Annotated in this window: 49 protein-coding genes and 5 pseudogenes (1 of these 54 running past the window's edge); 25 read left to right on the forward strand and 29 right to left on the reverse strand. The window is 70.9% G+C overall.

Annotated features, from left to right (window positions below; genetic code table 11):
- From HNR02_RS02780 to HNR02_RS02800, 7 genes and pseudogenes are all read right to left on the reverse strand, one after another.
- Nucleotides 1–457, reverse strand: the start of a protein-coding gene (locus HNR02_RS02780) for an ATP-binding SpoIIE family protein phosphatase (protein ID WP_179771659.1). It extends 1154 nt beyond the left edge of the window; only the first 457 of its 1611 coding nucleotides appear in the window; it begins with the start codon at nt 455–457; its stop codon lies off the left edge, out of view.
- Between the two features lie 42 nt (nt 458–499).
- Complete coding sequence (locus HNR02_RS02785; protein ID WP_179771660.1) at nt 500–1267, reverse strand: alpha/beta hydrolase; 768 nt, start codon at nt 1265–1267, stop codon at nt 500–502.
- A 152-nt stretch (nt 1268–1419) separates the two neighbouring features.
- A pseudogene (locus tag HNR02_RS36940) lies at nt 1420–3501 on the reverse strand (DNA gyrase subunit A); the annotation flags it as partial.
- Between the two features lie 390 nt (nt 3502–3891).
- Nucleotides 3892–4773: pseudogene (locus tag HNR02_RS36945) on the reverse strand (LAGLIDADG family homing endonuclease); the annotation flags it as partial.
- Between the two features lie 12 nt (nt 4774–4785).
- Nucleotides 4786–5196, reverse strand: a pseudogene (locus tag HNR02_RS36950) (DNA gyrase subunit A); the annotation flags it as partial.
- 25 nt (nt 5197–5221) lie between these two features.
- Nucleotides 5222–7279 carry a DNA gyrase/topoisomerase IV subunit B gene (locus HNR02_RS02795; protein ID WP_512698882.1) on the reverse strand — a complete coding sequence of 686 codons (2058 nt, stop codon included), beginning with the start codon at nt 7277–7279 and terminating at the stop codon, nt 5222–5224.
- Nucleotides 7280–7377: 98 nt separating this feature from the next.
- Nucleotides 7378–8031 (reverse strand): TetR/AcrR family transcriptional regulator, encoded by a 654-nt coding sequence (locus HNR02_RS02800; RefSeq protein ID WP_179771663.1) that lies wholly within the window; start codon nt 8029–8031, stop codon nt 7378–7380.
- Nucleotides 8032–8064: 33 nt separating this feature from the next.
- Between HNR02_RS02800 and HNR02_RS02805 the strand changes: the two genes are divergently transcribed.
- Nucleotides 8065–8985 carry a pseudouridine synthase gene (locus tag HNR02_RS02805; protein WP_179771664.1) on the forward strand — a complete coding sequence of 307 codons (921 nt, stop codon included), beginning with the start codon at nt 8065–8067 and terminating at the stop codon, nt 8983–8985.
- A 231-nt stretch (nt 8986–9216) separates the two neighbouring features.
- Here HNR02_RS02805 and HNR02_RS02810 read toward each other — a convergent pair whose 3' ends face one another.
- Nucleotides 9217–9828 (reverse strand): hypothetical protein, encoded by a 612-nt coding sequence (locus HNR02_RS02810; RefSeq protein ID WP_179771665.1) that lies wholly within the window; start codon nt 9826–9828, stop codon nt 9217–9219.
- Nucleotides 9829–9906: 78 nt separating this feature from the next.
- On the opposite strand from HNR02_RS02810, the gene HNR02_RS02815 reads away from it, so the two are divergent.
- The 3 genes from HNR02_RS02815 to HNR02_RS02825 are packed head-to-tail and all read left to right on the forward strand — an operon-like array spanning nt 9907 to nt 14997.
- Complete coding sequence (locus tag HNR02_RS02815) at nt 9907–12738, forward strand: glycosyltransferase (protein ID WP_179771666.1); 2832 nt, start codon at nt 9907–9909, stop codon at nt 12736–12738.
- Between the two features lie 2 nt (nt 12739–12740).
- Nucleotides 12741–14060 (forward strand): acyltransferase family protein, encoded by a 1320-nt coding sequence (locus HNR02_RS02820; RefSeq protein ID WP_312860885.1) that lies wholly within the window; start codon nt 12741–12743, stop codon nt 14058–14060.
- Nucleotides 13966–14997, forward strand: coding sequence for a ScyD/ScyE family protein (locus HNR02_RS02825; protein ID WP_312860886.1), 1032 nt, complete (start codon nt 13966–13968; stop codon nt 14995–14997). Before HNR02_RS02820 ends, HNR02_RS02825 begins: the two co-directional genes overlap by 95 nt.
- A 52-nt stretch (nt 14998–15049) precedes the next feature.
- On the opposite strand, the gene HNR02_RS02830 is transcribed toward HNR02_RS02825, so the two are convergent.
- Nucleotides 15050–15601, reverse strand: a complete 552-nt coding sequence (locus HNR02_RS02830) for a hemerythrin domain-containing protein (protein ID WP_179771668.1) — start codon at nt 15599–15601, stop codon at nt 15050–15052.
- Between the two features lie 123 nt (nt 15602–15724).
- Between HNR02_RS02830 and HNR02_RS02835 the strand changes: the two genes are divergently transcribed.
- Nucleotides 15725–16612 carry an esterase/lipase family protein gene (locus tag HNR02_RS02835; protein ID WP_179771669.1) on the forward strand — a complete coding sequence of 296 codons (888 nt, stop codon included), beginning with the start codon at nt 15725–15727 and terminating at the stop codon, nt 16610–16612.
- Here HNR02_RS02835 and HNR02_RS02840 read toward each other — a convergent pair.
- Nucleotides 16609–16848 carry a hypothetical protein gene (locus tag HNR02_RS02840; RefSeq protein WP_179771670.1) on the reverse strand — a complete coding sequence of 80 codons (240 nt, stop codon included), beginning with the start codon at nt 16846–16848 and terminating at the stop codon, nt 16609–16611. The two genes, HNR02_RS02835 and HNR02_RS02840, sit on opposite strands and share 4 nt — an antisense overlap.
- Nucleotides 16849–16951: 103 nt before the next feature.
- On the opposite strand from HNR02_RS02840, the gene trxA reads away from it, so the two are divergent.
- Nucleotides 16952–17320: a thioredoxin gene (gene trxA, locus HNR02_RS02845; protein WP_179771671.1), complete on the forward strand. Its 369-nt coding sequence runs from the start codon at nt 16952–16954 to the stop codon at nt 17318–17320.
- Between the two features lie 39 nt (nt 17321–17359).
- On the forward strand, nt 17360–18214 hold the full coding sequence (locus tag HNR02_RS02850; RefSeq protein ID WP_179771672.1) for a hypothetical protein: 855 nt from the start codon (nt 17360–17362) through the stop codon (nt 18212–18214).
- A 5-nt stretch (nt 18215–18219) separates the two neighbouring features.
- On the opposite strand, the gene HNR02_RS02855 is transcribed toward HNR02_RS02850, so the two are convergent.
- Nucleotides 18220–18759, reverse strand: a complete 540-nt coding sequence (locus HNR02_RS02855) for a TetR/AcrR family transcriptional regulator (protein ID WP_179771673.1) — start codon at nt 18757–18759, stop codon at nt 18220–18222.
- Nucleotides 18760–18809: 50 nt separating this feature from the next.
- Between HNR02_RS02855 and HNR02_RS02860 the strand changes: the two genes are divergently transcribed.
- Both HNR02_RS02860 and HNR02_RS02865 read left to right on the forward strand, forming a co-directional pair.
- Nucleotides 18810–19940 (forward strand): FAD-dependent monooxygenase, encoded by a 1131-nt coding sequence (locus HNR02_RS02860; protein WP_179771674.1) that lies wholly within the window; start codon nt 18810–18812, stop codon nt 19938–19940.
- 56 nt (nt 19941–19996) lie between these two features.
- Entirely contained in the window at nt 19997–20794 is a 798-nt protein-coding gene (locus HNR02_RS02865; protein ID WP_179771675.1) for an SAM-dependent methyltransferase, read from the forward strand.
- 33 nt (nt 20795–20827) lie between these two features.
- On the opposite strand, the gene HNR02_RS02870 is transcribed toward HNR02_RS02865, so the two are convergent.
- The gene (locus HNR02_RS02870; protein ID WP_179771676.1) at nt 20828–21616 is read right to left on the reverse strand and encodes an ABC transporter ATP-binding protein; all 789 of its coding nucleotides are present in this window, start codon (nt 21614–21616) and stop codon (nt 20828–20830) included.
- A 62-nt stretch (nt 21617–21678) separates the two neighbouring features.
- Here HNR02_RS02870 and HNR02_RS02875 point away from each other — a divergent pair, with 62 nt between their 5' ends.
- The gene (locus HNR02_RS02875) at nt 21679–22533 is read left to right on the forward strand and encodes a LysR family transcriptional regulator (RefSeq protein WP_179771677.1); all 855 of its coding nucleotides are present in this window, start codon (nt 21679–21681) and stop codon (nt 22531–22533) included.
- 26 nt (nt 22534–22559) lie between these two features.
- Here HNR02_RS02875 and HNR02_RS02880 read toward each other — a convergent pair whose 3' ends face one another.
- Both HNR02_RS02880 and HNR02_RS02885 read right to left on the reverse strand, forming a co-directional pair.
- On the reverse strand, nt 22560–23051 hold the full coding sequence (locus HNR02_RS02880) for a nitroreductase family protein (RefSeq protein ID WP_179771678.1): 492 nt from the start codon (nt 23049–23051) through the stop codon (nt 22560–22562).
- A gap of 258 nt (nt 23052–23309) precedes the next feature.
- Nucleotides 23310–24527, reverse strand: coding sequence for a Glu/Leu/Phe/Val dehydrogenase dimerization domain-containing protein (locus HNR02_RS02885; RefSeq protein ID WP_179775667.1), 1218 nt, complete (start codon nt 24525–24527; stop codon nt 23310–23312).
- 225 nt (nt 24528–24752) lie between these two features.
- On the opposite strand from HNR02_RS02885, the gene HNR02_RS02890 reads away from it, so the two are divergent.
- Nucleotides 24753–25673, forward strand: coding sequence for a LysR family transcriptional regulator (locus tag HNR02_RS02890; RefSeq protein ID WP_179771679.1), 921 nt, complete (start codon nt 24753–24755; stop codon nt 25671–25673).
- A 51-nt stretch (nt 25674–25724) separates the two neighbouring features.
- Here the strand turns inward: HNR02_RS02890 and HNR02_RS02895 are convergent, their stop codons facing one another.
- Complete coding sequence (locus tag HNR02_RS02895) at nt 25725–26108, reverse strand: STAS domain-containing protein (protein WP_179771680.1); 384 nt, start codon at nt 26106–26108, stop codon at nt 25725–25727.
- A gap of 62 nt (nt 26109–26170) precedes the next feature.
- Entirely contained in the window at nt 26171–30685 is a 4515-nt protein-coding gene (locus HNR02_RS02900) for a HAMP domain-containing protein (protein WP_179771681.1), read from the reverse strand.
- A 137-nt stretch (nt 30686–30822) separates the two neighbouring features.
- On the opposite strand from HNR02_RS02900, the gene HNR02_RS02905 reads away from it, so the two are divergent.
- On the forward strand, nt 30823–33090 hold the full coding sequence (locus tag HNR02_RS02905; protein ID WP_179771682.1) for a SpoIIE family protein phosphatase: 2268 nt from the start codon (nt 30823–30825) through the stop codon (nt 33088–33090).
- 704 nt (nt 33091–33794) lie between these two features.
- Here HNR02_RS02905 and HNR02_RS02910 read toward each other — a convergent pair.
- Entirely contained in the window at nt 33795–34277 is a 483-nt protein-coding gene (locus HNR02_RS02910; RefSeq protein WP_246338483.1) for a histone deacetylase, read from the reverse strand.
- Nucleotides 34278–34509: 232 nt separating this feature from the next.
- Between HNR02_RS02910 and HNR02_RS02915 the strand changes: the two genes are divergently transcribed.
- The 6 genes from HNR02_RS02915 to HNR02_RS02940 all read left to right on the forward strand — a co-directional run bounded on the left by HNR02_RS02915 (nt 34510) and on the right by HNR02_RS02940 (nt 42034).
- Nucleotides 34510–34920 carry a VOC family protein gene (locus HNR02_RS02915; RefSeq protein ID WP_179771684.1) on the forward strand — a complete coding sequence of 137 codons (411 nt, stop codon included), beginning with the start codon at nt 34510–34512 and terminating at the stop codon, nt 34918–34920.
- 45 nt (nt 34921–34965) lie between these two features.
- Nucleotides 34966–37314, forward strand: coding sequence for an acetyl-CoA acetyltransferase (locus tag HNR02_RS02920; RefSeq protein WP_179771685.1), 2349 nt, complete (start codon nt 34966–34968; stop codon nt 37312–37314).
- Between the two features lie 219 nt (nt 37315–37533).
- The gene (locus HNR02_RS02925; RefSeq protein WP_179771686.1) at nt 37534–38460 is read left to right on the forward strand and encodes a thiopeptide-type bacteriocin biosynthesis protein; all 927 of its coding nucleotides are present in this window, start codon (nt 37534–37536) and stop codon (nt 38458–38460) included.
- On the forward strand, nt 38453–40801 hold the full coding sequence (locus HNR02_RS02930; protein WP_179771687.1) for a lantibiotic dehydratase family protein: 2349 nt from the start codon (nt 38453–38455) through the stop codon (nt 40799–40801). The genes HNR02_RS02925 and HNR02_RS02930 overlap by 8 nt, the downstream gene beginning before the upstream one ends.
- 23 nt (nt 40802–40824) lie before the next feature.
- Nucleotides 40825–40983, forward strand: coding sequence for a hypothetical protein (locus HNR02_RS02935; RefSeq protein WP_179771688.1), 159 nt, complete (start codon nt 40825–40827; stop codon nt 40981–40983).
- Nucleotides 40984–40993: 10 nt separating this feature from the next.
- A complete protein-coding gene (locus HNR02_RS02940; RefSeq protein WP_179771689.1) occupies nt 40994–42034 on the forward strand; it encodes a lanthionine synthetase LanC family protein in 1041 nt (346 codons plus the stop codon).
- 6 nt (nt 42035–42040) lie between these two features.
- Here HNR02_RS02940 and HNR02_RS02945 read toward each other — a convergent pair whose 3' ends face one another.
- Complete coding sequence (locus HNR02_RS02945; RefSeq protein ID WP_179771690.1) at nt 42041–43585, reverse strand: substrate-binding domain-containing protein; 1545 nt, start codon at nt 43583–43585, stop codon at nt 42041–42043.
- A gap of 93 nt (nt 43586–43678) precedes the next feature.
- On the reverse strand, nt 43679–45121 hold the full coding sequence (rox, locus tag HNR02_RS02950; protein ID WP_179771691.1) for a rifampin monooxygenase: 1443 nt from the start codon (nt 45119–45121) through the stop codon (nt 43679–43681).
- A 135-nt stretch (nt 45122–45256) separates the two neighbouring features.
- Between rox and HNR02_RS02955 the strand changes: the two genes are divergently transcribed.
- From HNR02_RS02955 to lepB, 3 genes are all read left to right on the forward strand, one after another.
- On the forward strand, nt 45257–46447 hold the full coding sequence (locus HNR02_RS02955; protein WP_179771692.1) for an MFS transporter: 1191 nt from the start codon (nt 45257–45259) through the stop codon (nt 46445–46447).
- An 85-nt stretch (nt 46448–46532) separates the two neighbouring features.
- A complete protein-coding gene (locus tag HNR02_RS02960; protein ID WP_179771693.1) occupies nt 46533–47312 on the forward strand; it encodes an HAD hydrolase family protein in 780 nt (259 codons plus the stop codon).
- 262 nt (nt 47313–47574) lie between these two features.
- A complete protein-coding gene (gene lepB, locus HNR02_RS02965) occupies nt 47575–48360 on the forward strand; it encodes a signal peptidase I (RefSeq protein WP_179771694.1) in 786 nt (261 codons plus the stop codon).
- A gap of 36 nt (nt 48361–48396) precedes the next feature.
- Here the strand turns inward: lepB and HNR02_RS02970 are convergent, their stop codons facing one another.
- The gene (locus HNR02_RS02970; RefSeq protein WP_179771695.1) at nt 48397–48981 is read right to left on the reverse strand and encodes a TetR/AcrR family transcriptional regulator; all 585 of its coding nucleotides are present in this window, start codon (nt 48979–48981) and stop codon (nt 48397–48399) included.
- 121 nt (nt 48982–49102) lie between these two features.
- On the opposite strand from HNR02_RS02970, the gene HNR02_RS02975 reads away from it, so the two are divergent.
- Nucleotides 49103–49954, forward strand: coding sequence for a patatin-like phospholipase family protein (locus HNR02_RS02975; protein WP_179771696.1), 852 nt, complete (start codon nt 49103–49105; stop codon nt 49952–49954).
- Between the two features lie 6 nt (nt 49955–49960).
- On the opposite strand, the pseudogene HNR02_RS36015 reads toward HNR02_RS02975, so the two are convergent.
- Nucleotides 49961–50059, reverse strand: a pseudogene (locus HNR02_RS36015) (SDR family oxidoreductase); the annotation flags it as partial.
- A 15-nt stretch (nt 50060–50074) separates the two neighbouring features.
- Complete coding sequence (locus tag HNR02_RS34990; protein ID WP_218902612.1) at nt 50075–50377, reverse strand: hypothetical protein; 303 nt, start codon at nt 50375–50377, stop codon at nt 50075–50077.
- Nucleotides 50378–50473: 96 nt separating this feature from the next.
- On the opposite strand from HNR02_RS34990, the gene HNR02_RS02985 reads away from it, so the two are divergent.
- Nucleotides 50474–51097, forward strand: coding sequence for a TetR/AcrR family transcriptional regulator (locus HNR02_RS02985; protein ID WP_179771697.1), 624 nt, complete (start codon nt 50474–50476; stop codon nt 51095–51097).
- 123 nt (nt 51098–51220) lie between these two features.
- Here HNR02_RS02985 and HNR02_RS02990 read toward each other — a convergent pair whose 3' ends face one another.
- Complete coding sequence (locus tag HNR02_RS02990) at nt 51221–52075, reverse strand: NmrA family NAD(P)-binding protein (protein ID WP_179771698.1); 855 nt, start codon at nt 52073–52075, stop codon at nt 51221–51223.
- 123 nt (nt 52076–52198) lie between these two features.
- On the opposite strand from HNR02_RS02990, the gene HNR02_RS02995 reads away from it, so the two are divergent.
- On the forward strand, nt 52199–52789 hold the full coding sequence (locus HNR02_RS02995) for a TetR/AcrR family transcriptional regulator (protein WP_312860887.1): 591 nt from the start codon (nt 52199–52201) through the stop codon (nt 52787–52789).
- A gap of 36 nt (nt 52790–52825) precedes the next feature.
- On the opposite strand, the gene HNR02_RS03000 is transcribed toward HNR02_RS02995, so the two are convergent.
- From HNR02_RS03000 to HNR02_RS36995, 4 genes are all read right to left on the reverse strand, one after another.
- Entirely contained in the window at nt 52826–53461 is a 636-nt protein-coding gene (locus tag HNR02_RS03000; protein WP_218902614.1) for a zinc-binding dehydrogenase, read from the reverse strand.
- On the reverse strand, nt 53422–53658 hold the full coding sequence (locus tag HNR02_RS34995) for a hypothetical protein (RefSeq protein ID WP_218902616.1): 237 nt from the start codon (nt 53656–53658) through the stop codon (nt 53422–53424). Before HNR02_RS34995 ends, HNR02_RS03000 begins: the two co-directional genes overlap by 40 nt.
- 192 nt (nt 53659–53850) lie before the next feature.
- Nucleotides 53851–54276: an ester cyclase gene (locus HNR02_RS03005; RefSeq protein ID WP_179771700.1), complete on the reverse strand. Its 426-nt coding sequence runs from the start codon at nt 54274–54276 to the stop codon at nt 53851–53853.
- 90 nt (nt 54277–54366) lie between these two features.
- Entirely contained in the window at nt 54367–55554 is a 1188-nt protein-coding gene (locus tag HNR02_RS36995) for a helix-turn-helix domain-containing protein (RefSeq protein WP_512698887.1), read from the reverse strand.
- Between HNR02_RS36995 and HNR02_RS37000 the strand changes: the two genes are divergently transcribed.
- Nucleotides 55498–55986, forward strand: coding sequence for a VOC family protein (locus HNR02_RS37000; RefSeq protein ID WP_246338484.1), 489 nt, complete (start codon nt 55498–55500; stop codon nt 55984–55986). The two genes, HNR02_RS36995 and HNR02_RS37000, sit on opposite strands and share 57 nt — an antisense overlap.
- Here HNR02_RS37000 and HNR02_RS03020 read toward each other — a convergent pair.
- Nucleotides 55952–56632 carry a phosphotransferase family protein gene (locus tag HNR02_RS03020; protein ID WP_218902618.1) on the reverse strand — a complete coding sequence of 227 codons (681 nt, stop codon included), beginning with the start codon at nt 56630–56632 and terminating at the stop codon, nt 55952–55954. The two genes, HNR02_RS37000 and HNR02_RS03020, sit on opposite strands and share 35 nt — an antisense overlap.
- A gap of 19 nt (nt 56633–56651) precedes the next feature.
- Nucleotides 56652–56783 (reverse strand): annotated as a pseudogene (locus tag HNR02_RS36710) (phosphotransferase family protein); the annotation flags it as partial.
- Nucleotides 56784–57127 lie beyond the last annotated feature (344 nt).

Consider the following 57127-nt stretch of genomic DNA (forward strand, 5'->3'; position numbering starts at 1 on the left):
GCTCGACGTCCTCGTCGCCGAACTTCCGCGGCGTCAGCGACCCGACGTGCAGCACTCCGATCGCTTCACCACCAACCATCAGCGGGACACCGAGCAACGTCGCGATGCCCTTTTCCCACAGCAGCCGGTTCAGCACCGTCGTCGAGTCCACCCGCTCCAGCTGCACCGGCTCGCGCCGTGCCACCACCGTGCCCGCGAAACCCTCGCCGACCGGGATGCGGACGCCCTGCTTCACCTCGGTTTCGATGCCGCGCGCGGCCACCGCGACGAGCTCGCGCCCACCCGGTTCGAGCAACAGCACCGCCGCGGTGTCGACGTTCAGGACCGTGCGGACGCGGTCCAGGAGTTCGGCCAGGAGATCCTCGGTGGCCAGATGGGCCAGCGCGCTGTCGCTGACGAGGCCGATGCGCCGGAGCTTGTGCTCGGCTTCGATGCGCGCGCTGGCCGATGTGGACATGATGCGAGATTAGCCCCTGCCCAGACGAGAGAAACCTACGGATTACGACGGTCCCGATCGTTTCCGCCTCGGTTCTGCAACGTTTTGCGCACGGGTGACCAGACTCGACTTCACCGCAGGCCAGGTCCCGCCGATCGGATCGATCATGGCGAAGTGACCCGCGTCCGGAACGGCGACCAGACGCGCATCCGGATGGACTTCCGCGTAGGCGCGGGAAAGCTTGATCGGCACCACGTCGTCGGCGGTTCCGTGGACCAGCACGACGGGCCGAGACGGCGACGGCAACCGAACCGGGTCGAGGTCCGGTCGCGGCCGGCCACCGAGGAAAGCCCTGGCAGCACCGTCGCCGAGACCCAGCTCGTCGGCGAGGGCCAGATCGGCGACCGGAGCGAGCGCGACGGTGGCCGTCAGATCCGGCGCGGGCGCGGCGGCCGCGGCCCAGAGGGCGAGGTGACCACCGGCGGAGTGGCCGGTGACGATGATCGAACCGTCGTGCTGTCCGGCGAGTTCCACCGGCAGCACGCGCAGGGCGGTGGCGACATCGTGGGTGGCCAGGGCGGGCTCGCCGGGCACACGCCGGTACTCGACGGAAAGCACGCTCGCCCCGGCATCGCGCAGGGCGGCGGCCATCGGGCGGGTGTGACGGCGGTCGACGGCCGGCCGCCAGAACCCGCCGTGGAGGACGACGATCAACGGCCCGTCCGGGCGGCCGCGCCAGAGGTCGGCCACGTGCTCCGGCTCCGGGCCGTACCGCAGCTCCCCGTCCGGCTCCGGCGCCGGACGCGTGAGGACCGATCGATCTTCCGGCACGTCTGCCCCCTTTCTCGAAGCACGCGAATCACCCGCAAGGGTCACCTTCCCCACCCGCGCGGCCCCCAAGCCGCACGCCGCCTGCGAACGCAGGACTCGCGCGCGGGAACGCGGAACTCGCGCCTCGCGTGGGTGGTACGAGGGGCGAGGTGTCAGCCGCGTTCGATGAGGTGTCCGACGACGTCCGGGCCGGGGTGCGGGGCGCCGGAGGCGTCGCGGCGGGTGGTGGGCTCGGGGAGTTCCACCGGGTCGCCGTTCTTCGACGCCGCCGCCGGGCGCGGGCCGACCCAGCCGACCGTCAGGCGCGTCTCGCCCTTGAGGAAGCGTTGCGCGCGGACACCGCCGGTCGCCCTGCCCTTCGCCGGGTACTCCGCGAACGGCGTCATCTTCACGCTCGCCCCGGTGGCCGTGACCACCATCGGCTCGCCGTGCTCGTCGTCGTCGGTGCGGATGACGCCGAAGAACACCGCTTCCGCGTCCGCGGCGAGCTTGATGCCTGCCATGCCACCGCCCTTGAGGCCCTGCGGCCGCACCAGCGACGCCGGGAACCGCAGCAGCGACGCGTCGGAGGCCAGGAACGCGAACGTCTCCTCTCCGTCGCCCAGCCACTTCGCGCCGATCACCTCGTCGCCGTCCTTGAGGCCGATGATCTCGAACTCGTCGGAGCGGACCGGCCAGTCCGGCGCCACCACCTTCACCACACCCTGCCGCGTGCCGAGCGCGAGCCCCGGCGACCCGGCGGCCTGCTCACCCAGCGGCGCGATGCCGATGACCTTCTCGCCCTTGTCCAGCGGCACCAGTTCCCGCGCGGCCATCCCGCCACGCAGCGACACCGTGCCGGTCTGCTCGGGCAGCACCGGCAGCGGCAGCACGTCCGTCTTGAACGCCCGGCCCCGGCTGGTGACCAGCAGCACCTGCCCGCGCGCGGTCGAGTGGACCATCGAGGCGACCGCGTCGTGCTTCACCCGGCCGTTGCGACGCCTGCCCTCCTGTGCCTCCTCCGACTCCGCCGCCGTGCGGGCCACGAGGCCGGTGGCGGACAGGATCACCTGGCACGGATCGTCGGCGACCTCCAGCGGCCCGGCCGGCTTCGACGCGGCCAGCACCTCCTTGAGGTCACCATCGATCAGCGCGGTGCGCCGCTCGGTCTGGAAGTCCTTGGCGATCTTGGACAGTTCGGCGGAGACGACCTTCTTCAATTCCCTGTCGTCGTCCAGGATCCTGCTCAGCTCGGCGATCTCGGCGCGCAGCTTTTCCTGCTCGTCCTCGAGTTCGAGCTTGTCGTACTTGGTCAGGCGGCGCAGCGGCGTGTCCAGGATGTAGGTCGCCTGGATCTCGGACAGCTTGAACCGCTTCATCAGGCCGTCCTTGGCCTGCGCGGCGTCGTCGCTGTTGCGGATCAGCCGGATCACCTTGTCGATGTCCAGCAACGCGATGAGCAGACCCTCGACGAGGTGCAGCCGTTCCTCGCGCTTGCGACGCCGGTACTTCGTGCGCCGGGTCACGACCTCGTAGCGGTGGTCCAGGAACACCTCGAGCAGCTGCTTGAGGCCCAGCGTCTGCGGCTGTCCGTCGACCAGCACGAGGTTGTTGATGCCGAACGACTGCTCCAGCGGCGTGAGCCGGTACAGGTCGGCGAGCAGCGGCTGCGGGTTGACGCCGACCTTGCACTCGATGACCAGGCGCGTGCCGTTCTCGCGGTCGGTGAGGTCCTTGACGTCCGCGATCCCGGTGAGCCGCTTGGACTTGTTGACCTCCTCGGTGATCTTCTCGATCACCTTCTCCGGCCCGACGCCGTAGGGCAGCTCGGTGACCGTGATCGCCTGCCTGCCGCGACTGCCCGCCAGCGGACCGGTCTCGACCTTGGCACGCATGCGGACGACGCCGCGGCCGGTCTCGTACGCCTTGCGCACCTCGTCCAGCCCCAGCAGCATGCCGCCGGTGGGGAGGTCGGGCCCCGGCACGAACTCCATCAGCTTGTCCAGCGTGGCGCCCGGATGGTTGATCAGCCACCGCGCGGCCGCGATGACCTCGCCCATGTTGTGCGGGATCATGTTGGTCGCCATGCCGACCGCGATGCCGGACGTGCCGTTGACGAGCAGGTTCGGGTACGCCGCGGGCAGCACCGACGGCTCCTGCAGCGAACCGTCGTAGTTCGGCCGGAAGTCGACCGTCTCCTCGCCCAGCTCACCGACGAGCAGCATCGCCTCGGGCGACATGCGCGCCTCGGTGTTGTGGTTGACGAACCCTCCGGCCAGGAACGAGTGGTCCTCCGAATCGACCCGCACCGAGTACACCTCGGCAGGATCGGCTTGGGTGGCCTCCGTGACCTCCTCGAACCGGTACCCGGAATCCATGATCGGCAGCACTGTCGCCAGTACCTCGGTGTCCTTGATCCGATCGATGATCCGCAGGCGCTCGGTCTCCCAGCGCTCCATCCGGTCGAAGTTGTGCTTGCTCAGCCACTTGCGACCGCTGCCCCTCCGGTCGAAGTCAAGGGCACCGCGCACGTAGTCGGCGACGAAGGGAACCCTGTCCCTGCTGAGGCGGTGCGGCCGCACGACCGCGCGCTTCAGCAGCTCACCCACCTTGGCTTGCTTGGTCTTCAAGAAACCGACCCGTTCGACGAAGGCCCGGACGTTACGCAAGCCCGACACGACGAGCCGGTGCTCGACCGAGCCGCTGGCCCTGGTGTAGGAGCGGCGGGCCGCGACGACGCCGAACTCGGCGAGCAGCTCTTGCACCTCGACGGCCAGTCGCTCGCTGTAGGTGCTGTACTGGACGGTGAATCCGTCCTTCGCGACGCGAGGACCACCATCGCCCTCGAAGAGCGCCATCAGGAAGGCGCGCTTGACCCCCCAGCCTCCGTTCCAGACGCACTCCGGGACGAACTTGTCCCTCGCCTGGTGGCCGATCAGCTCCGCGAGCGGACTGGCCCGGAACGCGGCCATCCCCCCGGCGTAGTGCTGGATGTCAAGCTCGTGCACGAGCTTGCGGTCCCGACGGGTGTGCCTGGCGGAGACGTACCGCGAGCCACCGACCACCTGGTCGTACGCGTGCAGGACCTCGCCGAAGAAATGCTCGTCGGTGTTGTTGAACCCCGCGCGGGTCTCGTTCGCCCAGCCCTCGGAAACCCAAGCTCCCGTCAGCACCCCGAGCATGTACTCGCGCGCGGTGGGAACCACCTGCATCCAGGAGTTGCGCGCGACGCAGACGACCGTCCCCGGACGCACTTCGTCCAGCCGCCGCCACTGGAACAGCGGCACGCCCATGGGCGCTTCCAGGCACAGGACCAGGTGGTTCTCACTGCCGCGCAGCGAGTACCCGGACGCGGTGGTCATCCTGATCGTCGGGTGGACACCGGAGTTGAACACCTTGCTGACCCGGACGCTCTTGCCGTCCTTGTCGAGCACCTCGAAGTCCGCGTCCTCCTCGCTGTCGGCGGGAAGGTTCACCACGTCCGCGATGCGGGGGCTGGAGCCGTCCGCGAGACGAATCCGCGTGTCACCTACGACGCAGTAACGGCTCGCTGCCGGTCCGTCGTCCGGGCTGCCGAAGTTGCCGTGCCCGTCGATGAGTGGCGCGTTCATCGAGAAGTCCTGCGCCAGGCGCACCATCGCGTCGTAGATCGCCGTGTCGCCGTGCGGGTGGTAACGGCCCATCACGTCGCCGACGACGCGCGAGGACTTCACATACGCGTGGTTGGGCCGGTAACCGGCCTCGTTCATCGAGTACAGGATCCGGCGGTGCACCGGCTTGAGCCCGTCCCGCGCGTCGGGCAGGGCGCGGGAATGGATGACCGAGTACGCGTACTCCAGGTAGGAGTCCTCGATCTCGGTCTTGACCGGGTTCTCGAAGACCTGCGCGCCCGCCTGGTCGAACGCGGCGGGATCGACCCGGGTGACGGTGGTCTTGGATCGGCGTGCCATGACTTGGTGTCTCCTCAGCGAAAACTCAGACGTCGATCGCTTCGCGGTCCACGCGGGCGGCGGATTCGACGAGCCAGTTGCGGCGGGGTTCGACCTTCTCCCCCATCAGCAGTTCCAGTGCGGACTCCGCGGCTTCCGCGTCGTCGAGCGTGATGCGGCGGACCGAACGGGTCGAGGGGTTCATCGTGGTCTCCCACAGCTCGTCGGCGTCCATCTCGCCCAGGCCCTTGAACCGGGGCACCGGCTTGACGATCTGCCTGCCTGCGGCCTCCAGATCGGCGACCTTCTGCTCCATCTCGCGTTGCGTGAAGGTGAAGATGGTCTCGGCGTTACGACCCTTCGTGACGATCTTGTGCAGCGGCGGCATCGCGGCGAACAGGCGGCCGTCCTCGATGACCGGGCGCATGTACTTGGCGAACAACGTGATCAGCAGCGTGCGGATGTGCGAGCCGTCGACGTCCGCGTCGGCCATCAGGATGACCCGGCCGTACCGCATCGTGGACAGGTCGAACGTGCGCCCGCTGCCGGCGCCGAGGACCTGGACGATCGAGGCGATCTCGGCGTTTTTGAGCGTGTCGCCCAGCGACGCCTTCTGCACGTTGAGGATCTTGCCCCGCAACGGCAGCAGCGCCTGGTACTCCGACACCCGCGCCATCCGGGCCGATCCGAGCGCGCTGTCACCCTCGACGAGGAACAGCTCGCTGCGTGAGATGCCGGTCGTGCGGCAGTCGACGAGCTTGGGTGGCATCGCCGCGCCCTCGAGCGCCGTCTTGCGGCGGGCCGCGTCCTTCTGCTGCTTCTGCGTCAGCCGCACGCGCGCGGCGTCGACGATCTTCTGCAGCACGACCTTGGCCTCGGACTTGGTCTTGCGGTTGTCCGTCCACTCCTTGAGGTGCCGCTCGACGACACCCTGCACCACCCGCGTGATGCCGGACGTGGACAGCTCGTCCTTGGTCTGCGAGGTGAACTGCGGCTCCGGGATGCGCACGTGGACGACCGCGGTCATGCCCTCCAGCACGTCGTCCAGCGTCGGCAGATCCTCCTTGGCCTTGAGCAGGCCGCGGGTGCGCGTGATGGCCTCCTGCAACGCCTTCGTGGCCCCGCGGTCGAACCCGCGGCGGTGCGTGCCGCCGTGCAGGTTGCGGATCGTGTTGCTGAAACACTCCACGGTGCGCTCGTAGCCGGTGCCCCACCGCAGCGCGATCTCGACCTCGGCGTGGCGCTCCACATTGGACCGCATCACGCCGTTGGCATCGGCCGCGTTCTCCTTGTACACGCCCTCGCCGCGGATGATCAGCGTGCCGGAAACCGGTTTCTCGTCCGAGGGCGCGAGGAAGTCGACCATATCGGCCAGCCCGTGGGGGAAGTGGAACGTCTCCTCGCCGATCGAGCCTTCGGTGGCGGTGCGCAGCACGTAGGTGACGCCAGGCACGAGGAACGCGGTGTTGCGCAGCTTCGTGCGCACCTGCTCGACGTCGAGCTCCGCGCCCTTCTCGAAGTACCGCGAGTCGTGCCAGTAGCGGATGGACGTGCCGGTGCGCTCACCGCGCTTCATCCTGCCCGCGATACGCAACCCGGGCTGCGGCGTGAACTTCGCCTTCGGGCCGGGCCCGTCGAACACACCCGGCTTGCCGTGCGCGAACGACATCTCGTGCACCTTGCCGCCGTTGCGCACCGTGACGTCGAAGCGGTGCGACAGCGCGTTGACCGCCGACGCGCCGACGCCGTGCAGACCACCCGAGGTCTTGTAGCCGGACCCGCCGAACTTGCCGCCCGCGTGCAGCCGGGTCAGCACCAGCTCGACACCGGAGAGCCCGGACTTGGCGTGCACGCCGGTCGGGATGCCGCGGCCGTCGTCGTCGACCTGGACACTGCCGTCGGCGTGCAGCGTCACCACGACCCTGGTCGCGTGACCTGCGACACCCTCGTCGGTCGAGTTGTCGACGATCTCGGTGAACAGGTGGTTGACGCCACGGCTGTCGGTCGACCCGATGTACATACCGGGGCGCTTCCGGACCGCTTCCAGGCCTTCCAGGTGGGTAAGGTCGTCGGCCCCGTAGAGGGGCTCAGCAGAAGCAGTCACAGGATCTTCTCTCCCAGTAGCCATTGGGGTGGTGTGGCGCCCGTGCCCCACGACTGTGCAGGGTATCGGAGGGCACCGACAACACCGGGGATTGTTGCCTACTGCCGACGTTTCGCGTGGATGGCGCCGACCAGCATGTCGAGCTCCGCGTCGAAGATCTCGTCGGCGGTGGCGGCCCGCAGGTGTGGTACCAGTGCTTTCAGTGTAGGCGCTGACGAGCTGCCCTGTGCGGCCGCGAAGATCCCGGCGTTGCGGTCCGGGGTCGTCGGGTCGCCGTGCACCTCGCGGTGGGCGCGGCCGAGCACGACGTCGAGGAAGACCAGGTAGAACCGGGCCTGGGCGGGTTCGTCGAGGCCGGCGGCGGCGAGGATCTCCGCGATGGTCTCGGCGAGGCGCAGGCCGCCGGGGCCGTGGTTGCCGCGGGTCATGATCAGCTCGGCGAAGCCGGGGTAGGCGCGCAGTTCGCGGCGCATCCCGTGAGCCAGCACACGCAGCCGCTCCGGCCACGGTCCGTGACCGGCCTCGGCGGGGCGGACGTGGTCGGCCGCGATCGAGTCGGCGACCAGGACCAGCAGCGCCTCCTTGTCCGGGACGTGCCGGTAGAGCGCCATGCGGGAGGCGCCGACCTCGTCGGCGACCCGCCTGATGGTGAGGGCTGCCAGTCCCTCGCGACGGGCGAGCTCGACCGCCGCGGCGACGATCTGGTCCCGTTCGAGGCTTCCCCATGCACGACGTTCGGCTGCGCTGGACACGGCTACGCACGCTACTCGCTACAGTGCGTACCGATGAGACGCAAGCCGCCCCCGTCCCCGCTGCCGCCACGCGACGGGGTCAACGCGGCGCGCATCCGGACGCCGCCGGGCGGTCCGTGGGAGACGATCCGCGACTACCTGGTGCGGAAGCTGACGAAGCTGCCTGCCGAGACGATCGACGCGATGCTCGCCGAAGGCGCCGTCGTCGGCGTGGACGGGCCGATCGACGCCGCGACACCGTTCACGCCCAGCACTTTCCTGTGGTTCCACCGCGACCGCCACGACGAGGTCCGGGTACCGTTCGAGCTGACCCCGCTTTACGAGGACGACGTGCTGCTGGTCGTCGACAAGCCGCACTTCCTGGCGACGACGCCGCGCGGCGGGCACGTGCGGGAGACCGCGCTGGTGCGGCTGCGGCACACGCGGGACCTGCCCGAACTGTCCCCGGCGCACCGGCTGGACCGGCTGACGGCGGGCGTGCTGATGTTCGTCAAGACCGCGGCACACCGCGCCGCGTACCAGAACCTGTTCCGGGATCGCCTGGTGCACAAGGAATACGAGGCGGTCGCGCCGTACTCGGCGGAGCTGGAGCTGCCGCGCACCGTGGAGAGCCGGATCGTGAAGAAGCGCGGGGTGCTGACCGCGCGTGAGCTACCCGGACCGGTGAACGCCAGGACGCACGTGGAGCTGCTGGAACACCACGACGGGCTGGGCCGCTACCGGCTGGTGCCGGAAACCGGGCGCACGCACCAGCTGCGGGTGCACCTGAACTCGCTGGGCGTGCCGATCCTGAACGACCCGCTCTACCCGGAGGTGCGCGAGACCGCGCCGGACGACTTCGGTGATCCGTTGCAGCTGCTGGCGAAGGTGCTGGCGTTCACGGATCCGGTGACCGGGCGGGAACACCGCTTCGAGAGCGGGCTCCGGCTGCGATCCGTCCACATCGGATCGTGATCCGCGAGGTCTTCGGCGAACCGGTCGCGGTCCACCCGCTTCCGGCGCACCCTCGGGCCGGAGCGGGCGCGGAGTACGCGAACGTCACCGGAGCGGTCACCACGGAGCAGGGCGAGCCGTGGCACGTTCCTCTCCCCGGACGAGTCCGCGCGTTGCTCGGGCCGCACGACCTTCTCGTCGACCGCACCGACAGCCGGCGCCCCGCCGAGCTTTCCCGCTTCGTGCACGCGGTCAGGACTCGCTCGGCGGCGCCAGATCGAGCTGCCGTCGCAGCGTCGTGCGGAACACGTCACGGGTGGCGTCCCCGACACCGGTCGTCTCCACGACGACAACGCGGTCGTAGAGCACGTACGCGGTGCCGAACCGCGCGAGCGGCACGCCGACCGGCGTTCCGTAAACCTCGACGCCCTCCAGCGACAGGTCCCGGTCGGTGGTCAGCCCCTGGAGCTCCTCCCCCTCGCCGAAGGCTTTCACGGCGCCCTCGGGATCACCCGTCGTCATCGCGTACAGACCGACCGTCACCTCGGACTGGACCCCGGTCTTGCGCATCCCGTCGCTCATCCCGGCGGTGGTCAGCACGTCGACCATCGGCTGCGGCAGCGACACCGTGGTGCGCAGCGAGGCCAGCGTGAACGGCCCGCTCGGCCCCGGCGCGCCGGGTGGTTCGACGAGAGCCAGCGCGCTGTGCTCGGGCGCGGGCTTGGCGTCCGGCGGGTCGGCGAGGCCGGCGTTGCGGGTCACCAGGAACCCGGTGGCCGACACGGCGAGCCCCAGCATCAGCACCACGACGATCGTGATCCCGAGGGTGAGCTCCCGGCGCTGCCGGCGGACGTCGCTGGACACCGTCAGTGAATTCCTCCCCGCCGCGGATTACCGGGGATCAGTATCCCCCACCCCTTCCGACCGGTAGCCTTCCCGGTCATGGTGGGTATCGGGGGGTCCCGGGGCATCGACTGGACCGGTGAGCGCTGCGTGCCCTGGGCCGACGACGTCCAGGTCATCTACGAGCACTACCACCGCTACGCACTCGCGGCCCGCTACACCTTCGGCAGGCGCGTGCTCGACCTCGCCAGCGGCGAGGGCTACGGCAGCGCGCTGATGGCGGCCCACGCCACCGAGGTCGTCGGCGCCGACATCGACGAAGCCAGTGTCGCGCACGCGAACGCACGCTACGGCGGACCGGGGAACCTGCGCTTCGTCACCGGGTCGATCACCGATCCGGACCTGCTCGCCGACGCCGGGAAGTTCGACGTCATCACCTGTTTCGAGGCGCTGGAGCACGTCGAGGAGCAGGACGATCTGATGCGCCTGGTGCGCAACCGCCTCGCCCCCGGCGGGGTCTTCCTCACCAGCACGCCCGACCTGCTCGTCTACACGCACGAGCACGGCAACGAAAACCCCTTCCACGTCAAGGAGTTGACCGAACCGCAGTTCCGCGCGCTGCTCGGCGGCTCGTTCGAGCACGTGGCGGTCCTGCGGCAGAACGTCGCGGTCGGCTCGGTGATGACCGGCGACCGCGAGCACGGTCCGATCCTGTCGCAGCAGCTGCGCCGCACCGGCGAGGACAGCTGGGCGGTCGGCACCGGCGCCCCGCACACCTACCTCGTGGGCATCGCCTCCGACGAGCCCGTCGAGGTGCCCGCCGCCACCACACTGCTCGATCCGGACCGCGCCCTGCTCGGCGCGGTCGCGGACGCCGCGGCCACGCCGCTGCGTGCCGAAATCGACCGCCTCACCGCGGAGAACGGCGGCCCGAAGTCGCAGTCCCGCCGTCTCATCGAGCGCTACCGGACGCGCCGCCGTCAGGCCGAAGGGCCGGTCGCGATCACCACGAGCGAAGAGCCGGTGGTCAGCGTCGTGATCCCGGTGCACGGCAAGTGGAGCTACACGCGCCGGTGCCTCCAGTCGATCGAGGACAGCGGCACGCGGGTGCCGTTCGAGGTCGTCGTGGTGGACGACGCCTCGCCCGACGAATCGGCCGACCTGCTCGCCGCGTGCCAGGGCGTGCGGCTGGTGCGGGCCGAGGAGAACCTGGGGTTCCTGCGCGCGGTCAACTTCGGTGCCTCGCACGCCCGCGGTGAACTGCTGGTGCTGCTCAACAACGACACCGAGGTGCGGCCCGGCTGGCTGGACGCGCTGACCGAGGTCGTCCGCGGCGACGGCGAAATCGGCCTGGCCGGGGCGAAGCTGGTCTACCCGGACGGCAGGCTGCAGGAGTGCGGCGGCATCGTGTTCGCCGACGCCAGCGCCGCCAACTACGGTCACGGCGACGACCCGGACGACCCGCGCTACCGGGCGATCCGCGACGTCGACTACTGCTCCGGCGCGGCGATCATGGTGCGCCGGGACCTGTGGGAGCGCCTCGGCGGCTTCGACCAGCGCTACTCCCCCGCCTACTACGAGGACACCGACCTGGCCTTCGCGGTGCGCGCCGAGGGTTTCCGCACCGTGGTGGTTCCGGACGCGGTCGTCGTCCACCACGAGGGTGTCTCACACGGCACCGACGTCACGGCGGGTGTCAAGAAGTACCAGGAGATCAACCACAAGGTCTTCGCCGAGAAGTGGGCCACCGCACTCGCGGAGCAGGCCGAGCCGGGCACGAGCCTGTGGCTCGCGCGTCAGCGGATCCCCGGCCGGACCCAGCGGGAGGGCGAGTTCGTGCTGGTCGCGGACGTCGTCATCCCGACCCCGGACCGCGACTCGGGCTCGGTGCGCCTGCGCACGCTGCTCGACCAGCTGGTCGCGATGGGGCACCGGGTGGTCTTCTGCCCGATGGACGAGTCACCGCGGCAGCCCTACCTCGACCAGCTGCAGCGCGCCGGTGTCACCGTCCTGCTCGATTCGGCGGCGCGGGAGCAGTTCCTGCACGAGGCGGGCAGCCGCATCAGGCTGGCGCTGCTGTCCCGGCCGACCGTGGCGTGGCACCTGGCCGACCGGCTGCGCATCTGCGCGCCGCGGGCCCGGATCGTGTTCGACACCGTCGACCTGCACTTCCTGCGGCTGTCCCGTGAGGCCGAGCTGGTGGAACGCCTGGGCGGGGCGATCGAGACCTCGACGATGCTGCACCAGCGGTCGAAGCTCTACCGCGAACTGGAGCTCGCGCTCGTGCGGGCCTGCGACCGCACGCTCGTGGTGTCCGAGGCCGAGCGCGACCTGCTCGCCGACCTCGCGCCGGGCGCACCCGTCAGCGTTCTGTCCAATGTGCACACCGTGGGGCCGGAGGCGACCCCGGACGGGCGGCCCGGTGTGCTGTTCGTCGGCAGCTTCGACCACCCGCCCAACCGCGACGCGGCCTACTGGCTGGCCGGTGAGATCTGGCCGCTGGTGCGCCGCGAGGTGCCGGAGGCGGTGCTCGACCTCGTCGGCCACGATCCGACGAACCAGCTGCGCACGCTGGAGGGTTCCGGGGTGCGGTTCCGCGGCTGGGTCGCCGACCTCGCCGCGCTCTACGACACGGCACGGCTGGCGGTCGCGCCGCTGCGGTTCGGCGCCGGGGTGAAGGGCAAGGTCGGCGAAAGCCTCGCCGCCGGTGTTCCGGTCGTCGGGACGACGCTGGCGTTCGAGGGCATGCGGCTGCGGGACGGCGAAGAGGTCCTCGTCGGCGACAAGGCCGACGAGATCGCCGCCGCCATCGTGTCACTGCTGACCGATGACGCGCTCTGGTCCCGCCTCTCCCGTGCCGGGCAGACCGCGGTGACCGCGCAGTTCGGACCGGACGTCGCACGCGCCGCCCTGACCGAACTGCTGGCCTGACCGTGGTCGCGGGGAACAACGCCGCCGAGCGCACGCAGGAGATCCGCCCGGCCCGCTACGCCAAGTCCGAGACCGGGTTCGCCTGGCTGCGGCTGATCGGCGCGAGCATGGTCGTGGTCGAGCACTCGTTCCCGATCGTGGACCCGCGCAACATCGGGATCCTCCCCGCCGCATGGGACCTCTCGCCCGGTTATTTCGCGCTCATGGGGTTTTTCACCATGAGCGGTTACCAGATCACCGACAGCTGGGTCCGCGACGCGTCGTGGTGGCGCTACCTCGCCAAGCGGGTGCTGCGGATCTGGCCGCCGCTGCTCGTCGTCGTCATGTTCACCGCGTTCGTGATCGGTCCACTCGTCACGGTGCTCGACGCCGCCGAATACTGGACGGACTCCGCGACCTGGGGTTACGTGGTGCACAACGCCGCGATGTACCCCCTGCAGCACCTGCTGCCGGGCGTGTTCGCGGAGAACCCGTACCCGTGGTCGGCGAACGGATCACTGTGGACGCTGCCGATGGAGACCACCGGGTACGCGCTGGTCCTCGTCGTCGGGCTGACCGGTCTGCTCACCCGGTGGCGCGCCGGGCTGTTCGCGGTGCTGGCGGCGATCGTCGTGCTCGACGGATTCCTCGGCGCCACCTACACGTTCCAGGGTCGCGGAGGGTCCTTCCTGTCCGTGCCGGTGGGCGCGACGGTCGCGTTCGGTGTGGCGTTCGTGGTCGGCATGGTCTTGCACCGGTACCAAGACCGCATCCCGCTGTCGCGCGGTGCGGCCTACTCGATGGTGGCCCTCTACCTCCTGGTCAACTTCGTGCCCTTCCTGCAGCCCGCCGCGCGGTTCGTGCTGCCGTTCGCCGCCGGGTACGGCGCGGTCGTGTGGGCGCACCACTGGCCGCGGCGGCTGGCGAAGTACGACAAGTGGGTCTACGGCAGCTACGGCATGTACATCTGGGCGATGCCGGTGCAGCAACTCATCGTGTTCGCCGGGGTACGCGATTCGTACCTGTTGATGGCACTGGCGTTGCCGCTCGCATACACCTGCGGGCTGCTGTCCTGGCAGCTCGTCGAAATCCCGACCCAGCGGTTGCGGATCTACCTGCGGCCCCGCAAGATTTCGGACCGTAACACTCGTCCAGGCGACGGCGTCTCCGGAAGGGGAGCACATCGTCGCGAAGGGACGGGCCATGAAAACATCCCGAATCCTGCCGACGGCAGCCACCGCGCTGGCGGTGACACTGGTTCCGCTGAGCGCGGAGGCCGGAGGCACGGTGTCCACAGTGGCCGACGGGCTGAACAACCCCAGAGGCCTGGCTTTCGCCCCTGACGGGGCTCTCTACGTCGCCGAATCCGGTCGGGGCGGTGACGGTCCGTGCATGATGGGCCCCGAGGGCGCGGAGGTCTGCTTCGGCACCTCGGGGGCGGTGACCCGGATCGACCGCGGGCACTCCAAGCGGGTGCTGACCGGCCTGCCTTCGCTCGCCGGCCGGGACGGCTCGCAGGCCATCGGCCCGTCGGACGTGTCGTTCCTGGGCAAGGGGAACTCCTACGTCACCGTCGGTCTCGGCGCGGATCCCGCCGTGCGGGACAGCCTGCCACCGGCGGGCCGCGACGTGATGGGATGGCTGCTGCGCAACGGCAAGCCCGCGGCCGACGTCGCCGGTTACGAGGCGAAGGCGAACCCGGACGGCGGTGTGCCGGACAGCAACCCGAACGCGGTCCTGGCGCTACCCGGCGGTCGCATCGTGGCCGACGCCGGGGGCAACTCGCTGCTCTGGGTGCCGGACCGGGGCCGGATCCACACGATCGCGACCTTCCCGGCCAGGACGGCCACCGCACCGGACGGTTCGCGGATCCCGATGCAGTCGGTGCCGACGTCGGTCGCGATCGGCCCGGACGGCGCGCTCTATGTCGGTGAGCTGACCGGTTTCCCGTTCCCGAAGGGCGAGGCGCGCGTGTACCGGGTGGTGCCGGGCCAGGCGCCGCAGGTGTACGCGAAGGGGTTCACCAACGTGATCGACGTCGGCTTCACGCGCGGGAAGCTGTACGTGCTGGAGATCGCGCACAACAGTCTGCTCAGCGGTGATCCGTCCGGTGCGCTGGTCCAGGTGGACCGCAAGGGCGCGCAGCGGATCGTGACCACGCAGCTGACACTGCCCGGCGGGCTGGCGCTCAGGGACGGCAAGGCGTACGTGTCCGACTGCGGTGCGTGCCCGAACCCGCCGGACCGCGGCAGCGGCAGCGTGGTCCGGATCGGCCTGTAGCACAAAGCTCCCCCAACGCCACATGGGGGGAGCTCGGCAGAGGCGGGCGGGCTCAGCGGTTCAGCACGTTCCGGATGGCGTCGCGGGCTCGGTCCATCAGGGCGGCCGGCGGGCCGAACAGCATGTTCTTCGCGGCGCTTTCCGTTCCCGGGTGCGGGCGGGTCGGGGCGACGGCCTCGGCCGCCCGCACCGTGTCGGCCATCGCTTCCAGGCGCTGCCGGTCGTGGGCCTCACGCAGGAGCGGGAATTCGGACCGCTCTTCGTGCTCGGCGTGGGCCAGCACGTCGTCGCGCAGCTGCATCAGCAGGGTGTCGAAGCCCTCGGCCTCGGGACCCAGTTCGTCCAGTGTCGACAGCAGTTCCTTGGCGCGGTGCTCCTCGCCGACCCGCGCGTCCACGATCGGCTCACCACCTTCGAGGCGCCGTACCTCGGGGTGGACCAGCTCCTCCTCCGCGGTCTCGTGCACCGACAGCACGCGCACGAGGTCGCGGAAGGCGTCCCGGCGCTCCTCCCCCGAAGCCTGTTCGACCTCGCCGAACAGGCGCCGGATCTCCTGGTGCTGCTCCTCCAGCAGCTCGATGACGTCCTTCTTGTCCGTCGACACGATCGCTCCCTTCGTCCGCCGGGAGGGTTACCCGCCCCGGCGGGGGTTCACTCGTTCCGCGGCGAACCGGGACGTGACAAGATCCGTTCACACCACACGACGACGTGTGCCGAAAGGACGGTCATGACACGATCGCTGCTCGCCCTGCTGGTCCTCGTGGGCTCGGTTCTGGTGCCCGCCACGGCCTCCGCCGCGGACGGCCCGGTGCTGCTCGTCCCCGGGACGACGCTGACGGCCGAGGTATTCGACTGGAACTACGTGCCGGCGCTCACCGCCGAGGGCCGCCCGTTCTGCACGGTGACGCCGCCGGACAACGGCATGGCCGACATCCAGGTCGCCGCCGAGTACGTCGTGCACGCGATCCGCGCGGTCAGCGCGAAGGCCGGGCACAAGGTCGACATCATCGGGCACAGCCAGGGCGGCATGGTCCCCCGCTGGGCGCTGAAATACTGGCCGGACACCCGCGCGGACGTCGACGACCTGGTCGGACTGGCGCCGTCGAACCACGGGACGGTCGTGGCGCAGGCGGTGTGCCTGCCCGGGTGCGCGCCCGCGTTCTGGCAGCAGCGCACCGGCGCGGCCTTCCTGACCGCGCTGAACTCCGGCGCCGAGACCTGGGCGGGCATCGACTACACGAACGTCTACACGATCCTGGACGAGGTGGTCGCCCCCAACCTGGACGACAACGGCAGCTCGTCGCTGCACACGGGGCAGGGCCGGATCAGCAACATCGGACTGCAGGAGGTGTGCCCGGCGCACGTCGCCGACCACCTGACGACCGGCACGAGCGACGGGGTCGCCTACGCGCTGGCGCTGGACGCGATCACCCACGACGGCCCCGCCGACCCGGCGCGCCTGCCCGCGGACGTGTGCGCGCGGCTGCTGATGCCGGGCATCGACCCGCTCCACCTGGCCCTGGACGAAGCCGCGATGGCCACGACGATCGCCACACAGGTCGCGCTGTACCCGCACGTGGCAGCCGAACCGGAACTGGCCGCCTACGCCCGTTAGGCACCGAGGGTGCCGATTTCCGTGGAGAGGATCGTGGCCTGCTCGTCGAGCACGCGGTCGTCGGGTGCGGCGCCGACGCGCCCGCGGAGTTCGTCGCGCTCGACGACCGTCATCGCGCCCTCGTGGCGAGGCAGCTCGCTCGCGGGCAGCACCGCCAGCCTGCCCTTTTCCATGACCAGCCGCGCTCCCGCCCCGGCCTGCAGCAACGCCCTCAGATCCGCCGCGGTCACCTTCATCCGGCCTCCCTTCGCCTGCCCCGGCATACCCGTTCCGCGCGGGGGCCAAGCGTGCCGGAGAAGCCGCCGGAATAGGCCACCGTCGCGGGCCGTTGCACCGCACATGGCAACGGTGACGCTGACCAAGGACAACTTCGAGGACGTCGTCAACTCCGACGGCATGGTGCTGGTCGACTTCTGGGCGGCCTGGTGCGGGCCGTGCCGCCAGTTCGCGCCGGTGTTCGAGGGGGCGGCGGGGCGGCATGACGACATCGTGTTCGGCAAGGTCGACACCGAGGACCAGACGGAGCTGGCGCAGGCGTTCGGCATCCGGTCGATCCCCACGCTGATGGCCGTCCGGGACGGTGTGGTGCTCTACGCTCAGCCCGGGGCGCTGCCGGAGCAGAACCTGGAGGAGCTCATCGGGAAGCTGCGCGAGGTCGACATGGAGCACGTCCGCGCGGAGATCGCGAAGCAGCAGCAGCCGGAATGACGGATTGCCGGTGATCGGCGGCGGGCCGATGATGGTGTCATGCCCTCCCGGTTCGACGCGATCGCCGACGAGCTGTACGCGCTGCCGCGGGACGAGTTCACGTCGGCGCGCACCGAGCGGGCGAAGCAGGTCAAGGCCCGCCGGCCGGATCTGGCGAAGCGGATAGCGCGGCTGCGCAAGCCGACGGTCTCGGCGTGGCTGGTGAACCAGGTCGGCCGCAGGCACGCGAGCGAGGTCGAGCAGCTCGCCGATCTGGGTGGGCAGCTGCGGTCCGCGCACCAGAAACTCGCGGGTGACGAGCTGCGCTCGTTGTCCCGTGAGCGCAACGAACTGATCCGCCGCCTGAGCGGTTTCGCGGGCACGATCGCCGCCGAGGCGGGCGTCACCTACAGCGACAGCGCGGAGCGGCAGGTCGAGGCCACCTTCGAGGCGGCGGTATCCGATCCGGACGCCGCCGCCGAAGTACGGGCGGGACGGCTTTCCGGCGCGCTGACACCGTCCTCTTCGGAGGATTGGCTGGCGTCCGCGCTGGCCGCGTCGCCGCGGAAAAGGGCCCCTGCGCCCAAGAAGGAGCCTGCGCCCAAGAAGGCGCGCGAGGATCCCGACGCCAAGCGGCGTCAGGCCGCGCTGGAGGAGGCCCGCGAGAAGGCCGATGCGGCCGCGAGTGCCCGCGACGAGGCACACAACACGGTCGAGGAGCTGACCACCCGGGCCGACGAAGCCGGCCAGACGGTCGCGGACCTCCGTGCCCGGCTCGACGAGGCCGTCCGGGACGAACGGGCCGCGCGCAAGGAACTCTTCGCCGCCCGCAAAGCCGTGACATCAGCCGAAAAGACCGCGAACGAGGCGCGACGGCGGCTTTCCGAGATGGAGTCGTTCGGGCGCAAGCGCTGACGGGCCTACGGCAGCAAAGCACGCAGGAACTCGTGCGTGCCGCGCTCCAGCTCCGCCAGTTTCGGCTTGCGAGCGGCGCCCGCACCGGCCACCGAGTCGAACAACAAGCCATCACACCAGGCGATCAGCATCCGGGTGTGACGCTCGGGTTCCGGGGAGCCGAGATCGGTCAGCAACCGGGTACAACTGTCCCGGAACCGGCGGCCCGCGCTGTCGTAGATCGCCCGCAACTCCGGCCGCCGCGTCGCTTCGAGCGCGAACTCGTACCGCGCGATCAGGCGGCTGCGGCCCTTCGTCAGCGAGACGTGCAGGAACTTCGCGAGCGCCGGGGCGGTCCGATCGGTGCCGACGGTGATCTCCGCGTCGTCCAGTTCGAGGATGCGCCCGATCGTCAGCTCCAGCAGCGCCGCGCGCGTACGGGCGTAGTAGGACGTCGACCCGGCGGGCAGGCCCGCGGCCCGGTCGACGGCGCGGTGGGTGAGCCCGCGCATGCCCTCGGCGGCGACCACCTCGATGGCCGCGTCCGCGATCGCCGTCACTCGCACCCCGCGACTCTACAGGAGTAGAGTCCTCGACAGGTGTAGAGGAGGTCGCGATGCGGACAGCGGTGGTCGTCGGAGGCGGCATCGGCGGGTTGAGCGCGGCGATCGGGCTGCGGCGCGCGGGGTGGCGGGTCACGGTTTTCGAACGTGCGCCGCGGGTCACCGGGATCGGAGCGGGCATCACGTTGTGGCCGAACGCCCTGCGCGCGCTGGAGGTGCTGGGCCTGGACCTCACCCCGCTGACGGTGCCGCAGAGCACCGGCAGGCTGCGTGACCACCGCGGGCGGTGGCTGACCCGGGTGGACGGGGCGGAGTTCGAGCGGGTGCTCGGCAGGCCGATCCTCGGCATCGCCCGCGCCCAGCTGATCGACCTGCTGCGCGAAGAGGTTCCCGCGGCGGACCTGCACGCCGGCGTCACGGTCACCGGCGTCACCGCGGACGGCCGGGTCCGGTGGGACGGCGGCGAACTGCACGCGGACCTCGTGGTCGCCGCGGACGGCATCCACAGCGGGGTACGAGCGGACCTCTGGCCGGACCACCCCGGCGCCGTCTACACCGGACAGACGGCTTTCCGCGCCCTGCTGGACAATTCGGGACGAAGTGGCCTGTCGGGCATCCTCGGCCCCGGCACCGAGGTCGGCATGGTGCCGCTGACCGGCGACCGCCTGTACTGGTACCTCGCGTGCCACGCGCCGGAGGGCAGGCGCCACGCCGATCCCCTGGGGTATCTGCGCGGACGTTTCCACGACTTGCCGGACCCGCTGCCCGCCCTGCTCGACGCGACGCCGCCGGACCGCCTCCTGCACCACGACCTGTTCGCGCTGCGCACTCCACTGCCGACGTATCTGCGCGGGCGCGTGGCCCTCCTCGGCGATGCCGCCCACGCCATGACGCCCTACCTGGGACAGGGCGGCTGCCAGGCCATCGAGGACGCGGTGGTGCTCGCCGCGGCCATCGCCGGGCACGAGCGCGTCGAGGACGCGCTGGCGCACTACGACCGGGAACGCCGTCCCCGCAGTCAGGCGATCGCGCGCCGATCGGACCAGGCCGGGCGGTTCGGCACCCGCCTGACCAATCCGCTCGCGGTCGCCGCGCGCAACGCCGTGTTCCGGTTGGCGCCCGCATCGCTGTCGGTGCGGGCGGCCACCGCTGCCGCCCACTGGACTCCTCCCCCGATCGGTTGAATCGTGTGCAAGACTGGCCCGAATCGCAGCTCGATCCGGACAGGTGGTGCTCGCCGATGACGCCGCACGAGACTCCGAACCAGCGCACCACGGCCACGGCCGCGGGCGTGTACGACTGGTACCTCAACGGTCACCACCACTTGCCCTGCGACGCCGAAGTGGCGATCGCGGCGCAGAAGCTGTTTCCCCTCGCCGGGCGCGTCGCCCGGTACAACCGGGACTTCCTGCAGCGGGCCGTCCGCTGGATGACCGAACAGGGCATCCGCCAGTTCCTCGACATCGGATCGGGCTATCCGGTGGCGGGCAACGTGCACGAGATCGCCCAGCGGTACGCGCGCGGGGCGCGGGTGCTCTACGTCGACCTCGACCCGGACACGGTGACGGTGAGCAACCAGCTCCTCGCGGGCTCGCCGGACGCGGCGTGCGTGCGCGGTGACGTGCGGGAGCCGGAGGACATCCTCGCGCGTGCCGAACTGCTGGACCTCACGAAACCCGTCGGGCTGCTGCTGGTGTCGGTGCTGCCGTTCCTGCCGGGCGACGTCAGCCCGCTGGTCCGCCGCTACCTCGCGCGGCTCGTGCCGGGCAGTTACCTGGCGCTCACCCACGTGACGACCGCCGACGACGAACGGATCCGCCGCCGCCAGGAAGACGTGGAACAGACCTACAACGCGAGGGTGCGGCAGAACGTCCACTTCCGCGCCAGGGACGAGGTCGCCGAACTGTTCGCCGACACCGAGCTCGTGCCGCCGGGCCTGGTGCTGGCGACGGACTGGCATCCGCCGCGCGGCTACCGCCCGGACCCGGACGACGAGGCGAACCAGCTCCTCGTGGGCGCCGTCGGCCGCCTCACCTGACCCCTCGAGGCCACACCGGGAGACCGCGGCGGGTCAGAAGGCGGGCTCGGCGCGTGCCGCCCAGCGGCCCTCCGTCCGGGTGATGCGGACGGGGTGGTCGAAGCACTTGCTGATGTGGTCCGTGGTCACCACGTCGTCCGCGTCGCCTGCCGCGAGGCACTGTCCCTCGCGCAGCAGCATCGCGTGTGTGGTGCTCGCGGGCAGCTCTTCGAGGTGGTGGGTCACCAGCACGGTCGCCAGCGCCGGATGCTCCCGCCGCAGGGCGTCCACACTGGACAGCAACTGCTCCCGCGCCGCGACGTCGAGACCGGTCGCCGGCTCGTCGAGCAGCAGCAGGCGCGGCGCGGGCATCAGGGCGCGGGCGATCAGCGCCCGGCCACGCTCGCCCTGGGAGAGCGTCGGCCAGCGGGACTCGCGCTTGCCCGCCAGCCCGAGCATCCGGATGAGGCGCTCCGCGCGCTCCCGTTCCTCCACCGTCGGCTGCCAGCGCGGCACCAGTTCGGTCGTGTTCGTCAGGCCGGTCAGCACCACCTCGAACACCGACAGCGGCGTGCGCAGCGGGTGGCGCGGGTTGATGTGGCCGAGGAACGACCGCAGTTTGCGCATGTCGACCCGCCCCAGCCGGTGCCCGAGCACGTCGACCGTGCCGCGCGTCGGGTGCGTCATCGCGCCCAGCAGGCCGAGCAGCGTGCTCTTGCCCGCCCCGTTCGCACCCAGCAGGGCCCAGTGCTCGCCCTCGCGCACGGTCAGCGAAATCGACTGGAGCAGGTACCTGCCGTCGCGGACGAGGTCGACATCGGACACCTGCAGCACGGTCGTCATGGCCCGCACCGTATCAAGACGTCAGACGTCTGATGAAAACGGACCTCCGATAACCTGCCGGAATGGATCGGGTCGAGACGCGGGAACTCGCGTACTTCGTCGCGGTGGCGGAGGCCCTGCACTTCGGGCGCGCGGCGGAGGGGCTGGGGCTGGCCCAGCCCGCGCTGTCGAAGGCCGTCCGGTCGCTGGAGCGGCGGCTGGACGTGACCTTGTTCGAGCGTACGAGCAGGCGGGTCGAGCTGACACCGGCCGGTGAGGTGTTGCTGGGCGAGGCGCGGAGGGCGCTGTCGGCCGTCGCCGCCGCGGCCCGGCGGACCCAGCGCGCCGGACGCGGTGTGCCCTACCTCGCCCTGGCCGCGAAGCCGGGCGGCGACGCGGGGATGCTGTCGCGGATCCTCGGGCGCTACGAGTCCGATCCGGAGGCGGTGCCCGTCGAACTGGTGTCCTGCCACGACGATCGCGTCTCGCTGCTGCACGACGGGCGCGCCGATGTGGCCCTGCTGCACACGCCCTTCGACGATCCGGCGGGCCTGGAGACCGCGGAGCTGCGCAGCGAGCCGCGGTCGGCGCTGCTGCCGCCGGACCACCCCCTGGCGCGGCGGTCGATCCTGCAACTGAGCGACCTGCGCGGCGAGCCGGTCGGCCGCTGGGCCGGATACCCCGACGACGGCGGCGTGGAGGTGACCGACCTGGCGAAGCTGCTCCGCGTGACCGCGCGCGGCCGGGCCGTCGCGCTGCTGCCGCGTTCGGTGCTGGACACGCTCGACCACGACCTGGCCACGGTGCCGGTGGTGGACGCGGCACCCGCGCGACTGCTGCTCGCCTGGCCACAGGGCACGCGCTCCCCCGCGATCGCCGCGCTGGTCCGCGCCGCACGCGAGGCGGCCGGCCGCGCCGACACGCCAGCACACGCCTGACCGACGGAGCCGAAGTGGTGGGGCGGCTACCGCTCGCTGAACAGCTCCGGCAGCGACTTCCGGCCGGTCGGAATGGCCGCGCGGCCCCGCGGCGCCTGACCGGGCCACCCCAGAGCGAGCGCGTGGTGCGCCAACCACGGGGGCCCGTACCCGCAGAGCGCGGCGGCCTCCGCCGCGTTTCCCTCCGGGTAGAGCGACACCGGGCAACTGCCCAGGCCCGCCGAGTGCGCCGCGAACACCAGTGTCTGGCAGACGCGGCCCAGGTCGAACTCCGTGTCACGGCCCGCGGACGAGTCGGAGAGCAGCACGAGCGCCACCGGGGCGGCCGCCAGCGGCAGCGCGTACTGGCCGAGGCGGGCGAGGGCACGCCTCGCATCCGCGCCGGTGACCGACACGAACCGCCACGGCTGGCGGTTGCGGGCCGAGCCGGTCCAGCGCGCGGCCTCGACCAGCGACTCCACGACCTCGCGCGGCACCGGCCGCCCGTCGAACACCCGCGTCGCCGGCACCCTGATCATGGCTCACTTTCCCACGACGGGCGGAAAAGGGACCTAAGGCCCTGGACTCGGACGGATGGTTCGGGCACGTTGTGAACCAGACCCCGGGGTGCCCGGGCACTACGAGGTCGAGGCCCTACGGTCCCGTCGAAGCGGCTCCGAAGGCCGAACCGCCGAATGGATGTCCGGTCCTGGTTCACCTCCCCGTCGGCGAACCAGGCCGGCACGCGTGGAAGGGCCCTCCGCGACACCGCGAAGGGCCCTTCACCATGGCACCGGTCAGGGAATCGTGACCGTGGCGTCCCCTGCGTCCAGGCGCGCGGTCCGGTTCGCCGAAGCCAGTTCCTCGGCCGTCGTCCGCGGCGGCACGCCGTCGCTCAACCACGCGGCCAGTAGCAGCGCCACCTTCGACCGCATCTCCGTCTGCAGCCGGTGGAACGAGTCGACCGGGTCGGCGCCCACCTGGCCCAGCAGCAGCCACCACGCCCAGGCCGCGGCACCGGCGTTGGCCACGAAGTCCGGCACCACCGGGATGCCACGCGCGGCCAGCATCGTCTCGGCTTCCGGGGTGGTCGCGGCGTTCGCGGCCTCCACGACCACCTTCGCCGCCACCTCTGAGACGTTGCCCGGTGTCAGCGCGTACGAAATCGCCGCGGGCACGAGGACGTCCGCCTCGACGCCGACCACCGCGTCGCGCGGCAACTGCCGGACGCCCTCCGGCAGACGCGAGCGGTCGACCTCGCCGAACGCGTCACGCAGGTCCAGCAGCGCCGGGATGTCGAGCCCGGCCGGGTCGTACAGCGTGCCCGCCGCGTCGGCGACCGCGACCACGCGCATCCGCGCCTCGTGCAGGTACCAGGCCGCGCCGCCGCCCATCGTGCCGATGCCCTGGATCGCCACGGTCGTCGCGGCCGGCTCCCAGCCCCACGCGCTCGCCGCCCCGAGGCACGCCTGCGCGACGCCGTAACCGCCCACCACGTCACCCAGCAGCAGCCCGCCCGGCACCGGCGCGTTGAGCCCGGCGTGCACCCGCCGCAGGGTCCGTTCCGGGTCCGGCGAACGGCGGATGGCCGCGTGGTAGGACTGCTCCAGGCCGAGCCGCTCGAAGACGTCGTCGATGAGGTGCTGCGGCACGCCGAGATCCTCGGCCGTCACCCAGTGCGCGTCCAGCCACGGGCGCATCGCCTGGCAGAACCGCTCCAGCACCCCGACGGCCCCGGGGGCCTTCGGGTCGAAGTCGATCCCGCCCTTCGCCCCGCCGACGGGCAGGTCGAACGTCGCGGTCTTGGCGGCCATGCCGCGGGCCAGATCCTCGACCTCGGACATCGTGCAGCCGGCGCGCATCCGGGTGCCGCCGGTGGCCAGCCCGGAGACCAGCGTGTGCACGACGAGATAGCCGTGGGTGCCGGTGACCGGATCGGTCCAGGTCAGCCTGAGCATCGGCTCCTGCGTCCGCGCCGGGGCGCGCTCGCCGGTGGCCCCGCGCGGGTTCTGCATCGTGGTCAACTGTTCCCCTCCAAGCCCATCGCCGTTTCCGCGCACAGCGGCGCCTGCCTCCGCCACCGTGGTGGCTCGGCCGGTTCGCCTCGTGTGGAGTCCGGGAGATCCTTTCCCGCTGACACCAGACTGCGGCCTGACCGGCGCGGGCGTCCAGTTACGGTTCATGCACGTAACCGTTCACGTTCCCTGCACAGCCGAAGATCCTTCTTTACTCTGGGCCGCATGGAGCTTTCGCTGCACAGATTGCGGATGCTTCGGGAGCTGCACCGCCGCGGCACCGTCACCGCCGCCGCCGCGGCCCTGCACTACACGGCCTCGGCGGTCTCCCAGCAACTCGCGCAACTGGAACGGGACGTCGGGGCCAAGCTGTTCGAACGGCTCGGCAGGCGGGTGCAGCTGACCGAGCTGGGGGTGGTGCTCACCGAGCACGCCGAGGAGATCCTGAAATCCGTCGAACGGGCGACGACGGCGCTGGAAGAGGCCCAGGAAGGGGTCACCGCGCGGTTGACGGCCGGCGTGTGGGCCTCCGTCGCGTCCGGGCTGCTGCCGTTCGCGTTGACCGAGCTGGCGAAGGACCACCCCGGCATCGAGGTCCGCACCAAGGAACTGGCACCGGAGGACACCGCGGGCGCGGTCCGCGACGGCGCACTCGACTTCTCGTTCGTCATCGACTACTCCGACTACCCGATGCCGTGGGATCCGGCGCTGACGCGGGTCGTCATCGCGGTGGAACGGCTGCACGCCGCGGTTCCGCGCGGGGCGCTGCCCGCCGCCACGGTCGGGCTCACCGACCTGGCCGACCAGCCGTGGATCCTGGCCGGACCGCGGTCGCACTTCGGGCGCGCGGTGCGGCTGGCGTGCCAGCGGTCCGGGTTCGAGCCGAAGATCAACCACGAGGTCGGCGAGCAGGCCACGGCGCTGGCGATGGTCGCCGCCGGGCTGGGTGTCACGCTGGTGAGCGATCTCGGGCTGCAACTGCGGCCGGACGGCATCGACATCGTGGCGCTGACCGAGCCGCCGATGCGGACCGTTTCCATCGCGCACCGCACGTCGTCGACCCGGCCGTCACTGCAACTGGTGATCGACGCCGTGCGGGCGGCCGCGGCGGAACAGGGCCTCGGCGCGGCCGCGCCGCTGCCGTGAAAGGGCTTTCCGCACCGGCGCGGCCGGCGAAAAACGCCGTCCGCCCCGGTTTCACCCGCCCAGCGCCTCGTCGCACGTCGCGTAGAGCGCGAACTCCTCGTCGAGACCGACGACCTCCATCGCCCGCACCACGACCGGATTCGCCGCGGCCAGCCGGATCTGCACGTCGTCGCCCGCCGCCTGCCGCACCGCCACCAGCGAGGCCATCCCGGCCGAACCCAGGAAGGTCACCTCGGTCAGGTCGAGCACGAGCAGCGATGGCCGCTCCCGCAACGCCGCCGAAGCCGCGTTGTCCAACCGCGGCGTGGTCAGGAGATCGAGTTCGCCGCTGACCTGCACCACGACGGCCTCGCCGTGGTGCTCGACCGCGACCGCCACGCCGTTGACGGCGTCGTCGGCCGGGTCGCTTCGGTTCGCTGGGTCCGGTGCCTGCACCAGCCCATCTTCCCCTTCCGGGCGCCGCGGCGAAACTCCTTCCCCGGATCCCGGGATGTGCGTCAGGCGCGCACCTCCGGCAGCCATCGCCGCAGGCAGCGCAACAGCTCCCCGGCGTCGACCGGCTTGGTCAGGTAGTCCGTCGCCCCCGAGGCCAGCGCCTTCTCCCGGTCGCCCTGCATCGCCTTCGCGGTGACGGCGACGATCGGCATGTCGGCGAACCCCGGGATCTCCCGGATCGCGGCGGTGGCCGCGTACCCGTCCATCTCCGGCATCATCACGTCCATCAGGACCAGCTCGATGCCGTCCTCGGCGAGCAGCGCGTCGATGCCCTTGCGGCCGTTCACCGCGTGCCGCACGTCCAGTCCGTAGCTCTCCAGCGCGCCCCGCAGCGCGAACACGTTGCGCGGATCGTCCTCCACGATCAGGACCTTGTGCCCGCGCAACGGTTCGTCGGCGGGCCCTTCGCCTGCCTGGCCGGGGTCCGTCAGCGGCACCCGCGGCTGGGTGAGCGGGATGACGTCGTCGGGCTGCTCGGCCGACAGGTGCAGCGCGATCCGCTCGCGCAGCTCGTCGAGCGAGGGCAGCAGCTCCAGCGGCCGCATCGCCGCCCTGGTCCGCACCAGGCTCTCCTGGTCCGGGGTGAGCTTGCGGGACGGGTGCGCGAGCACCGGCACGCTCCGCAGGTCCGGGTGCTCGGCCAGCGCGTCGAGCACGGCGAACGCGCCACCCTCGGGCAGGCTGATGTCCAGCACGACGCAGTGGTGCGGGCGGCTGAGCAGCACGTTCGCCGCCTGCTCCGCGGTGCTCACGGTCGCGACCGTCACCGTGCCGTGCGTGTCGTCCAGGTCCGCGGCCGCGCTGCTGGCCAGCAGCGACAGCAGGCCCGTGCCACTGGATTCGACGACGAGCAGCTGCCGTTTGCCCGGCGTCTCGCGGGCGGCCGCCGGTTGCGGGAGCACGGTGTTCTCGATCTCGGCAGGCACGAGCTGGTGGCCGTCCGCGGGTTGGCCGAGCGGCAGGAACAGCGTGAACGTGCTGCCCTCGCCCAGTTCGCTCTCCGCGCGGATTTCGCCGCCCAGCCGGAACACGACCTCGTTGCTGATCGACAGCCCCAGCCCGGTGCCGCCGTAGCGGCGGCTGGTGGTGCCGTCGGCCTGCTGGAACGCGGCGAAGATCGCGCTCAGGTTCTCCTTCGCGATCCCGATGCCGGTGTCGGTGACCGCGAACGCGGCCACCGGCCCGCGCGTGTGCGGCGGCACCTCCTCGTCGCGGGCCATCCGCACCCGCAGCTCGACGCGCCCGTGGTCGGTGAACTTCACCGCGTTGGACAGCAGGTTCCGCAGCACCTGGCGCAGCCGCTGCTGGTCGGTCACCAGCTCGCCCGGCACGTCCGGTTCCGCCGCGACGGCGAACGTCAGCCCCTTTTCGGCGGTCAGCGGCTGGAACGTGGCCTCCACGTAGTCCAGCAGCTGGCTCAGGGCGAACGACTCGGGGTGGATGTCCATCCGGCCCGCCTCCACCTTGGACAGGTCGAGGATGTCGTTGATCATCTGCAGCAGGTCCGATCCGGCCGAATGGATGACCTCGGCGTACTCCACCTGCTTCGCGGTGAGGTTGCGGCTCGGGTTCTGCGCGAGCAGCTTCGCCAGGATCAGCAGGCTGTTGAGCGGCGTGCGCAGCTCGTGCGACATGTTGGCGAGGAACTCGGACTTGTACTTCGACGCCAGCGCGAGCTGTTCGGCGCGTTCCTCGATCTCGCGCCTGGCCTGCTCGATCTCGGTGTTCTTGACCTCGATGTCGCGGTTCTGGCTGGCCAGCAGCGTCGCCTTCTCGGCGAGTTCGGCGTTGGAGCGCTGCAGTTCCTCCTGCTGCACCCGCAGCTCGGCCGCGAGCCGCTGGGACTCCTCCAGCAGCGAGTCGGTGCGCGAGCTGGCCACGATCGTGTTGACGTTGACGCCGATCGTTTCACCCAGCTGGTTGAGCAGGTCCCGTTGCGACTGGCTGAACTGCTCGAACGAGGCCAGCTCGATCACGCCGAGCGTGCGGTCCTCGTACAGCAGCGGCAGCACGACGAGGTTCACCGGTGGCGCCTCGCCGAGGCTGGACGCGATCCGCACGTACCCGGGCGGCGTCTTGTCCACGACGATCGGACGGCGGGTGCGCGCCGCCTGCCCGATCAGCGTCTGCCCGACCTCGACCTCCGTGCGCAGCTCGTCCGTGGAGTGCGCGCCGTAGCTGGCGATCAGCCGCAGCCTGTCACGCCCGTCCTGCGCACCGGCCAGGAAGAACGTGGCCTGCTGCGCGTCGACCAGCGGCGCCAGCTCGTTCAGCACCAGTTCCGCGACCGTCGCCAGATCGCGGTGGCCCTGCATCAGGCCCGCGATGCGGGCGAGGTTGGTCTTGAGCCAGTCCTGTTCCTGGTTGGCGTGCGTGGTTTCGCGCAGCGAGCGCACCATCGAGTTGATGTTGTCCTTCAACTCGGCGACCTCGCCCTGCGCCTCGACCGAGATCGAGCGGGTCAGGTCGCCGGTGGCCACGGCGCTGGCCACCTCGGCGATCGCCCGCACCTGACGGGTCAGGTTGCCCGCCAGCTCGTTGACGTTCTCGGTGAGCCGCTTCCACGTGCCGGACACGCCCTCGACCTCGGCCTGGCCACCCAGCCGCCCCTCGCTGCCCACCTCGCGCGCCACGCGCGTCACCTCGGCCGCGAATGAACCGAGCGTGTCGACCATCGTGTTGATGGTGGTCTTCAACTCCAGGATCTCGCCGCGCGCGTCGACATCGATCTTCTTCGTCAGGTCGCCGTCCGCGACCGCGGTGGTCACCTGGGCGATGTTGCGCACCTGGTTGGTCAGGTTGTTCGCCATCGAGTTGACGTTGTCGGTGAGGTCCTTCCACGTCCCGGCGACGTTCGGCACGCGCGCCTGGCCACCCAGCATGCCCTCGGTGCCCACCTCGCGGGCCACTCTGGTCACCTCGTCGGCGAACGCGCCGAGCGTGTCGACCATCGTGTTGATGGTGTCAGCCAGCGCCGCGACCTCACCCTTGGCCTCGACGGTGATCTTCTTCGACAGGTCACCCTGCGCCACCGAACTCGACACCTGCGCGATCGAACGCACCTGGTTGGTCAGGTTCGACGCCATGCCGTTGACGTTGTCGGTGAGGTCCTTCCAGGTGCCGGACACGCCGCGGACGTTGGCCTGCCCGCCCAGGTTGCCGTGGGTGCCCACCTCGCGGGCCACGCGCGTCACCTCGTCCGCGAACGCCGAGAGCTGGTCGACCATCGTGTTGATGGTTTCCTTGAGCTCCAGGATCTCGCCGCGCGCGTCGACGCGGATCTTCTGCGTCAGATCGCCCTTCGCGACCGACGTGGTGACGTCGGCGATCGAGCGCACCTGGTCGGTCAGGTTGGTGGCCATCACGTTCACCGACTCGGTGAGCGCCTTCCAGGTGCCGGACACGCCCTTGACGTCGGCCTGACCGCCGAGCCTGCCCTCGGTGCCCACCTCGCGGGCCACTCTGGTCACCTCGCCCGCGAACGCGGACAGCTGGTCGACCATCGTGTTGATCGTGTTCTTCAGTTCCAGGATCTCGCCGCGCGCGTCGACGGTGATCTTCTGCGACAGGTCACCGTCGGCGACCGCGGTGGCCACGGAGGCGATGGAGCGCACCTGATCGGTGAGGTTGCCCGCCATGAAGTTCACCGAATCGGTGAGCGCGCGCCACGTTCCGCCGACACCGGGCACCTGCGCCTGGCCGCCGAGCCGCCCGTCGGTGCCCACCTCGCGGGCCACTCGCGTGACCTCGTCGGCGAACGCGGAAAGCTGATCCACCATCGTGTTGATGGTGTTCTTCAATTCGAGAATTTCACCGCGCGCGTCGACCATGATCTTCTGCGAAAGATCACCACGCGCCACGGCCGTGGTCACCTGCGCGATATTGCGCACCTGATCGGTGAGATTTCCCGCCATGAAATTCACCGAAGTCGTGAGATTTTTCCAGGTTCCGGAAACGCCGGGCACTTCCGCCTGACCACCGAGAATTCCTTCGGTGCCGACCTCGCGGGCCACTCTGGTGACCTCGTCGGCGAACGAGGAGAGCTGATCCACCATCGTGTTGATGGTCTCCTTCAGCTCCCGGATCTCGCCCTTCGCGTCGACGGTGATCTTCTGCGACAGGTCGCCTTTCGCCACCGCGGTCGCGACCTGCGCGATGTCCCGCATCTGGTCTGTCAGGTTCCCTGCCATGGCGTTGACCGAATCGGTGAGATCCGCCCACGTCCCGGACACCCCCGGAACCCGTGCCTGGCCCCCGAGTTCGCCCTCGGTGCCCACCTCGGTGGCCACCCGCGTCACCTCCGAGGTGAACACGGAGAGCTGGTCGACCATGCCGTTGAACACCGCGGCGATCTCGTCCATCAGCTCGTCCCCGACCTGCGGCAGGCGGGTGCCGAAATCACCGTCCCGCACGGCGGTCAGCCCGGCCAGCAGCTGCTGGAGCCGGGGGTCGGCGAGCTCACGCTCACTGCTTCTGCCCGGTTCCCGTTTGGCTTGGGCTGTGCGGCTCTCAGCCATCAGTGCACTCCGATTTCGTGAGGCGCGCCGATCGCCCTTGCGAACAATCGCTCCAGGAGAGGAATCTACTGGTAGCGCGGGGCCGATCCCAGCGCCAGTTGCGAGACTCGTTCCACCGACGTCACCGAAGGGCACACGTGCCGGCCCAGCACCCTCCGCGGACCAGTGATCTCGAGCCCCGGGCCGCCCGGCTGGCCGACGTCGTGACGCGCCAGCAGCAGGAGATCGAACGGCTGCGGGCGGAACGCGACGGCGGCCTGCTCGTCCCACTCGCCGAAGGCATCCTCGTCGAACGCCTCGGTTACTCCCCCGCCGAGGCCACCGCGCACCTCACCGACCTCGCCGCGAAGACCGGTGTCGCGGTGCCGGAACTCGCCGCCGACCTGGTCGCGGGCGCGGTCCGGCCGCCGCGGGCCCCCACGCCCGGCCCCGGCGGGATGCCGGACTTCGCCCGGCTCCCCGATGGCGACGCGGAGAATTCGGCTCTGCTGGAGGAGGTCCGGCGCACCGCGGGCGCGCTCGCGGTCGCGTTGTGGCAGGTGCAGCCGGACGGCGCGCTGGGGCTGGCCGGCCAGACCGGGCTGAACCTGCTGGAGGCCAGCCGGTGGCGACACCTGCCCGTGCTGCTGGACTGCCTGCCGCAGCGGGCGGCCCGCGAGCGGCGCCCGCACTGGCTGCCGGAGGCGGACATCACCCCCGGGGTGCCGTTGCTGGCGGCCGACGAAGGCCGGGCGCGCGCGGTGATCCCGGTGACCACCTCCCGCGGCATCGCCGGGGTGGTCGAGTTCGTGTGGCCCGCCCCGCTGCCGGGGTTCCCGCCCGAGCGACGGCGACGGCTCACCGCGCTCGCCGCGTTGTGCGGCCGGGAGATCATGTTCAGCACCCAGCCCACCGGTGCGCTGCCGGCGCTGGTGGGGCTGCTGGACTCCGGCCTGTTCGCCCGGCCGCGGGCGGACGAGTCCGGCCAGGTGACCGACTTCGAAATCGCCCAGGTGGGCGAGGACTTCGAGGATCCCGGCGGCCGCTCGGCGCAGGACCTGGTCGGGCGCGGCCTGACCCGCGTGTACCCGCTGCTGTGCGCCTACGGGCTCGCCGACCGCTCGGTGGAGGTGCTCACCAGCGGGTCCACCGCGCAGCTCGGGCCGATCCCGCTGGTCGCGCAGCAGGGCGGCACGGCGACACCGGCGATGGTGGACGTGCGCATCACCCGGTTCCTCGACGGTGTGCGCATCGGGCTGACCGTCGGGCACGACGACCACCGGCTGGCGGAGTTGCTGCACAGCCTGCAGCACATCGCGCGGCTGGGCAGCTGGGAGCACAGCGTGCTCACCGGCGAGATGACGTGGACGGAGCAGACTTTCGAGCTGTTCGGGCTGCCGGCCTCGGCCGGCCCGGTGTCGTGGAACGAGCTGTGCACCTACGTGCACCCCGAGGACCTGACGATCGTGCGCGCCTTCCAGAACTCGCTGCTGCGCCAGGAGGCCGCGACGGTGTTCCGGCTGATCCGGCCCGACGGCACGCACCGGCAGATCCGCGCGCACGGTGAGCCGGTCCGGTCGGAGACGGGCGAGCTGATCGCGGTGCGCGGGATCTACCAGGACCTGTCCGCGCAGTACCAGAGCCAGGTCGCGCTCACCGCGACCCGTGACCGGCTGGACGCCAGCGAGCACGAGGTGCGTGAGCAGAACCGGATCGCGCGGGAGCTGCAGCAGGCGATCCTCCCGTCGGCGGCGCGGCCGTCGGGGATGGACGGTCTGGACGTGGCGGTCCGGTACCGGCCCGCGGCGCAGGAGCACAAGGTCGGTGGCGACTGGTACGACGCGACCGCGCTGCCGGACGGGCGGATCCTGCTCGTGATCGGTGACGTCGCGGGGCACGGAATCGGGGCGGCGACCGGGATGATCGGGCTGCGGAACGCGTTGCGCGGCCTGGCCGTTACCGGCGCCGGGCCGGGCAGGCTGCTGGAGTGGTTGAACACGACGACCTTCACGGTGAACCAGGGCATCACCGGTACCGCGTTGTGCGGCCTCTACTCGCCGGGCACCCGGACGTTGACGTGGGCGCGCGCCGGGCACCTGCCGCCGATCCTGGTGCGCGACGGCGTCGCCGAGCAGCTGCCCCTGCCGCGCGGGATCCTGCTGGGCGCGCGGGAGGGCGCGCGGTTCGAGGAATCCGTGCTGCTGCTGCGGACGGGCGACACTCTGGTCCTGTTCACGGACGGCCTGATCGAGCGACGGGGTGTGCTGCTGGACGACAGCCTGGACCGGCTGGCCCTGGGCGCGCGCGAGGCGGGAACGGATGTGGAGCGGATCAGCGACAAGCTCCTGGCCGAGGCGACGTCGGACACGGAGGACGATTCATGTCTGATCGTGATCCGGGTCGCCGGGCCGGTCACCTCCGCGTGACGGGTTCCCTCAGAGCCGGATGAGCGAGCTGCAGTAAAGAGGAGCTGGGTGGTCATCCCGGAGCCTGACACTGGACGATCACCTTGAGCCAGGGCCGCAACCTTTGTGCTCGCGTGAGTTGACATGCCAACCTTGCGGCCCTGGCTCAAGGTGATATGCACAAACCGGAAGGCGAAGGGATGACCGCACAGCGACCCCCTGCCCGAGGTGAGCCGGGCTGCGGGAGCCCTGGTCATCCCGGAGCCTGACTGTCCGGCGAGGACGCTTTTGATCTTGAGAGCCGCGCCTTCGGCTGGCGGGGAAGCGCCTCCGGCGCTGGCCGCTGGGCTCGCCGCCGCGCAGTAGTCGGTCAGCTTGGGTGTGACCTCCCCCGCCCCTCCTCGCGGAGGGTTCCAGTCGCCGAGCAGACGCGTCAAGGCGGGAAAGAGTACCTTGACCCGCCTGATCGGCGACCGAAGCAGGCTGGGGATGAGGGGCGGGGAAGGTCCGGGCACGTCTTGGTTCGGCTTCCGTTGCCGGGTGGCGTGTCCCGGAAGGGCAAACACGCCAGCGGGAACGACCAACACGCTGACCGGAAGGGCCAACACGGCGACGGGAACGGCCAACACGCGCGTGTTGGCCGCTCCGGGCCGCGTGTTGGCCGCTCCGGGCCGCGTGTTGGCCGCTCCGGGCGGCGGGGGGGGCTGGTTCGGGTGAGGGGGCGTTCAAGTCAGTAGTGCTGCCAGCGTGTCCGGCGGCCAGTGCCCTTCCACGCCACGTAAGCCGCCCAGGTATCGGGCCACCTCCTGTGCATTCCAGCCGTGTGATTCGCGCAGTCCCTCGGCCAGCATGCGCAGGTACACCTTCGACGGTGGGTTCCACTCGACCTCGCTCGCCGACCACGGCGCGGTGAACGTCAGCACCGGTGAACCTTCCCGGTCGCCGATGTGCAGCAGCGTTTCGTACCGGCCCGGACCAAGCTCGTCGCGGCCCGTTGTCAGGACCCTCGTCAAATCCAGATCAGTGCTGGGAGCACGGTACATTTCCTGCGCCGCCACGTCCGAGAACTGGCTCACCGTCAGCAGATACGCCCGCCCTGCCGCCGTTCCGGGCAACGTCGGATCATAAAGGGCCCGCCCGCCGGTCCAGATCGCGGATTCGGTCGCGAAGTACACGGCGCCGGGCATCGAATGCGGGGCGATCTTCAACGGCGGGCTCGCATCACGGCAGCCGGGACAGGAACGTTGCCCGCCGGGTGGGGTGCCGCCCTCCAGGTAGTACCGGAGGCGCTCCGCGCGCAGGTTCGAGCCGTATCCGACGTACCAAACCGACCCGACCACGGTCCCATTCTGTCGAAGTTTTTCCTACCCCGCAGGGTGTTGTGAGCCCCCGAGGGGTCTGCGAGGATTGACCGCTCGCGAACGGGAAAGGGGACCCACCATGGCCTCGCGACTCAATCCCTATCTCAGTTTTCCCGGCACCGCCCGGCAGGCGATCGAGTTCTACCAGCAGGTCTTCGGGGGCGACCTGAACCTCAGCACGTACGGCGAACTCGGCGGCATGGAGGGGGCGGAGGGCGACAAGATCATGCACGGTCAGCTCGAGACCACAAGCGGCTTCACCCTCATGTGCTCCGACACCCCGCCCGGCACGGACCACCAGCCAGGCAACACCATCTCGGTCAGCCTCAGCGGCGACGACGCCACCGAGCTGACAGGCTACTGGGACAAGCTGTCCGACGGCGGCCAGATCACGGTGCCCCTGGAGAAACAGATGTGGGGCGACGAGTTCGGTGCGTGCGTGGACCGGTTCGGGGTGTCCTGGATGGTGAACATCGGCCAGGGTGGCTGACCGAAAGTCTTGATGATCGAGGCGGAGGCCGGGTTACCGTGCGGTATGACCTCTCTCGATTACCGGACGCCGGTCCTCGTCGGCGTCGGCCAGGCGTCCGAGCGCATCGACGATGCCGGCTACCGCGGGCTGTCCCCGGTCGAACTCGCGACCGCGGCGGCCCGTGACGCGCTGGCGGACACCGGTGCCGACCCCGTCAGCCTCGCCGAGGCCATCGACACCGTCGCCGGTATCCGCCAGTTCGAGATCTCCACCCCGATCTCGCACTCCCCACTCGGCCGGTCGGACAACTTCCCCCGCTCGGTCGCGAAACGCCTCGGCGCGACGCCTGCCCGAGCGATCCTGGAGATCACCGGTGGTCAGTCGCCCCAGCACCTGGTCACCGAGCTGGCGGGCACGATCGCCGACGGCGGCGCCGAGGTCGCGCTCGCTTTCGGATCCGAAGCCATCTCCACGGCCCGCCACCTCGCGAAAGCCGAGGACAAACCGGACTGGACCGAGCACGTCGAGGGCGACCTCGAAGACCGCGGCTTCGGCCTGCGGGGACTGGCCAACCGGCAGATGCTGGCCCACGGCCTGGTCGAACCCATCAGCCAGTACGCCCTGTTCGACAACGCCCGCCGCGCCCGGCTCGGCCTGACCCGCGACGAGTACGCCCGCGAGATGGGCCGCGTGTTCGCCCCGTTCACCAAGGTCGCCGCCGCGAACCCGCACGCCGCCGCGCCGGTCGAGCGCGACGCCCGCGAGCTGGTCACCCCGTCCGACCGCAACCGCCCGATCGTCGACCCCTACCCCCGTTTCCTCATCGCCCGCGAGCAGGTCAACCAGGGTGCCGCGGTGCTGCTGATGTCCGTCGCCAGGGCACGCGAGCTGGGCATCCCCGAGGAGAGGCAGGTCTTCCTGCACGGACATTCCGACCTGCGGGAACAGCCGCTGCTGGACCGCGAGGACCTCAGCTCCTCCCCCGCCGCGGTGCTGGCCGTCCGGCACGCGCTGGAGGTCGCCGGGATCGGCGTGGACGACCTGGCCACGTTCGACCTCTACAGCTGCTTCCCGATCGCGGTCCTCACCGTGTGCGAGGGCCTCGGCCTGCCGGTCGACGATCCACGGGGCCTCACCGTGACGGGCGGGCTGCCGTTCTTCGGCGGCCCCGGCAACAACTACTCGATGCACGCCATCGCCGAGACCGTCGTGCGGATGCGGGACCGGCCGGGCACGTTCGGCCTGGTGGGCGCCAACGGCGGCACGCTGTCCAAGTACTCCGCCGGCGTCTACTCGACCACCCCGGCGCCGTGGCGCACCAGCCGCGACGCCGAACTGCAGGCCGGCCTGGACGCCCGTCCGACGGTGCCGACCGTGGTCCACCCGGACGGCTGGGCCACCATCGAGACCTACACCGTGCAGCACGCGAGCGGCACCGGCGTGGTCGTCGGCAGGCTCGACGACGGGAGCCGGTTCCTCGCCTCCACGCAGGACGAGGAGATGCTCGCCCGGCTGGGCGAGGGCGAACCGATCGGCGGCAAGGTCTACGTGCGCTCGTTCGGCCACGGCAACCGCGTGACCACGACCGCGGAGCGGATGGACGAGCTGTTCCCGCGGCGCCCGCCGGGATTCCGGGACACCTACGAGCACATCGAGGTCCGCCGCGACGGGCACCTGCTGGAGGTCACCATCAACCGGCCGGAGTCGCGCAACAGCCTGCACCCGCCCGCGAACGCCGAACTGGACGAGGTGTTCGACGCCTACTTCGCGGACCCGGACCTGTGGGTCGCGATCCTCACCGGCGCCGGGGACAAGGCGTTCTCCGCGGGCAACGACCTCGTGTACTCGGCGAGCGGGAAACCCGTGTGGGTGCCCAAGAACGGCTTCGCCGGGCTCACCAGCCGTGAGTCGCTGCCGAAGCCGGTGATCGCCGCCGTGAACGGGTTCGCTCTCGGCGGTGGCTGCGAAATCGCGCTGGCCTGCCACCTCGTGGTCGCCGACGAGACCGCGCAGTTCGGCCTGCCCGAGGTGCGGGTGGGCCTGGTCGCCGCCGCGGGCGGGCTGGTCCGGCTGCCGCGCGCCGTGCCGCCCAAGGTCGCAGGCGACGTGATCCTCACCGGCCGCAGGCTCGGCGCCGCGGAGGCCGAGTCCTACGGGCTGGTCAGCCGCGTCGCCCCGGCCGGGCAGGCGATGACGGTCGCGCGCGAGATGGCGGCGGCGATCCTCGACGGTTCACCCACATCCGTGCGCACCTCGCTGCGGATGATGGCGGAGGCGGACGGAATCGCCGACACCGTCGAAGCCGCCCGGAACCCCTCACCCGCGCTCGACGATCTTCTCGTCAGCCAGGACGCGTTCGAAGGGCCCGCCGCTTTCGCGCAGAAGCGGAAACCGGTGTGGCGAAACCGCTGACACCGGCGAACTCCCGCTGCCCGGTGTGAGTTGCCGCATCCCGCCGTCGTGACCCTGCGTCCCGGCGGCGGGCGCGGCCGGCCAGGTCACCACGTTCAGGGGTCGTTCGTCCCGGGGAAAAGGTCCTCCCGCACTTTCCGGCATGCCGCGCCCGGCACAGACTGAATACGGATTTCCCTTGGCGAGAAACCGTTTCAGGAATTCTTTTCGGGAGGCGAGATGGCGGTGCCTGCTACCGTGCGCCTGCGGGACCGGACCGTGCCGATGCGGGATTTCCTGGCCGACTGCGTCAGCGCGTTGTCCGACGGCCGGACCAGCAGCGAGTACACCACGTTCCTCACCGCCGGCGCGGCCGCGCTGGCCGCCGCCGAGGACAGCCGGTGGATCCAGTGGGGGCTGGCCACCCCGGACCTCCCGGAACTGCACGGCGCCGTCGCCGCGCTCGCGCGGGACTGGTTGTGGCAGCAGGAGATCGACGACTTCTTCGTCATGCACAAACCGCCCGGCCTGCGGGTGCGGTTCGCGCCGGCGCCGGGTCACGGCGGACGGGTGAAGTCGTTGCTGCGCAGGCGGATCCGGCACTGGCAGGACACCGGCCTCGTTACGCGGGCGGTGCCTTCGGTGTACGAGCCGGAAGCGCACCTGTTCGGCGGTCCGGCGTCGATGGCGTGGGCGCACCGCCTGTTCACCGTCGATTCGCTGACCTGGCTCGACCACCACACCCGCCCGGCCGGGTGCCCGTCGTGGGCGCTGTCCCTGCTGATGCTGCGTGGCATCTTCGACGGTCTGCGGATCGCGGGCTGGGAGGACCGCGACGTGTGGGCCCGGGTTCGCGACACCGGGCGACGGCAGCAGAAACCCGTCGACACCGCCGAAGCCGCCGCCGGGCTGCGGCGCTGGTGGAACCGCCCGGACGAGCTGGCGGCCACCGTTGCGGCACCGGCACGACGACTGGCCGAGCGGCACGCCGAGCAGGCGCGGCCCCTGCTCGACCGTTGGTGGGGCGACTACTTCACCAGCACCGAGGCCCAGGTGGGGCCGCGTCACGCCGCCGCGTACTACGTGGTGTTCCACTGGAACCGCGCGAAGTTGACCTTCGGCAGGCAGGTCCTGCTCGCGGAATCGCTGGCGGCCTGCGATGGCTGAGCCCGCACTGGTCCGGGTCGCCGGCCTGCCCGCGGCGCTGCCTGCCGCGCTGGGCACCCCGGACCTGACCGAACGGATGCGGCATCTGATCCGCGCCGAGGCCGCCTACCGCGTCAGTGCCGCGCTCGTCGCCGAGCGCATCGGGGAGGAGCTGGTCCCGAACCTGCCGCGGGACCAGCGGCGCCGGGCTCTCGACGTGCGCAGGCGACTGCACCGCGGCGAGTTCGTGCAGCCGGGCGAGCTGGACTTCCGTCCCCTGGGCCGGATCGTGGAGTGGGGCGACGCGCTGACCGCCGAGACGGCCGCGCTGCACGAGGCGGTGCGGGACACCGAGGCGATGCAGAACGAACTGGCCTGGGACCTGATCAGCCGCGATCCGGGCGCCGCGCGGATGCTGGCGGCCACCGCGCCGGACCTCGTCGAGGACATCCAGGCCCGGCTCGCCGCGGGTGAGCCGTGGACGAGCAAGCGGATGCGCAAACGCGCCGATTACCTGATGCGCCTGCTGTTCCGGTCCGCGATGAAGACCACGCCGCGGGGCTGGCTCGCGCACGTCGCGCTGGCGCGGACCGGGCCGGGGCCGCTGACGGTCGGCGATCACGCCGTGCACCGGCTGACGAACATCCAGGAGGACCGGCGCACCCTGACCGCGGCACCGGTGCTGCCGGACGCCTGGCTGAGCCTGACCCCACTGCGCTGGATCGAGAACGATCGCCTGTTCTGGCACGTCGCCGACCACGACGGGCCGGACGCGGTGCGCCGCGGTGACATCCGGCGGACACCGGTCGTGGACGCGCTGTGCCGGGTGCTGGGTTCGCGCGCGATGCGCACCCGTGACGTGGAAACGCTGCTCGCGCCGGAGGCCCGCCACAAGCCCGTGCTGCGCGAGTTCCTGCGACACCTCGCGCAACTGGGGCTCGTGCAGGTGTCGTCCGCACCCGCCGGGCGGCTGCACCGGTGGCGGATCACCGCGGGCACCGAACCCGGCCGCGGATTCACCGACGTCTACCGCAGGGCGCACGGCGGCGTCGCCGTCCCGGACCGGCTGCCCGAGCTGATCACCCAGGCCGGACGGCTCGCCGCGGTGCTCGCCGGCCGGTCGCCGCACCCGGCGGTTGACCTCGTCGGCCCCGAACCGCGGCCGGTGGCCGAAATCGTCGCGCAGGCGCTGGCCTCGGACGAGCCGCCACGGCCCGCGATGCCCGCCTCCGCGTGGCCGGAACCGCGGCCACGGACCGTCTACCAGCGCCTGTGCGAGTGGATGGCGCGGCACGCCGACGATCGCGAGATCGATCTCGGCCCGGCGGTGCTGGACTACCTCGGCGCGCCACCGGCGAAGCCGTCACCGTGGCCGGCCGACTGCCTGCTCCGGCCCCTGCCCGAGGGCCGGGCGGTGCTGGAGGCGGTCATCCCGGCCGGGGTGTCCGACGCCCGCTTCGCCACCGCGCTGCAGAGCCTGCACGGCGAGGTGCCGCAGGTGACCGCGCACCGCGCGTTCCTGACCGAAACCGCGGCGCGGTGCGGCGCGGAGCTGGTCGAGATCCTCGTGCCACCGCAGGGCAGCCAGGGCGCCAACACGGTGCGCCGCCCCCGCTACACGCGTTCCTGGACCGGTGACGCCGATCCGGCGACCTATGTGGACGATCCGGCCGGCATGCGCCGGTACCTGCCGCTGGACGAGATCACGCTGCGCCGCGACGCGCGCGGGGTGATCGCCGAGGACCGCGCGGGCCGGGTGCTGTGGCCGGTCTACCACGCGACGCGGCGCCCGCCACCACCGTGGGACCTGGTGGTCTCGCTGCTGACCGCCGCGTCGCCGTCCCGGCGGCTGGCGATGCCGCGGTCGTTCGGCGATCCCCGGTCCGCCTTCCCCGGCCGGGATCGCACGCCGCGCTTGCTGCTGGACGACGATCTGGTGATCGCCCCCGCGACCGTGTTCGCGGGCCGCGACCTGCTGCCCGAACCGGGCGGTGACCGGTTCGGGCGGGTGCGGGCGCTGGCGAACCTGCGGCTGGCGACCGGCGCGCCGCGGTGGGTGTTCGCGCGGCACGGGCACCTGTCACGGCCGGTCGACCTGGACAGTGTCGCCACGCTGCGGGTCTTCGACCGGATGCTCGCCGACCCCGCGGTGCCCGGGCTCGTGCTGGAGGAGATGCTGCCCGCACCCGAAGACCTGTCCGTGTCCGATATGGACGGTGGTCGGCGCGCGGCGCAGGTGCTCGTCCGGTTGCCGTTCGAAACATCCCCGTCCCGGGTGGCCGAGCAGGTCACCGCGGCCTGGCAGCAGATCACCACCCGGCGCGCGCGGCGCGCCCCCGAAACCACCGCGATCGGTGGATGAACGAACAACGAGAGGAGAACACCATGGAGAGCACACTGGAACTGACCGAACTGGACGGTCTGGTCGAGCGCCTGGACGCGCGCATCAGCAGTTCGCGCGACACGGAAACGGAGAAGCCGTTCTCACTGCTGTTGTGCAGCGGCGACTGCGACGGCCACGGTCACAGCTGGCACTGGTGCTGACCGGGCCGGGATGGCGCGGGACCTGACGGGCGCCGCCGTCGAGGTTCTCGCGTCGTGGACCGACCGGCAGGAAACGGGTACGGCCGCGCCCGACCCCGGGGCGGCCGTACTCGCGGTCCTGCTCGGCGACCACCCCGCGAGCCGGGCGGCGCTGCGGACCTGGTTGCGCACGAGCACCCGCTGCACGGGACCGGGCCTGTACGGTGGGTTCACCGGTGTCCTGGCGGGGCTGCAGCTGATCGCGCGGATCGATCCCGCGCTGTCCCCGGTCGCCGGCCGGACGGCGGCGCGCCTGGTCAGCCAGGCCCGCTGGCGCACCCGCGAGGTCGGGTTCGAGGACTACGACCTGGTGTCCGGACCAGCCGGACTGCTGAGTGTGCTGCCCGACGCCGGACCGGCCCGCCACCACCTCGCCGCGCTCGCCGGCCACGATCTCGACGGCTACCGGATCGGCGCGCACGACGGGCACACGCTGCTGGGCTGGACGCAGGGCGGGATCGTCACCGGACTGGCCCACGGCGTGGCGGGCCCGCTGTCGGCGCTCGCGCCGGAAGGTCCCGGGGAGGCGGTGCGGAACCTGGCGTCCTGGCTGGTGGCGCACCAGGAGACCGACGGGCTGGGCGTCGCGTCGTGGCGGTCCAGAGCGGATGGACCACGGGACGCTGTCGTGCGGCGCCAAGCGTGGTGCTACGGCACGCCCGGGATCAGCTGGGCACTGTGGACCGCGGGCGGCGAGTTCGCCGACGCCGGTCTGCGGGCCATGGACACGCTCTGCGCCGCCTACGACGAGGAGATCCACCTGACCGACCACCCGCTGAGCCTGTGCCACGGCGCCGCGGGAGTCCTGCTCGTCGCCGACGCCTTCGCCCGGCGGTCCGACGTCGGCGGCCCGTTGCGCGACCGCCTGGTGCGGCTGGTGCGCTCCCGGCTGCCCGAGGTCACGGCGATGGACGACCTGTCGCTGCTGACCGGGGCCACCGGTGTGCTGGCCGCGTTGCTGACGGTGGACGGCGCGGACCGCGAGTGGCTGCGGGTGCTCGCACTGTCCTGAGAGTCCTCACGCCCGCGGACGGCAGAGCACCGGGTTCGCCAGCTCCGCGCACGGCCGGTCGCCGTGGGAGCGGATGATGTCGGCGCCCACCTGGTTCGTCAGGTAGCGCAGGAAACTCGCCGCGACGGAGTCGGCCTTCGGTTCGCCGTAGGTGTAGGCGTATTCGGTCTGCCAAAACGGGTACGCGCCGTGGTCGGCGCCCTCCAGCGTGGCCGCGAGCCCGTCGATGCGCACGGTCGCCAGATCCGCCCGGTTGGCCGCCGCACCCAACTCGCTGTAGCCGATCGCGCCCGGGGTCGTGGCCACCGTGTCGAGCAGGGTCTTCGTGTCGGCGCGGCGGCAGCGGACGACGTCGGCCGAGGCCCCCGGCGCCTTCGACTCGACGCAGTCGTTGGAGTTCTCACCTGGCTCGACGGCACCCAGCACCTGCTGCTCGAACGTCGTCCGTGTCCCGGAAAGCGCTTCCCGATCGACGATCCGCACCGGCTGATCCCTGCCGCCGATCTCCTGCCAGTTCCGGATCCGCCCGGCGAACACGTCCCGCACCTGCGCGGCGGTCAGGTCTCCCACGCCGGCGTCCGGGTGGATCACGATCGTGAACAGCAGGAACGCGATCGGCCGCGGCAGCAGCAGCGGCGACCGGTTTCCCTTGACACCGTCGGAAAACGCCACCATGTCCGTACCCTGGTGCTGGTCGAGCTTCTCCAGCCCGGCGGAGCTGCCGGTCATGTCGATGGTGAACTTCGCGCCAGGGCAGGTGGCGGTGTACGCGGCGGTCGCCTCGTCCAGGACGGGTTTGAACGCGGTGGAGCCGGTGATGGTCAGCGCGCCAGTGGCACAGTCGAGCGGCGGCGGATCACTCGTGGCCACACCGATCACGAACGGCTCCGCGAGCGCGATCGAGGCCAGCAGGTAGGCCAGCACGGTCATCCAGCGTGGGATCCCGGTGCGGCTCTCGGTCTTGCGGATGGCGCCGTTGCGCACACCGCCCTTGATCCCGGCGCTCACCTTGGGGTCGGGGAACTTCGCCGACCGTCCGGCACGTTCGAGCACCGTCAGGACCTTGTAGTGCTGCCCCTTGTTGAGCGGCACCCGCGGCAGCTCGATGATGCCGACCTTGCGGCCGCTACCGTCGACGAAATCGTTGTTGACACCGAGCCCGGACCCGTCACCGAAATTCTGGTCCAGGAAGTCGTCGCTCAGCTCCGTGACGACCATGCCGGCCACGCGCCGCTCCGGAAAGCTGATCCGGATCCCGGCGCGGACGTTGTCCAGTACCGCGTAGTCCTTCTCGTCGATGTTCGTGGTGCCGGTGTTCTCGATGCGCATCAGCACGAACGACGGATCGACGAGCGCCTTGCCGTTCTCGTTCTCCATGCGCTGCAACGCGCCCGCGTTCTCGGCCGCGATCTCCTGCCGCGCGGTGGTGTCGACCTGCACCCGGTAACCGAGCCGTTTGCGCCCGACCAGCACGAACTCCCACAGGAACGCGAGGATCGGCACGACGAGGGCCAGGACCGCGAGGACGGTCTCCCAGGGAAAGTTGGACAAGCTGGCCTCCGCGCCGGGGACACAGGACGAGATTCCATCTTCTGTCCGGCACGGCCCGGAAGATCACGGTATGCCGACCTGTTCGGCGGTTGTTCACCTGCGCTTCAATGGCCGGACGGGTTCGCCGAACCAGCGGGCGAGGTGGTCGTCCAGGTCCCGCTGGCGCTCACCGGCCCAAGCGACGTGTCCGTCGGGACGCAGCAGGATCGCCGGAACCTCCAGTGCCGCCGTGGAATCCGCAATGAGGTCGACCCGGTCCGCCCAGCCCCCGGCGGTGAGGCGCCCGGTGCGGTCGAGGACCAGGCCGCGGCCCCGGCGCAGCCGGTCGTAGAGACGGCCGTGCCGCAGATCGAGGTCGCGCAGGCGGCGCCCAAGCAGGTCGGGGCCGTCACCGAAGTCGTAGCGGATGCCGATCGCGGTGAGCTTCCCGACCAGGTACCGGTTCACCTCGTCGAAGTCCATCAGTTCGGTCAGCAGCCCGCGCACGGCCCGCGGGCCCGGTCCGGTGGACATCAGTTCCACCTGGGCGCGGGTGTTGTCCAGCACCTCTTCGGCGACCGGGCGGCGTTCGGCCTCGTAGGTGTCCAGCAGCGTGTCCGGCGCCCAGCCGCGAACCTGCGCGGCCAGCTTCCAGCCGAGGTTGACCGCGTCCTGCACGCCCAGGTTCAGGCCCTGACCACCGGCGGGCGGATGAATGTGCGCCGCGTCGCCTGCCAGCAGCACCCGCCCGGCGCGGTACCGGTCGGCCAGCCGGGTGGCGTCGCCGAAACGGGACAGCCAGCGCGGGGAGTGCACACCGAAATCGGTTCCGGCGACCGCCCGCAACTGCTGCCGGAAATCCTCCAGAGTGGGCTCCTCACCGCGGTCCTCGCCTGCTGTCACCACCGGAACCACGACGCGGTGAACCCCTCCGTCGAAGGGCCGGAGGCTGAACGCCTTGTGGGTCTCGCGGACCTCGGCCACCTTGACGGCGACCTCCTCCTCCGGCACCCCCACGCGCATCTCGCCCATCAGCGTCTCGGTGCGCGCGGGCTCGCCGGGGAAGCCGATGCCGAGCAGTGTGCGCACCGTGCTGCGGCCACCGTCGCAACCGACGAGGTAACGCGACCGGAGCTGTGCACCGTCCGCCAGCTCGACGGTCACCCCCTCGGCGTCCTGTTCGGCACCGGTAACCGCGCAACCACGCCGGATCCGCGCACCCAGTCCGGCCGCGTGTTCTTCGAGGAGGCGGACGATGACCGGTTGCGGGATGCCCAGCAGGTACGTGTGCGCGGAATCCAGGTTCTCCGGCGCGGGTTTCGGGATGGCGGCGAAAAGTCCCCCGAGTGGACGCCGTCTTCCGTGTTCCAGAACGCGGTCCAGCAGTCCGCGCATCGCCATCAGTTCGAGACTGCGGATATGCAGACCGGCCACGCGGACGAACGACACGGGCTCGGTTTCCTTTTCCAGGACGAGCACCCGCACACCGTGCACCCGGAGCTCGGCCGCCAGCATCGCGCCGGCGGGACCGCATCCCGCGATGATCACCTCGAACACGAATCACCCATTTCGCCCGTTTCCCAGCCCGCGACCCCGCACCGGCGGCTCAGTGTGCGGGGGCCCCGGACGCTGCCGCAACTGGTTTACGATCCGGACTTGACCTCGTATCGAACATATGTACTAATTGATTTCATGAAGTTGCCCCGCCCCTACTGGCGCCTGTGGTCCGCCGCCGCGGTGGACAACGTCGGGGACGGCGCTTTCACCGCGGCGGTGCCGTTGCTGGCCGCGCAGCTCACCCACCGGCCGGTGCTGGTCTCGGCGGTTTCCGCGGCGTCCTACGCGCCGTGGCTGGTCTTTTCGCTGCCGTTCGGCGCGCTCGTCGACCGGTACGACCGCCGTCGGCTGATGGTTCTCTCGCAGATCACCCAGACCGGCATCATGGCTTTCACCGCGCTGGCCGTCGTGACCGGATGGTTCGGGATCGGCCTGCTCGTCGCGATGGCGTTCACGCTGGGCGCGTGCGAGGTCGTCTTCGGCAACGCGGCGCAGGCGATCGTTCCCGATCTGGTCGCGCCCGATCTGCTGCACCGGGCGAACGGGTACCAGAACACGGTGACGTACCTGGGTCAGCAGTTCCTCGGCCCGCCGGTCGGCAGTGCCCTGTTCACGGTGGCCGCGGCCGCGCCGTTCGGCCTGAACGCGGTGTCGTTCGCGGGTTCCGCCGTCCTGATCGCCGGTCTGCCCCGGATCACGCGGACCGTCACGCCGCGACCGCTCGGCGCGGCGATCAAGGACGGCCTGCGGTGGCTGTGGCGTCACCGCAGGCTTCGCACCCTGGCCCTGCTGCTGGGCGTCAACACCTTCTGCTTCGCGATGGGCACTTCGACGCTCGTCCTGCTGGCCACGCACACGCTGCACGCCACCGCCGCCGGCTACGGGGTTCTCCTGGCGGCAGCCGCGGTGGGCGGCGCCATCGGCGGTTTGGTCAACGCGCGCCTCGTGGCGTGGCTCGGCGCACTGCCCGCCCTGCTGCTGTCACTGGGGGGCAACGTCGTCGCGTTCCTGGCCATCGGCGCCGCACCCGCGCTGCCGGCGCTCGCCGCGCTGCTGGCGGTCAGCGGGTTCGCCACCACGATCTGGAACGTCCTCGCCCTGACCCTGCGGCAACAGCAGGTGCCCGACGACCTGCGGGGCCGGGTCAACAGCGTCTACCGGATGATCGGCTGGGGGCTGATGCCACTCGGCGCGCTGGCGGGCGGAGCCGTCGCCGCCGCGCTCGGCACCCGCGCCCCGTTCCCGGTCGCGGGCGCGATCCGCGGCGTCGCGCTACTCGCGGCCCTGCCCGTTCTGCTGCGCGACCTCCGCCACCCCGGCGACTGAGGTCGCGCCCTGCCCGGTCTCGCGGTTGCCACGCCGCGACCTCCGTTCGTCGCGGTAGGATCGGTGGATCCGGAGGGGGAATTCCATGGGGGAACGCGAGTCGCGGCGGGCGGAAGCGGGCGTGCCGTTCGTCTTCGACGTCGACGGCACCACCTGTTTCGACGGGAATCACCTGCCCCGCGACATCGTCGAAGCGATCCTGCGGTGCCGGTCCCGGCATCCGGTCGTCTTCGCCTCGGCCCGGCCGATCCGTGACCTCGTGCCGGTGCTCCCCGGTGAACTGTCCGACGCCCCGCTCGTCGGCGGCAACGGGGCGTTCACCCGCGCGAACGGCCACATCGAGGTCACGAAGTTCAGCGACGACGTCCGTGGCGCGATCGACGGGATCATCGACCGGTACGAGCTGGAGTACCTCATCGACAGCTCGTGGGACTACAGCTACCACGTCAAGCGGGACCGGGAGATCCTCGGCCGCGTGGACCAGGCCGGCCTGGCGAAGCGGGTGGCGCGGGAGTCGCTGGCCGAGTACGTGAAGGTGGTCCTGTTCGGCCTCGGCGACGTCGCCATGACCGAGCTGACGCACCTCGGCGTGACGATCAACGTCCACCGGTCCGAAGACCTCGTGGACCTGGCACCGGGGCTCGTCGACAAGGCGATGGGCCTGTCCGCGCTGGGCATCCCGGCCGGTGGCTACGTCGCGTTCGGCAACGACCAGAACGACCTGCGCATGTTCGAGGACGCCGCCTACGCGGTGTGCGTGGGCGACTCGGACGCGGGCAGGCTCGCCGCCCGCGTCATCACGCGGGCGGAGGTCGCCGAGGCCATCGACGCGTTGTCGAGCACCGCCGCGATCGGCTCCTACTGACGGGCCCGCCGCACGGATGTGTGCGGGTTGCTGCCGTCCGGCGCGGGAACACGCCGTCCGGCACGCTTCTCGGCTCGCCGGGTGCGCAGCTGCACGCACGACCCGCAACGCCGACACCCGCCACCGCAGCGGCAGGTCCGGGTCCCGCACTCGTCGTGCGTGCACGGTGAGCCCGTTTTCGCCGATCCACAATAGACGGAATCTGCGCCGACACCGACACGGCCGCGGCCCGGCGGGCGGCGAAGTCGGCTAGCCTGGCGCCGTGGTCGAACCTGTGCCCCCCGGCGCCGCCGAGGACGAAACCCCGGATCCGGACGAGCGCGCCGAACCGGACGCGAAACGGCGCCGCAAACCGAAGAAGCAGCGCCCGTTCTGGGTCGAGCTGCCGATCCTGATCGTGGTGGCGCTGGTGCTCGCCTTCGTGTTCCAGCAGTTCCTGGGCCGGGTCTACACGATCCCGTCGGGCTCGATGGAAACGACGCTGCACGGCTGCACCGGGTGCTACGGCGACAAGGTTCTCGTCGACAAGATCACCTACGATTTCACCGATCCCGCACCAGGCGACGTCGTGGTGTTCAAGGGCCCCGAAACGTGGGTGGGAACCGAGGCGAGCGGTCAGCGCTCGGACAACGCCGTGGTGCGCTTCTTCCAGAACATCGGCTCGGTGTTCGGACTGGCGCCGCCGGACGAGGACGACTTCGTCAAGCGGATCATCGCCACCGGCGGCCAGACCGTCGAGTGCTGCGACGCTCAGAACCGCGTCCTCGTGGACGGCGAGCCCCTGGACGAGCCCTACATCCACTGGGAGGACCCCGCCGACCGGCAGCAGGACTCCTTCCCGCCGGTCACGGTGCCGGACGGCTACGTCTGGGTGATGGGCGACAACCGCAACAACTCCTGCGACTCGCGCTGCCAGGGGCACGGCGGGGTCGCCGGAGCGGTACCGGTCGACAACATCATCGGCAAGGCCAGGGTCATCGTGCTCCCACCCGGCCGCTGGGGCGGGGTCAGCGACCACGATCCGCAAGCCCGGCGCACCGTCCACTGAGGACCACGCGCGGATCAGGCAGCTCCAGCAGGGGAATCAGGACCTGCTGCCGAGGACCTGGCTGCGCATGGTCCGCCTGCCGGTCGCCGCGTAGGCTCGGTCGATCATCTTTTCCAGGTCGGCTGCGTCGTCTTCGCTCGTCACCCAGAGGGTGAACGCGGTACGGAACAGCGCGAGCGCGACCTCGACCTCGGCGACCGCGGTGAGATCGTCGATTCCCCGGTCGATCAGCACGTGAGCCAGAGCTTCGGCCCAGCACTGCAGCTTGAGCAGCTCACGTTCGGCGAGTTCGCGGTGTGCCCTGACCAGCGCCGCCCGCCGGGCGAGCCGCTCCCGCCGTGGAGTCAGGTCCGCGGCAAGGGCGGACAAGGCGTTCCGGAGCGCCCGGTCGAGCGGCTTGGGCCGCAGCGGCAGGGCGTCGACCAGGAGACGCACCAGCCGGTCGCCGTCTCCGAAGAGCACCTCTCGCTTGTCTCGGAAGTGGCGGTAGAACGTGCGCTCGGTCACCCCAGCGCGTTCGGCGATGGCGACGGCAGTGGTCTCGGTGTAACCGTCCAGCGTGAACAGCTCCAAGGCGGCTTCTTGGAGCCGCTCCCGGGACCGCTCCCGCCGATCGACCATTTCGCCACCCTACCCGGGTACAGGGCGGACGCCGCCATACCAATGGCAGATACTGACATTGGCTGATAGTGTCGTCAATGTCAGATACTGACATTCAGAGTGAGACGTGAGGAGTCCTCCCATGACCCAGCCGACTCGGCATCCGTCGCGTGCGCTCGTGCTCGGCGGGGGCGGGGTGACCGGCATCGCGTGGGAGGTCGGCGTGCTGGCGGGGCTTGCCGCCGGGGGTGTCGACTGGAGCAAGGCCGCGTCGGTGATCGGAACCTCGGCGGGGTCGTTCGTGGGAACCGCGGTCGCCGGCGGTCACGATTTGGATCGGCTCTTCGCCGCCCAGCTGGTCGCGGACGAGAACGAGGTGGACGTCAAGGCATCCGAGGCCACGATGCAGGCCTGGTGGGCGGCGCTCGAAGAGGGTGGCGACGATCCGCGCAAGGTCGGCGCGGCGATGGGGCGAATCTCCCAAGCCGACCCCGAGCCTGTGCCCGCGGCCGTCCGCCGCCGGGTCGTGGCCTCCCGTCTGGTCACCACCGACTGGCCGGCAAGCCTGGAGATCACCGCCATCGACGCCGACACCGGCGAACTGCACCTGTTCGACCGGCGCTCGGGCGTGACACTCGCCGACGCCGTCGCCGCCAGCGGCGCGGTTCCCGGCGTATGGCCGCTCGAACGGTTCCAGGGCCGTTCCTGGGTGGACGGCGGAATGGTCTCCACCACCAACGCAAAATTGGCCGCCGGGCACGACAAGATCGTCATCCTGGCGCCGATGCCCGCGGGCTACGGACGCATCCCCGGCGCGGCCGCGGATGCCGAAACGCCCGCCGAGAACGCCGAAGTCCGCCTCATCACACCCGACGAACACAGCGTCGAGGCCATCGGCCCCAACCCCTACGCTCCCCGACGCCGCCCAGCCGCCGCGCAGGCCGGACGGGCACAAGGTGCAGCTCTCGCGGACGAAGTTTCGGCGATGTGGTGAGTCCGTTCACTGTGGTGCGCCGCCGCTGACCACGAGGTGCTGACCGCTCACCCAGGACGCGAGGTCGCTCGCCAGGTACTCGGCGGCGTCCGCGACGTCCTCCGGGCGGGCGCGCCTTGTTCAGCTGCTTGAACGGGTCGTCGTCATCAATGGTCGTGAACACGCCGGCGCCTTCGATCGCGGTCGGCACGATCGTGTTGACCCCGTACAGACCGGTGCCGGGAACCGGGCTGATCGTGGTGCTCGATCCCGCGTAGATGATGCGGCCGTGTCGGCCACGTGCCTTCCCGCGTTCTTCAGGGCGAAGAACGTGCCCTTGGCGTTGATGGCGAACAGCTTGTCGAACTGCTCTTCGGTGTTCTGCAGAAGCGGCTCGTCGACCCCCTCGACATCGGCGTTCGCCTTCACCGCGATCGCGTTCACCCCATGCTTGGTGGTGATCAGCGCGACTTCACCCGACAGATCGGGTGGAGCAACCGCGCGACAAGTCCGCACGCGGCCTGCCGGTAAGGTCGGGGCATGGTGGTCGGGCGGGTCGGCGCGGGCTCCGCGCCCGGCGAAGACGAGGTCCTCCTGCGCGGCATGGAGGCTTTCGCCGAGCTGGGGTACGACCGGGCGTCCGCGCGCGAGCTGGCCAAACGCCTCGGCGTCAACCACAACTTCATCAATGACCGCTACGGCTCCAAGGCCAACTTCTGGCGGGCCGTGGTCGACCGGGCGCTGCACTGGGAACAGCGGAAGCGTCAGGAAATCCTGGACGCCGAGATGGACGACGCCGACCGCGTCCGCGCCGTGATCGAGCTGTTCTACCGGGCTTCCGTCCACACGCCGTTGCTCGGCAGGCTGCTCGCCGACGAGTTCTGCCGGGAGTCCGAGCGCCTCGACTACTTCTTCGACAACTACGTCGCACCGACGCTCGCGTCATTGCAACCCGCCGTCGACCGGCTGGCCGCCGAGGGCCGCATTCCGGCCACACCGGCGGACGTACTGTTCTTCGCGTTGATCAGCCCGGTCGCGGGTCTCGTGCAGCTGCCGCTGGCGACCAGGCTGGGCCGCGAGCAGCCGATCACCACCGAAAGCCAGGAGCGCACCGCACGGCAGCTCGCCGACCTCGTCCTCAGCGGACTGTTCGGCAGGCGATAACCGAGTCCCACGGCCTCGTCGTTGCCGTCCGCCGCCGATCCCCTACCGGCACGTGCCGAACGCGGCCCCGTTGCAGGCCACCGCACCTGGATCAACGATCAGGCGATGAAAAGAAGGCCAGCTTCAGGCGGCGACGTGGGCCGCGAGCCGTTCAGCGGCGGTGCGGGGCTCGCGGCCCAGCAGTTCGGCCAGCAGCGGACTGGTTTCGGTGAAGTAGCCGGCGCGGGCGGCCTGGTACCAGGTGAGCAGGAGCCGGGCCATCTGCTCCGGGACACCGGTCGCGATCTGCTCGGCGACCCACTGCTCGTCATCCAGGACGATGCGCTCAACACGGCTACCGGTGAGGTCGGAGGCGATCTTCGCGACGTCCTCGAAGGTGACGGCGTTGGACGCGGTGAGGTTGACGGGGCCGTCGAAGGAACGGTCACCGGCGAGAATGACCGCGGTGGCCTCGGCTATGTCGGCACGGTCGGTGTAGGGGACGGGGCCGTCTTGCGGCTGGGCGATCACGCCGGTCTGCCGCCACGGGCCGAGCACCTGGTCAAGTGGGCCGTAGGCGCCGTTGCGCAGTGCGGTCCAGGCGGCGCCCGAGTCGCCGAGGAGCGCCTCGGTGGCGATGTGGATGTCCGACGGCCGGTACGGGTTGCCGGGGACGGCGCCCTGCTGGCTGGTGTAGAGGATGTGCCGGGCCCCGGCCGCGACCGCGGCTTCGATGGCATTGCGGTGCAGGCTGACCACGTCGGCGTCCGGGTCGTTACCGGATACCAGAAGGACCTGGTCGGCACCGGCGAAGGCGGTGCGCAGCGCGGCCGGATCCTCGTAGGTGCCCTGCCGTACGCGTACGCCGCGGTCGGCGAAGTGCTGCGCCTTGGCGGTGTCGCGGACGCTGATGCCGATCTGGTCGGCGGGTACGCGCTTGAGGAGGTGCTCGACGGTGGTGCCGCCCAGCCCACCGGTGGCGCCAGTCACAACGATCATGTTCTTGATCTCCCGGAATCACAAGTTGACCAACTGGGTCAGTTTCGCTCCTGGCTACGACCGTAGGTAAACTGACCACAGGAGTCAAATTGCGCCGATGGACAGGACGGGACGGTGAGTGTGGTGCCTTCGGGATCCCGGCTGCGCGCCGACGCCCGGCGCAATTCCGAACAGATCCGCTCTGCCGCGATCGGCGCCTTCCAGGGGCAGGGCCTGACGGTGCCGCTGGAGACGGTCGCCAAGGCGGCCGGGGTGAGCAAGGCGACGATCTTCAACCGGTTCGGCGGGCGGATCGGCCTCATCGAAGCCGTCATCGAAGAACTCGTGGCGAGTGAACTGTTCGCCGTCATCGACCGCGCTCGGGCCATCGATGACGTGGGCGAGCGGATCAAGTACTACGTCACCGCACTCCGCGACCTCCAGTACCGCCAGCCCGCCTTCAACGACGTGCTGTTGCAGACGTATCCGCATTCGGCGCAGCTGATGGAGATCTGCCGGGCCGGAAGCCAGGCCAACGAGGAGCTCGTCGCAGCGGCGCAAGCCGGCGATGCGCTGCGGCCGGAGTTCACGGCGGGTGACCTGCACGCACTCGTCCTGGACAACGCCCTCGCCCTCAAGCACGGCAAGCGGCCACCCCGGGACGACTACGACCGCCGCACCATCTACCTCCTGGACGGAATCCGGGGCCCCTCCGCCGCTTCTGGCAGAAGGTAGTCTCGCTCAGGCGTAACGTGAAGTCCTTCCGCCGGATCAGGGGTGCAGCACGTACTTGCCGATGGCGTGGCGCTCTCCGAACAGCTGGAGCACCCGGCCGGCGTCGGCGAGTGGCGCGGTCGACGGTTGTCCCGGACGCAGCTTTCCACTCGCCACGGTGGCGAGGACGTCGGTGAGCAGCTTCGCGTTCCCGTGGGCTCCCCCGGCTTCGCTCGACCAGTGACCCCAGTCGACGCCGATGACGAAACGGTTGCGCAGCAGGACGATGTTGGACGGCAACCGCGGGATGTCACCGGACGCGAAGCCGAGCACGCAGAAACGTCCGCCCGTCGCCAGCGCGCGTAACGCGCTTTCCGCCGCGGGCCCGCCGACCGGGTCGATGACGACATCCGCGCCACCGCCGGTCGCGGCTCGGATGTCGTCCTTGAGGTTGTCGTAGCCGAGGACCACGTCGGCGCCCGCCTCCTTGGCCGCGGCGCGTTTGCCGTCGGTCGACGCCACCGCGACGACGTGGGCACCGAGGCTGCGCGCCACATCGACGGCGGCTGATCCGATGCCCCCGCTCGCGCCGAGGACGACGACGTGTTCGCCTGCCTCGATCTTGACGCGATGCGTGGTCGCGAAGGCCAGCGTCAGGTAGCTCTCCATGGCCGCGGCGACCTCGACGGACACGGCGCCGGGACGGCGACCTCGGCAGGCACCACGATGTGGGAGGCGTAGGCGCCGCGGACGATGAGCCCGTCCACGAAACTGGCGCTGACGGCCGCCGCCTCGATGAGCACCTCACCGGGCCCCGGCCGCGGTGCCGGTTCCTCCACCACCCGCAGGGCACGGGGATCGCCGAACGCCTCGCAGACCACGCGTCGCATGTGTTCCTCCGAAATCGATTGTGCCGCGGCGGTCACACCGTCCGAGGCCAGGAACAGCGCCGCACCGCACCGACCCCGGCGGCAACCTGTTCGCCGGGCAGACCCTCAGCCCGAACAGCGGCGACGTCACGCCAGAGGGCTCCCGTCCGGTTCCGGTGACCATCGCACCGGAACCGGGCGGTTACGTCGGCATCAGGGGAGCGCACCGGCCTGCCGGAGGAGGGTCAGCGCGTCGGCGATCGCCCAGTGTTCGGCCATCTGCCCGTCCCGGTACCGCGCCACGTCCATGACCCGGAACTCGACCTGGTTCCCGGACGGGGGAACGCCGAACCACGGGCCGGTGTGCCGCCCGCGAAACGTCTTGTGGGTGGCCACCAGGTCCCCGTCCCCGACACAGTGCAGGATTTCGACGCTGAGCCCGGTGAACGCCGCGTGCATGGCCGCCATGGTCGCCCGGACTCCGTCCCGGTCCGCTGGCTGTCCTGGTTCGACCGTGTGGTTGCGGAAGTCGGGATGGACGAGCGAGTCGATCAGCTCGAGCCGGCCCCGCTGTTGCACCTGCCCGACGAACAACCTCATCAGATCCACATTGGATTTTCCTTCGACTGCGTCCGTCATGGGTCGAGTGCACCAGCTGGGGCCGGCGTACACCAAGACCGAACGCACCCGCCACCTATACCCTGACGGTATGGACTCGAGAGAACTCGCCTACTTCGTCGCGGTAGCCGAGGAGCGGAACTTCAGCCGCGCCGCTGTCCGGCTCGGCATCGCGCAGCCTCCGCTGTCCCGGGCGATCCAACGACTGGAACGCCGGCTCGATCTCCGGCTGCTGGACCGCAGCAGCCGGACGGTCTCGCTCACCCACGCTGGTGAGGTTCTGCTGCAGGAGGGCCGCCGCGCACTCGCGGCCCTGGCCGCGGCCGAGCGCGCGGTACGCGACGCCGGGCGGGTCAGGGAACGACTGCGGGTCGTGGCGAAACCGGGTGGCGACGCCGGTCTGCTCGAACCTCTCCTTGCGCAGCTCGCCGACACGATCGAGGTCGAGGTGCTGATCTGCCGCATCGGTGAGGAGAAGACCCTGCTGCGTGCGGGAACCGCGGACGTCGCGTTGTTGCGCCTGCCCCAGCACGACCTGTCCGGACTGGCCACCGACGAGTTGCTGACCGAGCGCGAACTGGTGGTGCTGCCGCGCACGCACCGACTGGCCACGCGCGCGTCGGTGCGAATGGCCGACCTCATCGGCGAGACCTTCCCCCGCTGGACCACCGACTCGCCCGGCCACGGGCCGGTCATCACCGACACCGGGCAGGTAGCCGAGCTCATCGCCCTCGGCCGCATGATCGCCGTGCTGCCCGAGTCCGTGGCCCGCGACCTCGGCCGTGACCTGGTGACCATTCCCGTCGACGGGCGTGCGACGACCCTCCTCGCCGCCTGGTGCGAGGAACGTCGTGACCGCGCCCTCGCCGTCTTCGTCCGCACCGCGGCCGAGGTCGCCGCCGTGCGCTCGACCGCTCGTTCCACCGCGTGAGATGACCCGCCGAGACCGTCGGCTCGTCCGGCGCGCTTCGCTCGGAAGGCGGGGTCGCGGGACGGGGGTGGCTTGGTAGCCGAGGTCGCCGATGACGGTGGTGTGGGCGGTGCGGTCGTGGGTGCGGCCGGGCAGGACTTGGATGGCCAGGCCGGCTTCGTGGTGTTGCCGGAGTAGTTCGCTTGCGGGGTGGTGTGGTCCTTTCCCCCGGTTGCCGATGGGGATGAGGGTGCCATCGACCAGCACGATCCGGTCTGCAGTGCCTCGGGTAGCAGGGGTATCAGGCGTCGGTAGATGCGGGAGACGGCGGGGTGGGAGACGCCGAAGCAGTCCGCGGCCAGCATCTGGTTGACGTTGTGGCGCAGCATTATCAGCACCAGCAGTACCTGGCGGTCGAGGCCGAGCGCGGGTGGCCTGGCTGTGCTCGATCTGCCGGATCCGGGCCAGCAACTCCGGGATCTGGTCATGGTCGGGACCCGTCGTGGACTCGTACCGCAACAGCCCCGCCGTGCTGTGGGACTCGCCAACCCGCTCCCGCGAAGTTCCTTTTCCCAGCTTCGACTGTCGAGGTTGCCGCCAAGATCGGCAACGTCCTGCACCCCGCCACCGACGTCGCCGCCGCCGCGCGCTTCTCTTCGAGTGGTTTCGGTACCACCACCAGCTTCGTCGACAGCGATCGTCACGCCGCGCTCGACGCGGGCGGCACCAGGCTGGCGTTGGCCGGTCCCGACGAGGACATCACCGACGGTATCGCCGCGGTCGCGTTCAAGGTCCCGGACGTGCCCACGGCACTGGCCTAGATCCCGTGGATGTCGGCGGTGGCACAGGCCCGCTCCACGAGGGCGACGATCCGCTCGCGGGTGGGAGTCCCAGGACTTCCCACTCCGGCTTCGTCCCCGCTGGCCAGCACGCGAATAGTGTGCCGAGGTCAGCGAGCGGCTCACTGAGCGTGCTGAGTTCCCGGTCCAGCACCGCGGCCACCGCGCCCGGCTCCGGCGACAGGATCACGTTGCGCAGGTTCGGATCGCCGTGCACGAGTGTCGTCTCGTGCTGAACGGGAACGGCCCGCCACAGTCGTTCGGTGAGCCGGTCAAGCATCGGGAGGTCACGGGTACGCGACGCCTCCCACTGTGCCGACCAGCGCCGCAACTGGCGCTGTGCATACGGCTTGGTGCTCGCCTGACCCGCCAGGCCGGTCTCGGCGAGGTCGACCCGGTGCACTGCGGCCATCGCGGCGACGAGGGAATGCGCCGCTTCGGACCGCCTGCCCAAGGGGATGGCGTCGACGACCTCACGACGGTCGAGGACGAACCCGTCCACCCGCGACATCAGCACCGCTGGTACGTCCCCGGCCTCGCCGTCCACCAGCGTTCCGTGGACGACCGGAACGGGAACCGGGGTGGTGCCCAGCGCCCGCCATGATCCGGGCTTCGCGCAGGACATCATGAGCCGACTCGAGCTTCTCACCCCAGGGCGGCCGTCGAAGGACCCAGCTCCGACCGGATCCATCACCGACCCGGAAGGTCAGGTTCGATTGACCGGCGCCGATACGCGCCAGTGACAACCGGCCTTCCGGCCGGAGGCCGCGCGTGATCATCCACTCCCGCAAACGGTCCGTGCGCGTCTCTGCGCGCGTGGTCTCCCATCGGTCTGCTCCGTGCCGGCGGTGTGTGTCCGTGGTTCTGCCGTCCTCGGAGCCTCCCGGTCGCCGTTGTCACAGCCCTGTCCCCGCCGACGCGCTCTGCGAACCTCGGCGGGCGGCACCGCGCACGGCTCGGTACGACCGCGGCCCTGGCACGACACGGACCGACCGCACGATCGGGTCGTCCGCGCGCGCCTCCTTGAGTACCGGGACGATGACTGGTTTCCGGCACATCTCCACCTTTCGGATCCGGGGCGCGGTGCGTCGGGACCGACGGGCACCCACCGGTGGACCCCGAA

This window comes from Amycolatopsis endophytica (genome assembly GCF_013410405.1).
GTDB lineage: Bacteria > Actinomycetota > Actinomycetes > Mycobacteriales > Pseudonocardiaceae > Amycolatopsis_E > Amycolatopsis_E endophytica.

Bases quoted from the DNA above. Each gene is read 5' to 3' on its own strand.
- HNR02_RS02865 (WP_179771675.1), top strand. From the start codon at position 19,997: ATGACGCCGCACGAGACTCCGAACCAGCGCACCACGGCCACGGCCGCG.
- HNR02_RS02870 (WP_179771676.1), bottom strand. From the start codon at position 21,616: ATGACGACCGTGCTGCAGGTGTCCGATGTCGACCTCGTCCGCGACGGC.
- HNR02_RS02970 (WP_179771695.1), bottom strand. From the start codon at position 48,981: ATGGTCGATCGGCGGGAGCGGTCCCGGGAGCGGCTCCAAGAAGCCGCC.
- HNR02_RS03020 (WP_218902618.1), bottom strand. From the start codon at position 56,632: ATGATGTCCTGCGCGAAGCCCGGATCATGGCGGGCGCTGGGCACCACC.
- HNR02_RS02860 (WP_179771674.1), top strand. From the start codon at position 18,810: ATGCGGACAGCGGTGGTCGTCGGAGGCGGCATCGGCGGGTTGAGCGCG.
- HNR02_RS02975 (WP_179771696.1), top strand. From the start codon at position 49,103: ATGACCCAGCCGACTCGGCATCCGTCGCGTGCGCTCGTGCTCGGCGGG.
- HNR02_RS02955 (WP_179771692.1), top strand. From the start codon at position 45,257: ATGAAGTTGCCCCGCCCCTACTGGCGCCTGTGGTCCGCCGCCGCGGTG.
- HNR02_RS02960 (WP_179771693.1), top strand. From the start codon at position 46,533: ATGGGGGAACGCGAGTCGCGGCGGGCGGAAGCGGGCGTGCCGTTCGTC.
- HNR02_RS02920 (WP_179771685.1), top strand. From the start codon at position 34,966: ATGACCTCTCTCGATTACCGGACGCCGGTCCTCGTCGGCGTCGGCCAG.
- HNR02_RS34995 (WP_218902616.1), bottom strand. From the start codon at position 53,658: ATGCGACGCGTGGTCTGCGAGGCGTTCGGCGATCCCCGTGCCCTGCGG.
- HNR02_RS02835 (WP_179771669.1), top strand. From the start codon at position 15,725: ATGACACGATCGCTGCTCGCCCTGCTGGTCCTCGTGGGCTCGGTTCTG.
- HNR02_RS02940 (WP_179771689.1), top strand. From the start codon at position 40,994: ATGGCGCGGGACCTGACGGGCGCCGCCGTCGAGGTTCTCGCGTCGTGG.
- HNR02_RS02900 (WP_179771681.1), bottom strand. From the start codon at position 30,685: ATGGCTGAGAGCCGCACAGCCCAAGCCAAACGGGAACCGGGCAGAAGC.
- HNR02_RS02885 (WP_179775667.1), bottom strand. From the start codon at position 24,527: ATGCAGAACCCGCGCGGGGCCACCGGCGAGCGCGCCCCGGCGCGGACG.
- HNR02_RS02805 (WP_179771664.1), top strand. From the start codon at position 8,065: ATGAGACGCAAGCCGCCCCCGTCCCCGCTGCCGCCACGCGACGGGGTC.
- HNR02_RS02890 (WP_179771679.1), top strand. From the start codon at position 24,753: ATGGAGCTTTCGCTGCACAGATTGCGGATGCTTCGGGAGCTGCACCGC.
- HNR02_RS02875 (WP_179771677.1), top strand. From the start codon at position 21,679: ATGGATCGGGTCGAGACGCGGGAACTCGCGTACTTCGTCGCGGTGGCG.
- HNR02_RS02915 (WP_179771684.1), top strand. From the start codon at position 34,510: ATGGCCTCGCGACTCAATCCCTATCTCAGTTTTCCCGGCACCGCCCGG.
- HNR02_RS02925 (WP_179771686.1), top strand. From the start codon at position 37,534: ATGGCGGTGCCTGCTACCGTGCGCCTGCGGGACCGGACCGTGCCGATG.
- HNR02_RS03005 (WP_179771700.1), bottom strand. From the start codon at position 54,276: ATGACGGACGCAGTCGAAGGAAAATCCAATGTGGATCTGATGAGGTTG.
- HNR02_RS02840 (WP_179771670.1), bottom strand. From the start codon at position 16,848: ATGAAGGTGACCGCGGCGGATCTGAGGGCGTTGCTGCAGGCCGGGGCG.
- HNR02_RS02990 (WP_179771698.1), bottom strand. From the start codon at position 52,075: ATGATCGTTGTGACTGGCGCCACCGGTGGGCTGGGCGGCACCACCGTC.
- HNR02_RS02935 (WP_179771688.1), top strand. From the start codon at position 40,825: ATGGAGAGCACACTGGAACTGACCGAACTGGACGGTCTGGTCGAGCGC.
- HNR02_RS02850 (WP_179771672.1), top strand. From the start codon at position 17,360: ATGCCCTCCCGGTTCGACGCGATCGCCGACGAGCTGTACGCGCTGCCG.
- HNR02_RS02985 (WP_179771697.1), top strand. From the start codon at position 50,474: ATGGTGGTCGGGCGGGTCGGCGCGGGCTCCGCGCCCGGCGAAGACGAG.
- HNR02_RS02930 (WP_179771687.1), top strand. From the start codon at position 38,453: ATGGCTGAGCCCGCACTGGTCCGGGTCGCCGGCCTGCCCGCGGCGCTG.
- HNR02_RS36995 (WP_512698887.1), bottom strand. From the start codon at position 55,554: ATGCTGCGCCACAACGTCAACCAGATGCTGGCCGCGGACTGCTTCGGC.
- trxA (WP_179771671.1), top strand. From the start codon at position 16,952: ATGGCAACGGTGACGCTGACCAAGGACAACTTCGAGGACGTCGTCAAC.
- HNR02_RS02815 (WP_179771666.1), top strand. From the start codon at position 9,907: ATGGTGGGTATCGGGGGGTCCCGGGGCATCGACTGGACCGGTGAGCGC.
- HNR02_RS02880 (WP_179771678.1), bottom strand. From the start codon at position 23,051: ATGATCAGGGTGCCGGCGACGCGGGTGTTCGACGGGCGGCCGGTGCCG.